This window comes from Mycobacterium sp. E1747, assembly GCF_001667775.1.
GTDB lineage: Bacteria > Actinomycetota > Actinomycetes > Mycobacteriales > Mycobacteriaceae > Mycobacterium.
In genome coordinates this window covers 1-55,731 of sequence record NZ_LZJI01000185.1, presented here as the reverse complement: position 1 = coordinate 55,731, position 55,731 = coordinate 1, and the positions used below count along the sequence as shown (strand labels likewise).

Genomic DNA, 55,731 nt, shown 5'->3' with positions numbered 1-55,731 from the left:
TGACCGAGGATCCCGTCCCTTCCCGGAGCCGGGGGAGTGCCGCCTTGACGGACTGCAGGTGGCTGAGCACGTTGGTGCGAAACATCTCGTCGAAGGCGTCGGGCAGGGCGCCGGCGTCGATGTCGCCGATGCCCCGGTAGAAGTCGAAGATTCCGACGCAGTTGACCAGCGTGTCCAACCCGCCGTGGGCGCCCACCGCGGCGCCGACGGCGCGCTCGTTGGCCTCGCGGGTGACCGCGTCACCCTCGATCACCGGCACGTCGGGCAACTCCTGCCGCAACCGCTCGCACTTGGCCGGATCCAGTTCCAGCGCAGCCACTTTCGCGCCCTCGCCGAGAAAGGCGTCGGTGACGGCGCGGCCGATACCCGAACCCGCGCCGACGATCAGGGAGCGCTTGCCCTCAAGCCATCCGGTCATCGCCGTCCTCCGAAGCGTCGGGCACCAGCGGCGCGCCACAGTTGCCGACCATGGTCGCCAGCGTGCGGGCGTTCTGCCACGTCAGCGCCTCCAATTCCAGCGCGTCCAGGCTGATCGACCGCCCGGTTTTGGGTGCGCTGATCAGCAGCCGCGACCCGTTGCGGGTGTCCACCCGCCGCACCTCGACTTCGGCGAATTCGTTGGCAACCACGATTTTTTCGTTCACAGGAACACCGCCAAATTCTGCATCCGCAGGACGGACTCGTCGACAAAGATGCTGCGGCGAGCCAGCTTCCAGCGATCCTCACACCACCGCAGCAGGTCCTCGCGCCCGCAGGACACCAGCGCGCTGTCGTTGACGTCCCCGCGACTGCGGAACAGCAGCTCGGCGGACTCGGCCACCAGGTGCGCGGGGTCGTCGCCTTCGAAAGTGCGCACGTTGGTGATGAAGTGGCGCAGCCGCGACGGCGGGTCCTCGGTCCAGGCGTGCTCGGTGGCGAAGCGAGCGACCCGCTGGCGCAGCGAGTACTTGTCCTCGTCGAAATGGGCCATGCCCGGGCCCCTGACCGGTGAGGCGTCGAATCCGGCGCCCCGCGCGGTGGTGACCCGGACCGGCATGACGTAGCGGACGTCGTCGGTCAACGTGTCCAGCCAGGCTTCGTAGTGCTGGGCGTCCAGCAGGTACGTCTCGTCGACCAGGAACTGGTGCGCCTGCAGATGGCGAGTGTCGCTGAATGGCAGGGCTTTTCTCATGACAGGTAGTCCGCCCACAGGTTCAGTAGCGCGCGCTGGTTGTGCTCGTTGTAGCCGACCTGCGCGCGTCCCGGCCCGTGGAACGACTCGGCGGTCAGCGGCTCGACGACGGGGCTGTCGTCGGAGTGCAGCCCCATCCGGCTGTTGAGCAGCAGCCGCCGGGCCATGGCACCTCCGGCGGTGGTGGTCAGCGATACCCAGTTCTCCACGTCGTCCTGCTCGAACATGCCGGTCGAACCGAAACACATCAGATACGCCTTGTACGAATCTTGTTTGTACTGCGGGGGAGCGGCGGAGTCCACCGCGAACCACGAGCAGACCTCGGTTTCGTTGGCGCTGATCGGCTGCCACAACCGGATCGAGATGAAGGGCAGCGTCTCGTCGTCGTGGCCGTCGCGCACCTTGGGCCAGTTGTGCACGAAGCTCAGGTTCGGAAAACAGGTGGCGGCCGAGATCATGAAACCGTCCTCGCCGACCATTTGTTGCTGTCGCGGCGTCCACACGTCCTTGATCCGGCCGATCATCTCGTCGGGATAGCCGACATAGCGCATCCGCTCGTCGAAGCCGCCCGGCGGGAGCTTGTAGGTGGTGCCGCCGCCCCGGTGCGCCCAGTAGGTGGCGCCGTCCTTGCGCTTCTGCGCTTTGGGCTCCCGGAACAGGCCGATGTCGACGATCGAGGCATGGGTGTGCGGCGTGTGGTACATGTCGCCGGCGAAGTTCTCCGCGCCGATCTTCCAGTTCGCCTTGATGCGCCAGCGCTGCGGACCCCGCACCTGTAGGCCGCCGGCGCTCTGCTTGGTGTAGAAGTCCAGATAGAACCTGAAGTCGCCGAGAAAGTCTTCGAGCGGTTCGGCGTGCGCGTCCATGCTGATGAACAGCAGGCCATTGTAGCCGGCGAAGTTCGGTGCGGGCAGCAGGTTTTGGGTGCTCTTGGCGAACCCGTCCTCGCCGCCGTAGGCCTCCTGATGAAACGGCACTCCGGTGAGCCGGCCGTCGTTGCGGTAGGTCCACCCGTGATACGGGCAGCGGAAGTTGGAGGCGTTGCCCATCTCGGCGCGACACACCTGCATGCCGCGGTGCCGGCACATGTTGAAAAAGGCGCGCACCTCGCCGGTTGAGTCGCGACTGATGATGAAGGAGTCGTCGAGGACCCGGCGCACCACGTAGTCGCCGTCCTGCGGGATCTCGGACTCGTGCGCCACGAACGTCCATGCCCGGCCGAACAGCCGCTCCTTCTCCAGCGCGAAGAGCTCGGCGTCGTTGTAGATGTGGGCGGGGACCATCCCCTGGCGAATGTGGTGAAGGACGGGGTCCAAAGTCGCGCGCAGAGCTGTCACCAAACCCCCGATCTATCTGCTGGCCAGAGATATGTTCCACTCAGTAGAATTCCGCATCGGCTGCCGCCGGTCAATCGGCTGGGCGGGTTTGCGTCCCGCGGCCCGGGGTACGCCTGCGGACGGCGCGGTTCCGGCCCCGACCAGCGGTCAGGTTTTCACAAGAATGCTTTGTGCTAATTCACAGGTTTCTGGCAATCGAGTGACCGGGAGACCGGGATACGGTGGTCACGTCAGCTCCGCTGCGCATGTGAGCGCGCGGTAACCAAGGGGTAAAAGGTTCGATTTTGCGTGCGTTGCTGAGCTTTGGCGACGTATCTGAGGAAGGGCTGGTGCAATGGCTGCTCGGGCACTGGATGGTCGATTGCAGAGACTCGGATCGCGAGTGGTGTCCGCCATCGGGCGGCAAGAGTGGCTGGATCGGCCCAGCTATCGGTTCGAACACATCCTCAGCTTCGCCTTCAACGGCCTGGGCGGCGCCCGCAACGCCGTCACCAACGCGTTGCACGGCGTGTGGCTCGGTCATCCGGTTCATCCGCCGCTGGCGTCGCTGACGAGCGGTGCGCTGGGCACCACCGTCGCGCTGGACGCGCTCAGCCTGCTGCCCGGCCAGCCCGCCACCGAGGTCCGCGACGCGTCGAAGTTCGCCTCGCGCGCACTCGGGGTGGGCATCCTGGCCAGCGTCGGGTCCGCCGTCACCGGCGTCACCGATTGGCAGCACACCCACGAAGCGGACCGCCGGGTCGGCGCCGTGCACGGCCTGGTGAACCTGGCGGCCACCGCGCTGTACGCGCAGTCCTGGTGGGATCGCCGCCGGGGCCGCCACGGCCGCGGCATCGCCCTCACCGCTTTGGGTTACGGCATCACGGTCGCGGGCAGCTATCTCGGCGGGGCGTTGGTGTTCGAGTCCGGCGTCGGCATCGACCAGTCGGGTGCGCGGCTGCGCACGACGGAATGGAAGCCGGTGCTCCCGGCGAGCTCGCTGAACGGAAAGCCGGTGCGGGTCGAAGTGGACGGGGTGGGCCTGGTGGTGTGCCAGACCAAGCCAGGGGAGGTCGCGGCGTTCGGGGAGTTGTGTCCGCACCTGGCGGCGCCCATGGCCGACGGCTGGGTCGACCGCGGCCGGCTCGTATGCCCTTGGCACGGTTCATGGTTCGCGGCCGAGTCGGGTGACGTGCTGCGCGGCCCGGCCGCGGCCCCGCTGCCGTGTTACCAGGCGAGGTTGGTCAACGGAATGGTCGAGGTTCGAGGTGAGCCCGAGCCCGCGCTCGGTGCGGCCGGGGGAATCGGAGAAGGGGAAGGCAAGTGAACGCCTACGACGTGCTCAAAGAACACCACATCGTGATCAAGGGGCTGGGCCGCAAGGTCAGCGAGGCGCCGGTGAACAGCGAAGAGCGGCATGCCCTTTTCGACGAGATGCTGATCGAACTCGATATTCACTTCCGCATCGAGGACGACCTGTACTACCCGGCCCTCAAGGACGCCACCAAGCTGATCGCGGTCGCCCACGCCGAGCACCGCCAGGTGGTCGACCAGCTTTCCGTCCTGCTGAAGACCCCGCAGAGCGCGCCCGGTTACGAGGACGAATGGAACTCCTTCAAGACCGTGCTGGAGGCCCATGCCGACGAGGAGGAGCGCGACATGATCCCCGCTCCTCCCGAGGTCAAGATCACCGACGCGGAGCTCGAGGAGCTGGGCAACAAGATGGCCGTGAAAATGGAGCAATACCGCGGGTCCGCGCTCTACAAGATGCGCACCAAGGGGCGGGCGGCGCTGGTGCGTTCGCTGTAAGTCCGGCGCCGCCGCCGATTTGCGCGGTGCGCGGGGCCATGGAGAGTAGCGTCACGGCTCATGAAGCCCGAGTGTATCGCGTCTCAGGGTGACATCACGGCCGAGATCGCCGCCATCGCAGCCGAATACCGCGCACCGGAGGCGCAGCCCCGCCTCGACTACCCGCCCTACCGCAGCACCGCCCTGCGACATCCCAAACATGCGCTGGTGCCGGTCGATCCCGAGGGGGTCGAACACTGGGCGCCCTGCTTCGGTCACCAGGACGTCGACCCGGTCGACGCCGACCTCACGGCGGGGCATCCGGGTGAACCCCTGGGTGAACGCATCATCGTGGCCGGGCGCGTGGTCGATGGGTCCGGCAGACCGGTGGCCGGCCAGCTGATCGAGATTTGGCAGGCCAACGCCGGGGGCCGCTACCGTCACCAGCGCGACCAGCACCCGGCCCCGCTCGATCCCAACTTCACCGGCGCCGGCCGGTGCCTGACCGGGCCGGACGGCTCCTACCGCTTCCTGACCATCAAGCCGGGCCCGTATCCGTGGCGCAACCACCACAACGCGTGGCGCCCCGCGCACATCCACTTCTCGGTGTTCGGGACAGCCTTCGCGCAGCGCCTGGTCACCCAGATGTACTTCCCCGGCGACCCGATGTTCGACCTGGACCCGATCTTCCAGTCCGTCCTCGACCCCGCCGCGCGGCGACGGCTGATCGCCCGCTACGACCATGGCCTCACCGAGCCGGATTATGCGACCGGGTATCGGTGGGACATCGTGCTCACGGGTGGCGGCGGCACTCCTCTCGAGCGTCGTCATGACTGAATGTGCTTGCACCCCAGGGCAAACGGTGGGCCCCTTCCTGGACCTGGGGTTGCCCTATCCCGGTGGTGGCGCGCTGGTGGGCGACCGGGATCCGCACGCGGTCCGGCTGCACGGCTCGGTGTATGACGGCGCCGGTGACGGTGTGCCCGACGCCCTGGTCGAGCTGTGGCAGCCCGACGGCGCAGGCCGCGTCCCCCGGCACGCCGGTTCGTTGCGCCGCCACCATGACGTCGATGGGCCGTTCACGGGCTGGGGCCGATGCGCGACCGACGGCGCCGGCCGGTACGCCTTCACCACAGTGACGCCCGGCCCCACCGGAGCCGGACGGCCGCCGTTCTTCGCCCTGACTGTGTTCGCCCGGGGCCTGCTGGACCGCCTGTTCACCCGGGCCTACCTGCCCGACGGCGACCTTCGCGCCGAGCCGCCGCTGGCGGACCTCGATGCCCAGCGTCGCGCCACCCTGCTCTGCGTCCGCGAAAGCGGTTGCCGGGATTACCGTTTCGACATCCACCTGCAAGGCCCGCGCGAGACCGTGTTCCTGGCTTACCGGGACGGTGCGCGATGACCAACCTGTTGTGGCCCGGCGACCACCGCGCCCGAGACCACATGACGGATCGGGCCCTGCTGGAATCGATGGCCGCGGTGGAAACCGCGTGGCTGGACGCCCTCGTCGCCGAACGCCTGGCCCCGCCCGAGTGCGCCGGGGCAGACCTGCCAATGCTATTGAGCGCCAACGATTGTGAATCCCTGGCTATTGCCGCCGAGGACGGCGGCAACCCGGTCATCGGCCTGGTCGGCCTGCTGCGACAACGCGCCGCCCCGAAAGTCGCGCCGTGGATCCATCGGGGTCTCACCAGCCAGGACGTCCTGGACACCGCCATGATGCTCGGCCTGCGCGAGGTGGTGGGGGAGCTGGCCGCACAGCTCAGGGGCCAGGTCTCGACGCTGACCGAGCTCGTCACCCTGCACCGGGTGACGCCCATGGTGGCGCGCACCCTCACCCAGCACGCGGCGCCCACCACCTTCGGCGCGAAGGCGGCCGGCTGGCTGAACGGCGTCGTCGATGCGTTCGAGGCACTGTCCGCGTTGGTCATCCCCGTCCAGATCGGCGGGGCCGCCGGCACGTTGGCGGCCAGCACGGAGCTGGCGGCGCTGCTCACCGGCTCCGCCGACCCCGCCGCGGTGTCCGCCGGCCTAGCGCAACGCACCGCAGCGTCTTTGGGAATGGCCCTCCGATTGCCATGGCACACGGCGCGCGCGCCGGTCACCGCGGCCGCCGATGCCTTCGTCGGCTGCACCGACTCATGGGGCCGGATCGCCTCGGACGTCGTCACCTTGGCCCGCCCGGAAATCGGCGAACTGAGCGAATCCGGTGCCGAGAACCGCGGGGGTTCGTCGTCGATGCCGCACAAGCGAAACCCCGTGTTGTCCATCCTGATCCGCCGGGCCGCCCTGTCCGCACCGCCGCTGGCGTCCACCCTGCACGCCGCGGCGGCGCTGGCCAACGACGAGCGACCCGACGGCGCCTGGCACGCCGAATGGGACGCGCTGCGCACGTTGGCCCGGCGCGCCGTCGTCGCCGGCTCCCAATGCGGTGAGCTGCTGGCCGGGCTGACCGTGCACGCCGACCGAATGTCGGCAAACCTCGATCACGCCGACGTATTAGGGGAGCAAGAGGCCATCGCTGGGCTGGCGGGAAAACCGCCGTCGCCGACCTACTTCGGCGCCGTGGACCGGCTGATCGACGACAGCCTGGACCGCGCCCGGCGGGCGCTCGGTCAGCGCTGATAGATGCTGGCCAGCCAGATGTGCAAGAGGGTGTCGACCGCCCGGTCCTCGGGCATCGCCTCGTCCTCGGCGGTGAACGTCGCGGCCATCACCCGCTCGCTCAACATGTTGAGGGCGAGCGAGAGCTGCTCGGCCGGAACGGTGTCGGGGGCGGCGCCCCGGCCGCGCTCCGCCTTGATGGCCGCCGTGGTCAGCGAGATCCACCTACCCATGAGCGTGGACCACAACTGCCGCACCTCGGGGTTGGTGGCCTTCGCGGAGGCGCCCGCCACGGCGACCGCCGGGTGAGAGCCCGACACCTCGAAGAACGCCTCGATGCGCGCGCGCCACAGCTCCGCGGGGTCACCGGACGAGATTCCCCCGAGCGACCGCAGGGCCGCCTGCGCCTTGCCGTTCATCTGGTCCAGCAGCGACAGCAACACCGCGTTCTTCGATCGGAAATAGAAGTAGAAGGTGGGCCGCGAAATCCCGGCGCCTTTTGCTAGGTCATCCACGGAGAAATCCGCGAGCGGGCGTTCCCGCAACAGGCGCTCCGCGGTGGCCAGTATCGCCTGTTCCCGGTCGTCACCCGAGTGCGGCGACGACCGGCGGCCCCGCGAGGCGTGCAGGTACTTGGCCTGTGTCGGGAGGTTGGACACGCCCGCTACTGTTGGGCACCCCGATATACGCGAACGAAACTACTGATTAAGCCCAGCAATAATGTCGATTAAGTTCGACGCTTTCTTCGGGGACGTCGGTGCGTTTGCTGGCCGGTTCATCGCGTTGGGCGGGCCCGCGCCAACGCCGACGAGCTGCGCCGAGATTCGGGACTTCCGCCCCTACTACGGCCCCGCCGCGCAATGGTCGCATCGGGTGATGACGAAGAACGACGACGCCACCAAGGCCTGCCACATCGACGTGCTGGTCGAGGAGCGCGACGAAAAGACTCGGGCGAAGGCGCGACTGTCCTGGCAAGGCAAGACGCTCGTCGGCGTCGGCCTGGCGCGACTCGACCCCGCCGACGAGCCCGTGACCGCGATCGGGGACGAGCTCGCCGTCGCCCGTGCGCTGTCCGACCTGGCCAACCAGCTGTTGGCTGCGACATCGGTAGATATTCAAGCCAGCACGCACGAGCCCGTCACGGGCCTGCACCACTGACCGGGGGACACGATGAGACAACGACCCGATCTTCCGGCCGCCTTCGACGTCGAGGTGACGACGCGCGGCCAGTTGCCCGGGGCCGACGAGTACGCGCGGACGAAGATCGGCGAGCTCGGCCACCTCTCCCACGAGCCGGTGCTGTACGCCCACGTCAAGTTGAGCGAGCACGGTGACCCGGCGGTGGCCCGCCGGGTGATCGCGCAGGCCAACCTCGACGTCAACGGCCGGCTGGTGCGTGCGCACGTCGAAGGCGTCACGGCGCGGGAAGGGATCGACCGACTCGAGGCGCGGCTGCGCCGTCAACTGGAACGCGCCGCCGAACATTGGGAAGCCAAGCGCGGTGGCATGCCACAGCGCGGCCCGCACGAGTGGCGGCACGAAACCGAGCCGACGCACCGGCCGAACTATTTCCCGCGACCGGACACCGAACGCCGAATCATGCGGCACAAGTCATACAGCCTGCTCACCTGCACGGTGGAAGAGGCCGCGCTGGAGATGGAGCAGCTCGACTACGACTTCCACCTGTTCACCGAGAGGAACACAGGGCAGGACAGCGTGCTATATCGCCAAGGGCCGGCCGAATACCGCCTGGCACAGGTCAATCCGGTGGCCGCGGAGGAAGTGGCGCCGGACGAGTTGCCGTTGACCCTCAGCCCGCAGCCGGCCCCGCGCCTCGACATCGATCAGGCCATCGAGCGGATGAGATTGCTCGGCCTGCCGTTCCTGTTCTTCGTCGACACCGCCCGCGACCGCGGCAACGTGCTGTATCACCGCTACGACGGACACTACGGGCTCATCACACCGGCGACGTGAAACGCCGATAGGCCAACCGAATCCGCGGCGGTCCCGGCATCCCCCCGTCCGGGACCGCCGCCCCAAACTTCAAGCGTGCGAACGGATTCAGTGCTCCGGCGCAGCGAGGTGGTCGATGAACCAGTCGCGCGCGAGGACCGCCACTTGCTCAAGGGTGCCCGCCTCCTCGAAGACGTGGGTGGCTCCTGGCACCACGGCGACCTCGCACTCGGCCGGGATCGCCGCCTGGGCCTGCCGGTTCAGCGCCAGCACCATCTCGTCGCGTCCGCCCACGACCAACAAGGTCGGGGCGCGAACGTTGCGCAGCGCGTCACCAGCCAGATCGGGCCGGCCGCCGCGCGACACGACCGCCGCGACCTTGACCCCGGGATGGGCCGCCGCGCTCAGCGCCGCGCCCGCTCCGGTGCTGGCACCAAAGTAACCGACCGGCAGTGCGGCGGTGTCGGACTGCCCGGCCAGCCAGCCCGTCACGTCGACCAGGCGACCCGTGAGCAGCGCGATGTCGAATACGTTGGCGCGGTTGCGTTCTTCCTCCGGGGTGAGCAGGTCGAAGAGCACCGTGGCGAAGCCGGCGTTGTTGAGCACCTCGGCGACGAAGCGATTACGCGGACTGTGCCGGCTGCTGCCGCTGCCATGGGCGAATACCACGACACCCTTCGGGTGCCGGGGAATGGTCAGGCGTCCGGCCACCGCGACAGATCCGGTCGGCACCCAGATTTCCTCGTCGCGCAGCGGCGGATCATCGGCCTTGGCGGCGGCCGCCCCGAAATCGCCCCGGGCGCGCTCGAGCAGGGCTACCACCTCGTCATCCGAGGTCTGAGCGAAGTGACGGTATCCCTGGCCGACGGCGAGGTACGGCACCGGAGTTTCCAGGCATACCACCTCATCGGCGTATTGAGCGAATTGCTCGGCGGTCTCCGCTGCCGCGATGGGAACGGCCAGAACCACCTTGCTGGCGCCCTCGGCGCGGGCCACCTGGCAGGCCGCCTGGGCGGTGGCTCCGGTCGCGATCCCGTCGTCCACGATCAGCGCGATCCGACCGAGCAGCGGGACTGGTTGACGGGCTCCGCGGAAGCGTTCCGACCGGCGTTGCAGCTCGGCCAGCTCCCGGGTCTCGACCGCAGCCATCTCCCGGTGGGTGAGCCGCGCTTCGCTGACCACGGCGCCGCTGAACACCCGCACCCCGCCATCGCCGACGGCGCCAAACGCAAGTTCGGGGTGGTCGGGCACTCCCAGCTTGCGCACCAGTAGCACATCGAGTGGGGCGTGCAGCGCCTTGGCCACCTCGAAGGCCACCGGAACCCCGCCGCGCGGCAGGCCGAGCACCACGACGTCCTGCCCGCGCAGATATGCCATACGCGAACCCAATTGGCGTCCAGCGTCGGCGCGGTCGATGAATCGCCTCACGATGAGCTCTCTAAGATCGGCGACCGGCGAGCCTGTCGGTTACGGCATACCGCAGCAACGCGCCGGCCCCGCCCGCGGGTGCGATGCGGTTTTCGGCCCGCACCAAGGTGGCGCCGACCGCGATCGCGCAGAACGGCAACGCCTCGTCGGCCCTGGCCACCCGCTTCACCGGCTCGCCCAGCTCGGACAGCGCGTCGGCGTCTGGGGCGATCGTGGTCAGTGCCGTGCCGGTAACCACGGTGGCGTCGCCCATGTCACCGACGATCAGCGTGTCGACGTTCCCGTCGCGAAGCGCCGCACACACGGCGGCCAGGCCGTCGGCTGCCAGCCCAGAGCCGCGCCCCTGTTCTGCCTCGAATCGTTCTGCAGTGCTGGTCATTTCGGCACGCCGACGGCGGTCGAACTCCGCGGCGGTCAGTTCGCCGATTTCGTTCTCGTCGATAGGGGTCTTGCGGGCGGTGTGCAGCTGCGCTACCCGTACGGCCACCCGCTCCGGCAGCTCCACCGTCACATCCGCGAGCGAACGCACCTGGCCGCAGAGGAACACAACCTCGGGGTCCGCCTCGTCCACCAGCCGGGTGAGCTCGTCGGCGACTGCGCGGCAGTTCATCCTGATCGCCTCCTCGGTGGTGTGCTGGAGGTCGCCATACCCGTTCCATCCGGCCGTGACCGGCTTATGCACCGGGTAGCCGCCACCGTCGACACTCTTCGAGGTGACCGCTCCACCCCGATTAAGGCTGATGTCCGCCCCGGTGTGATCGACGGCGGCGAACACGTATGTCGGATGCTGCACCTGCATACCGATCAAGGGCACGAGATACGGGTAATCCGAGAGGCGCACTACCGTGGCTGCGGGCGGGGCGATTAGATGCTCGTTGATCAGCACCTCAGCGTTCGTCGCGATCACGGCGCGGCCCTGCCGACCGACGGCGGGGCGATGGCGCAGCACGGCATCCTCGAGCATGCCCAGGGCCTTCGCGTCCGCGCCCATGTCCTCGAGTTGCCTGCGGATGTCGGCCCATTTCACGTCGAGCTGCTCGGCGGCGTCCAGAGTGTCGTGTGAGTCGTCGAAGTACACCGAGACGAACGGGCCCTGCGCCTTCGCTAACCACTTAAGGCGATCTGCGTGCATGCCATCCCTCCACTGCTTGCGTCGTCGTTGCTGTTCGTCCAACCGTATGGATCACGACGGCGACGCGAGAGGGTCGTTGGCCCTTGGCTAGGGGTCTAAGGTCCCAGGCCGGGCAGGACTGGACGCCCCCTCGTCGGGCTCAAAGCGATCGTTTAGAGGACTTCCTTCCCCACTTCGTCGCGGGCGCGTGTACGCCAACGACCGGACGTGCGCTGTGCGCGGATCAGTCCGAGCGGAAAATGCGCCGGCGTGGGTAGTTTCGACGATCACAGCGTGTCGATGTCGACACAGTAGATCGTTGTGGCGTCAGGATTCGTAGAGAGCCTGGAGGCGGTCGGCGAACCTGTCGATGACCACTTTGCGCTTGAGCTTCATGCTCGGCGTCAGATCGCCCGACTCGACGGTGAATTCGCGGTCGGCGATCGTGAACTTCTTGATCTGCTCCCAGCGGTTGAGTTCGGTGTTCAAGGCGTCGATGTAGCCGGCGATCAGCTGCTGTGTCTTGTCGTCGCGCGCGATGTCGGCAAACGACTTGCCCGCCAGGCCGTTCTTGTTGGCCCAGTCAGTGATCGCCTCGCCGTCGAGACTGACCAGGGCGACGCAATACGGCTTGCCCTCCCCGTAGACCACGATCTCGCTCACATACGGGCAGCGGCCCTTGAAGCGCGCGTCGATCGCCGACGGCGCAACATATTTGCCTTGCGAGGTCTTGAACATGTCTTTCTTGCGGTCGGTGATCCGCAGGAATCCGTCGGTGTCCAACTCGCCGATGTCGCCGGTGTGGAACCACCCCTCGCCGTCGAGCGCCTCGGCGGTGGCATCGGGCAGGTCATGGTAGGCGGTCATCAGACCCGGCCCCTTGAGCAGGATCTCGCCGTCGTCGGCGATCTTCACATCGGTGGCGGGGAACGGCCAGCCGACCGTGCCGAACCGATAAGCGTTGGGACGGTTGATGAATGACGCGGCAGCGGTCTCGGTCAGCCCGTAACCTTCCAGCACGATGATGCCGACGGCGTCGAACCACTGTGCGACGTCGCGGTCCAGCGCGGCGGCCGCGGAAACGAAGAACCGCAACCGTCCACCAAAGCGCTTCCGGATCGTGGTGAACACCAGCCGGTCAGCGACCTTGTAGGCCAGCGACGACGCCAGTGAAGGCTTCTTCCCGGACTGTCGCGCCTCCGAGACCTTCTTGCCGACCCCGATCGACCAATCGAAGATCATTTTCCTGACCCTGCCGCGCTCGGCGGCCATGTCCTGGATGCGCGCGTGCGCCTTCTCGAAGATGCGCGGCGCCGCGCCCATGATGGTCGGCCGCAGCACCGCGAGGTTGTCGATGATCCGCTCCACGCGGCCGTCGATGGCGGTGGGGAAGCCGATCTGCAACGGCAGGGCCAGCATCACCTTGCCGAACGCGTGTGCCAGCGGCAGCCACAGGAAGTTCAGGTCGTCGGGGCCAAGAATGCCCAGCGAATCGATCGCCGCGGCGGTGTACGTCCATGCCCCGTGCGTGAGCCGCACGCCCTTGGGCCGACCGGTAGTGCCGGAGGTGTAGATAAGGCTGGCCAGGTGGTCGGGACCGACGGCCGCGACGCGGTCGTTGACCGCGTCGGGTGTGTCCGCGAGCAGTTGCTTGCCCAAGAGATCGAGCTCGGCGAGGGAGATCACCCAGTCGCCGTCGCCGTTGCCGTCGATCATGACGACCTTGCGGACGTCGGGCAGTTCCGCCCGGTGCTCGATCAGCTTGTCGAGCTGGGTCTGGTCTTCGGCGACCACCACCCGGCTCCCGGAATTGGCGACGATGTAGGCCACATCCGTGGCGTTCGTCGTGGGGTACACGGTCGTGGTCGCGGCACCCGCACAGACGATCGCGAAGTCGGCGAGGACCCACTCGTAGCGCGTCGCGGAGGCGAGCGCGACCCGGTCCTCGGGCGCGATTCCCAGCGCGATCAGCCCCGCGGCGAGGTTGTTGACCCGTTCGCCGACTTGCTGCCAGGTGACGCTGGCCCAGGTGTGGTCCTGTGGGTAGCGGAAGGCCTCCGCGTTGGGGGTGGCGGCGACCCGGTTGACGAACATCTGTGCCACCGAGGGCGCGCGGTTCTCGATCTTGCGGAGGTCGGGTCTCTCCATTGAGGCCAGTGGTGCATTCATCGCGCAATCCATTGCTGCCGAAACGGATACCGATGACGAGGTGCACCGATATACCGTCGATCCTGCGGAGCCTGGCGGTGACGCGGTAGTGACGAAAGTCACGTGGGGGGCGGCAAACGTCCCCGCGCGCTACATCCGGATCGCAATCCGGTCAGTCGGCCGGGGCGATCTCGATGGACAGGCACTCACCGAGGGCGTGTGCCGCGGACCAGTCTTCTCCTCGAACCGCCCGCTCGAGGTCGTCAACCAGCGGGCTATGCGCGCCGAGCTCCTCCAACCAGGCGGACACGGTGGCGGGTATCTGGTGGGCGGGCACGCGGGCAACATGCCCCTCGTGGAGGCGATCGGTCAGCTGATAGATCCGGGCCGCCGGCCGGCGCTGTGGCCAATGCTGAAGCCACTTCGCTGTATTCATGTTCCCTCCCCGTGAGCCTTTGATCCATCCGACCATCCCCGAGGGCGCGGCCATTAGAGGCCAAGAGCACGATCACCGAAAGGCTTTGGTCTCACTTCCGGTCTGCCGAAGTCCCAGTCCGACAGGGTCTTTTGTCACAGCGGTCACCTACTTCGTTCTCCCGCGATACCGGTGCGGCTCGCGTACCGTACATCGGGGAGGACGCATCGCGACGTTACCCGTCTCGGCGCCGCTGAATTACGAAATTGGCGAGATGACCGCTTTAGCAATGGATTCGCAATCAGCGTGTGATTCGGGCGGGAGATTCGAGCTGACAGGTGGGCCGATGTGAGGGCCGTCCGCGCCGAAGAACTCGCGGCGTTGCCCGTGTTCGCCGATATCCCGGCCGAGGACCTCATGACCTTGGCCGCCCTTCTCGAGCCCCTGCACGCGGTCGCCGGCGAGGTCCTGATGCGGCAGGGGGAGCGAGCGGAGTCTTTCGCGATTATCGCGTCCGGGGGCATCGGGGTGCGGCACGTCGGATCCAAGGGTCGGGTCACGGTCACCGAGCTGTCGTCGGCGACGATCGTCGGGGAGATCGCGTTGCTGCGGCACGCCACCAGGACGGCAACGGTGACGGCGGTGGAGGATGTGCGCGGATACATCGGATACGGCGCCGCCTTCGACCGCATGCTGAGCATGCCGGTCATCGCCGACCGGATGCTGCGCACCGCTCGGCAGCGGCTGGCCGCGTACGTCGCCCCGATCCCGGTGACGATCAAGGACGGCGCCGTGCTCTCGCTGCGCCCGGTTCTGCCCGGTGACGCCGAGCGGTTCAAGAGCAGCGGTTCCTTCTCCCGGGAGACCCTCTACCGGCGCTACCAAGGCGGCGCTCCCACCGCTGCGCGCCTGACCTATCTGTTCCAGGTCGACTACGTCGACCACTTCGTGTGGGTGGTCACCGACGGCGTGGCAGGCCCGGTCGTCGCCGACGCCCGCTTCGTTCGGGACCAGGACGACCGCGCCTCGGCAGAGGTTGCGCTCACCGTCGCGGACGGCTACCAGGGTCGCGGGATAGGCACGCTGCTGCTCGGAGCGCTCGCGGTCGCGGCGCGTGTCGACGGCATCCAACGCTTCCACGCCCGCGTGCTGTCCGACAATCCGCCCGCGCGCGCGCTGGGCGACAAGGTGAACGCGCATTGGGCGCACGAGGAGCCGGGCGTGGTCACCACAACGGGGGAGATCCCGCGTTATCGGGATCTGCCGCTGGATCGCATTGTGTATCAACAGATCCGACAGGTGGCCCGTCAGGTGATCCACGCGTTCGACTAGCCGGCCCGCCCGGTTGGGCCGTCTACTCGCCGTGCTTGCTCACGGCATGGCCTGCGCTGCGGACCACGCTGCGGAAGAACTCCATGCGTGCGGTGACCAACTCGTCGGCGAGGTCCAGGGCGGCGTCGACGACGGTCTTGCGTCGTGACTGCTCGGGGAGGACGGGGCTGATCTGGTCGACGAACTTGCGGACCGCATCGATGGCTTGCTTGCGGCCGGTTTCGACAGATTCCAGCACGTCATCGGACAGTTCGGCCCATCGCGGTTCGGTCTTTTGCGGTGCCTCGGTCATGATGGGACTCCTAGAGAGCGTCAGCGGTGCTTGTGACGGCTCCGACGTTACGACCGCCCGGGCAGCGGCGCGAGTGACGAAAGACCCTTCGCGCCCGGTCATATGACCCGGCCCGGTCCGCATCATCGGGTTGTCGGGCAAGGACTTTCGCGGTCGGGGCCGGGCCGTAAGTCCCTAACACGCCGTTTTCGGCGCCTGCTACTTTGCCTTCATGGCCGTACCGACCCACAACAACGGCGTCTCCCAGCGCCCGGGTGGCGCTTTGCCGTTGACTCCGCCCGCCGGTGTCGGCCTGAGCGGCGCCGTCAAACCATTCACGAGCACCGGTCGCTACCTGGCCGAGTCATGGCGTGATTATCTCGGCCAGGCACCCGACGAGCTTCCGATCGCGCGACCCACCCTGGCCCTGGCGGCGCAGGCGTTTCGCGACGAGGTCGTCCTGATGGGCCTCAAGGCGCGACGCCCGGTCAGCCGCCCCGAGGAGTTCACGCGCATCACCGACGAGGTGGTCGCCGGGCTGTCGTTCTACGGCGACCGCGGATGGCTCGACCATCCGAAACGATTTTTCGGTGCACCCCCGCCGCTGTCGGATGTCACCTTGCGCGCGGTCAAAAAGGGCAGGCGATCGTTTTACCGCATGTCTTTCGACAGCGGATACCGGCCGCGGCCGGGCGAACCCGGCGCGGATCGGTGGATGAGTTACGCCGCAAACAACCGTGAGTACGCCCTGTTGCTCCGTCATCCGCAACCGCGGCCCTGGCTGGTCTGTATACACGGAACGGAAATGGGCCGGGCCGCACTGGATCTCGCGCTGTTTCGGGCCTGGCGGTTACACGCGGACCTCGGACTGAACGTCGTCATGCCCGTCCTGCCGATGCACGGGCCCCGGGCCCGTGGCCTGCCGAAAGGCGCGGTGTTTCCGGGGGAGGACATCCTCGACGACGTGCACGCGACGGCGCAGGCGGTGTGGGACATCCGGCGGTTGCTGTCCTGGATACGCCGGCAAGAGCCGGAATCCCAGATCGGCTTGAACGGTCTGTCGCTCGGCGGCTATATCACCGCGTTGGTCGCCAGCCTCGAAGCCGGGCTGACCTGCGCGATCCTCGGTGTCCCGGTCGCGGACCTGGTCGGGTTGCTGACCCGGCACTCCGGCCTTGGCCCCGAAGATCCACGGCGTCAGACCTTCGAACTCGCGGAGCCCATCGGGCGGATGACATCACCGCTGGCCCTTGCACCGTTGGTTCCCATGCCGGGGCGTTTCATCTATGCCGGCGTCGCCGATCAGGTCGTGCATCCCCGCGAGCAGGTGGTCCGCCTCTGGGAGCACTGGGGCAAGCCGGAAATCGTTTGGTACCGCGGCGGTCACACCGGATTCTTCCGCGCGCGGCCGGTACAGCGGTTCGTCGAGGCGGCGTTGCAACAGTCGGGCCTGCTCAATGGGGCCGTGACCGAGCGCAACCGCCCCGCTTAGTCGCGGAGGCCGACATGAATCCGCTGGATCCGCTGGACGCGGCGATGATGACCGCGGAGTGGGTGTCCAGCCCGATGCACGTGGGCGCCGTGCTGATCCTGTCGCCGCCCGACGACGCCGGGCCCGACTACGTCGACGACCTGCACCGGAGGACGCTTGCGGGGAACGATCCGCTCGACCCCAGGCTGCGCAAGTACCCGCACCGCGGTGCGGACACCGGCGGCATGTGGGTGTGGCGGCAGATGAATCCCGTTGATCTGAGCCAACATTGCCACCGCCGCACGGTGCCCGCCGAGGGGTTCTGGCGGCTGATCGGGGAGCTGGACGCCCTGCGGCTGGACTGGCGCCGGCCGATGTGGATGTCGTACCTGATCGACGGCCTCGACGACGGCCGCTTCGCCTTCTACATCAAGGTGCATCACACCGTGACCGACGGGGTGGCGGGGTTCCAGATGATCACCGACGCGCTGAGCGACGATCCCAGCCGCCGGTCCATGCCCCCGTTTTACGCCGACCGCCGCCCCGAGCCCGCGTCCCCGGCTCCGGACGGGATGATGTCCCGCCTGGTCGCGCCGCTGCGGTCGCTGACCGGCGCGGCGGCGTCGGGTGCGGGCCTGATCGCCAAGGTGGCCACCGGCGAGATCGCCACCGTGCTCGACGCCCTGGTGGGACACACCACCGCGTTGCCGCTCGGGGCGCCCTACACGCGGTTCAACGGGCGTCCCGGCCCAGAACGCGCAGTCGCCGCGGGCAGCTGGGCCAAGGAGCGCATCCACGCCGTGCGAGAGGCGGCCGGCGTGACCGGCAACGACGTGCTCACCGCGATGGCGGCCGGGGTGGTGCGCCGGTGGCTGCGCGATCACGGGGAGCTGCCCGAGCGACCGCTGGTGGCGGCCTGCCCCATCACCGTGCGCGATCACCAACACGATTCGCCAGATGACCAGCATGGCAACAAGTTTGGGCTCTGGATGTGTCCGTTGGGCACCAATCTGGATGACCCGCTGGCCCGGCTGAACGCGATCCATCGATCGATGGCCGAGGGGAAGCGCTGGGTGGGCAAGCGCGGAGCCGCGGCGTCACTGCTCACCAACGCGGGAAGTATCGCCGTGACGGCGATCGGCCCGCTGCTGCCGTTCACACCGAAAATCCGCACCGGATACAACCTGCCGATTTCGCATGTCCGCGGACCGGCCGCCGAAATGTATTGGAACGGAGCGCGAATCGCGGAGATGTACCCGGTCTCCACGGTCTACGACGGCCATGCGCTCAACATCACCACGTGCTTGTACGCCGACCGGATCGGATTCGGCTACGCAGCGGGCCGCGACGTGGTGCCCGACCTCGAGAACTTCATACCGCTGACCGAGGAGTGTCTGGCCGAACTCGAAGCGGCTGTGGGCGTTGCCAACTGAGAAACCGCAGACAGCCCGGGTGGTTAGCGGCGGGCCAGCCGCGAGGCATTGCCCGTGTGGCCCAGGATGCGTTCCAAGACGGTGTTGGACAGGTCGCCGTCGTCGGCAACGCGAGACAGGCCGCGGCGCCGCAGGAAGGTGTCGAGGCGTCGATCGGGGGACCAGTCGGCATAGGTGTGGCCGAGATACCGGGACTCCAGGAACTCGCAAGCCAGGGCGTCCACGTCAGAGTCGGTCAACGACAACGGTCGGACACCAGCCATAACCGCCATGCTCCTTTGTTCAACCGGAACCGCATGCCAAATTACGGGAGAAGGCCCCGGTTTTCCGTCACGCGGAGATTGCGGATCGGGCCCAAAGTCATCACCGCGCGCCGCGCCGCGGGCCCGGGTGACGATGTCCGGGCCCGCGGTGCAACGGCTACTTGGCGGCCACCTTCACGTGCTTTGCCTCCGGCGGGGGTGCTGAAACCGGCACGGAGACAGTCAGAATTCCTTTGTCATACGTGGCCTTGATATCGTCTTCGTTGACGTTGGACGGCAGTGACACGGTGCGGACGAACGAGCCGTAGGAGAACTCCGACCGCCCGTCGAATTGCTTCTTCTCGCTGCGCTCCGCCTTGATGGTGAGCTGACCGTCGTGGACCGTGATGTCGACGTCCTTGGCCGGATCGATGCCGGGTATTTCGGCACGCACCTCATAGTGCCCGTCAACCGTTTCGTCTTCCAACCGCATGAGCCGGGTGTCGAACATCGGACGGATCCCGGCGAACGAGGGGAACGCCGAGAAGAAATCGGGGAACGGCGTGTGCGGCTTCTGCGTCGCTGGCGCCGTGGTGGTGGTGGTCATGGTCTTCTCCTACAGATGTCTGTTGCTTGAAGCGGACGCCTTCGATCCGACCATGCCAGCGGATTCGACGGTAGGGACGGAAGTCCTTATCACGCTTCGGCCGAAGACATTTCGACAATGGCACTCGGCTGGTCGGCGCGGGATGCCTCGGAGACGAGGCGCTGCTGCCGTTGACGCCGCATCAGCGGCGGTTGCCCGGAAAACAGTTGCCAGTTGTCGAGCGCAGGTCGATTGGCCGCCCGCTGGGGGTCCAACGGCCCTAGTAACGACCGCAGCGTCGCACTAACTTCGGACACGAGGCGGCTTCCAACCGCCTCCCTCAACGACTTTGGAGGTTCGAGGTGCGCGATGCGATCCCGATCGGGCGGATCGCCGGCTTCCCGGTGAAGGTCCACTGGAGCGTTCTGGTCATCCTGTGGTTGTTCACCTGGAGCCTGGCCAGCATGCTGCCCGGCAGTGTCAAAGGGTATTCGCCGGTGGCCTATTGGGTGGCCGGCGCGGGCGGCGCGCTGGTGCTGTTGGCGTCGCTGGTGGCCCACGAGCTCGCGCATGCCGTCGTCGCCCGCCGCGCCGGGGTCCCCGTGGGCAGCGTGACGCTCTGGTTGTTCGGCGGAGTCACCACCCTTGGCGGCGAGGCGAAGACGCCGACGGCGGCCTTCCGGATCGCGATCGCCGGGCCGGCCACCAGCCTTGCGTTGGCGGCCATCTTCGGCGGCCTGGTCGCTGTCCTGCCGACAGTGGGCGCCGCGCCGATCGCGGTCGGCGTCGCGTCCTGGTTGGCCGGCATCAACCTGCTGCTGGGCCTGTTCAACCTGCTGCCCGGCGCACCGTTGGACGGTGGCCGGGTGCTGCGGGCGTTCCTGTGGCGCCGTCACGGCGACAGCGTGCGCGCCAGCATCGGCGCCGCCCACGCCGGGCGGGTGGTCGCCTTCATCCTGATTGGCTTGGGGCTGGCCGAGTTTCTGCTCGGCGGTCTGGTGGGTGGGGTCTGGCTGGCGTTCATCGGCTGGTTCATCTTCGCTGCCAGTCGCGAAGAGGAGACACGGATTTCGACCCAACAGATGTTTTCCGGGGTGCGCGTCGCCGACGCGATGACCGCCCGCCCGCACACCGCCCCCGGATGGATCACGGTCGACGATTTCGTCCAGCGCTACGTGCTCGGCGACCGGCACTCCGCCTACCCGGTCGTCGACCAGAGTGGGGAGATTTCGGGTCTGATCACGTTGCGGCAATTGCGCGATGTCGCACCCGAACGGCGCGCCACCACCACCGTGGGTGAGATAGCACAGCCGCTGCAGGAGGTGCCGTCCGGCGCACCGCATGAGCCACTGACCACCCTGCTGGAGCGGATGGCCCCCGCCGGCCCGCGCAGCCGCGCCCTGGTGTTCGACGGCGGCCAGGTCGTCGGCATCGTGACGCCGACCGATGTGGCGCGGCTCATCGAGGTCTACCGGCTTGCCCACCCGGAGACCTCGAAATCGGCCCCGGCCCAAAGCATTTAGGCCAACCCGCCCGACATCAGGCTCTGTGGGCGACGATGGCGACGGCGGCCAGCTGCTTGCGATGCCGGCGGAACGTGCGGCGCATGGTGAGGACTCGCTTTCGGGCGTCCCGGTGCGCGAGGACGTTGCGCGCGAACCGCAGCGCCCCGAGCAGTCCTTCGTCGGCGACGAGTCGGCGCGGTTGCAACAGCGCCATCGGAGCGGTCGCGACGTGGTCCACCACCAGCCCGTGGTCGGCAAGCAGCCGCGACCATTCCGCGACCGTCAGCGGCCGCGCGTTCACCTTGATCGCGCGGGCAAGCGATTGGCGGATGTCGGTGCTGACCTCCTCGGAGACGGTGTCCGGCGTGAGGGCCAATTCGTGGATCGCGTACCGGCCGTGCGGCCGAAGGACCCGCGCCGCCTCGGCGACGATGGCGTGTTTCGCCGCGTCGCCCTGCATGCTCAGCATCGCCTCCCCGATGACGACATCGGTGCAGGAATCCGGTAGTCCGGTTGCCGCCGCGTCGGTGACGTGGACCGCGCCGTTCTCGACGCCGAGCTCGGTGAGCACGCCCCGGACCACGTTGGCCGCGTCGGGATCTCCCTCGGCGCCGACGTACGACCTGGGGTGGCGGGACAGGATCTCCGTGGCGGTGCGGCCCAGGCCGGGCGCCAGCTCGACCACGTCGGCGTCGGCTAGCTCGGCGCGGGCCAGCAGCGTGCGGGTGAGCTCGACGCCGCCGGGGCGAAGGACGCGTTTACCGAGCCGGGCTAGCAGCCAGTGGCCCGCCACGGCGTCGTCGGAACGGTCCGATGATGGAAGGGGCGGCCCGGCGCCGGCCGACGGCTTGACCATCAGAATCCCTGCCGCACAGGGGATTTCAGAGGATTCACGACCAGTGCTCCCGCTTCTCTCATTTTTACAAGTTAAATTGTGTAAACTCTACCGCGTGGCGTATCTCTTTGGGAACCCGTGCATCGACGTGCTGGACCGCGCTTGTGTAGATGAGTGCCCCGTCGACTGTATCTACGAAGGCGGCCGGGCGCTCTATATTCATCCCGACGAATGCGTGGACTCCCGCCGCGTGCTGGCCGGTGTGCCCGGTAGACGCCATCTCCTACGAACACGACCTGCCCGGGGAGCTCAAACCGCACCTGGCCGACAGACAATGAGGCGTTCTTCACCGAAACGCTGCCGGGGCGCGACGCCCCCTCGGGTCGCCGGGCGGGGCGGCCAGTTGCGTCCGCTCGGTGTAGACACGGCTTTGGTGGCCGCTCACCCGAGGGTCGGCCAAGCGGAAGGAGCGTGAGGGTCCCGTGAATGTGCCGCCCACGCCGGTCGGGGAGTCCGCCGGCCGCCGCCGCGAGGTGCTGCGGGTGCTGCGGTCGTCGCCCGACGCCATGAGCATCGCCGCGATCGCCGACGTGCTGGGCGTGCACCCCAACACCGTCCGATTCCACCTGGACACCCTGGTCGGCGACGGGCAGGTCGAGCACGTCGAGCTGGACCGCAAGGGGCCGGGCCGCCCGCCGCTGATGTTCCGTGCGATCCGCCAGATGGACCGCGGCGGGACGCGGCACTATCGCCTGCTCGCCGAGGTGCTGGCCACGGCGTTCGCCGGTGAGCCGGACGCCAGCGCCAAGGCGGTGGCCGCGGGCCGGGCCTGGGGGAAAAAGCTGGACGCCAGCCTGGAGCCGGTCCCGGCGAAGCCCACCAGCGCCGACGACGCCATCGACCACTTGGTCAACATGCTCGACGAGCTCGGCTTCGCGCCAGAACGCCGGTCGGCCGAAGGGGAGCAGCAGGTCGGGCTGCGGCATTGCCCGTTCCTGGAACTGGCCGAGAACCGGACGACCGTCGTCTGCCCCGTGCACCTCGGACTGATGCAGGGCGTGATGGAGTCTTGGGGCGCGCCCGTCTCGGTCGACCGGCTCGAGGCGTTCGTCGAACCCGATCTGTGCCTGGCGCACCTGAAGCCGCGGCAGGCGGCCAAGTGAACACCGGGCCGGCGATCGCCGTCGCGGTCACCTTTGTCTGGCTCGGCATGGTGCTGGCCATCTCGTTCCTGGAAGCCCCGCTGAAGTTCCGCGCGCCGAATGTGACGTTGCAGATCGGGCTCGGTATCGGGCGGCTGGTGTTTCGCGCCCTCAATGCCGTCGAGGTCTGCTTCGCGCTTGTGCTCGTGGCAATCGTGGTCGCGGGCCCCACGCCCGCTGGCGTCGCCGCGGCGACTTTCGTCGCCGTGGGAGCCCTCGCCCTGCAGCTGATCGCGGTGCGCCCCCGATTGACGCGCCGCTCCGACCTCGTGCTCGCCGGGGCCGACGGGCCGCGCTCGCGGGCCCACTACGTCTACGTCGGCTTCGAGGCGGTCAAGGTCGCCGCGCTCGTCGCGGCGGGGATACTGCTACTGATGGGGTGATCGCGTCCGCTCAACCACGAAGGGCTCAGCTATGGAATCGATCTCGTTGACCAGCCTCGCGTCCGAAAAGCTGGCCGAGGCCAAGGAAACGCACAGCGGTCGGGCCGCCCACACCATCCATGGGGGCCACACCCACGAACTTCGGCAGACCGTGCTGGCTTTGCTTGGCGGCCATGATCTTTCCGAACACGACAGCCCCGGCGAGGCGACGCTGCAGGTGCTGCAGGGCCACGTGCGCCTGACCACCGGGGGTGACGCTTGGGAAGGCAAAGCGGGCGACTACGTCGAGATTCCGGCGGAACGGCACGCCCTGCATGCGGTCGAGGATTCGGTGGTCATGCTGACCGTGCTCAAGACTCTGCCGTCGGCTCACTAGCCGCATGCTTTCGACGCCCTGGTCGAGGGAATTCGGGCTGCGGGTACCGATCGTCAACGCGCCGATGGGCGGGGTTGCCGGGGGCCGGCTGGCGGCGGCGGTCACCGCGGCCGGCGGCCTAGGCATGGTCGGCATGGGCAGCGTGGCGACCAGGGAATTGCTGAGAACCCAGCTTCAGCACGTGCGGGGAACGTTCGGCATCGGCTTGGTCGATTGGGTGATGCGTACCGAGGAGGGGCTGTTCGAGGATGCCCTCGCGGCGCGCCCGGCCCTGCTGTCGGTCAGTTTCGGGACCGACTGGTCATGGGTCGCGAAGGCGCACCACGCCGGAATCCCCACCGCCACCCAGGTCTACGACGGCCTCGGGGCTCGCCAGGCGGCCGACGCCGGCGTCGACATCCTGGTGGCCCGCGGCTCGGAGGGTGGCGGGCACGGTGAGACGACGCTGGCCACGCTGCCGTTGCTGGACACCGTGCTGGACACCGTCTCGGTGCCGGTCCTCGCCGGTGGCGGCGTGGCGTCGGCGCGCAGCCTGGCCGCCGTGCTGGCCGCTGGGGCGAGCGGGGCGTGGGTGGGCACCCGCCTGGCCGCCTGTCCCGAGGCGCTCTCCGGTGACAGCAGCCGCCGCGCGCTGATCGCGGCCCGGGCCACCGACACCGCGGTCACCCGGGCCTTCGACGTGGCCCAGGCCCGGCCGTGGCCTGCGCGATTCCCGTCGCGGGTGCTGACCAACGACTTCGTCGAGCGCTGGACTGGCAAGGAGGACGCGCTGGACCCGCAGGCCTGCGACGAACTCCAGGACTCCATCGCCGCCGACGACCGCCGGGTCGCCCCGGTGGATGCCGGTCAGGGCGTCGGGATGATCCGCGACGACGCCTCGGTGGCCGAGGTTATCGACGAAATGTGTTCGGGCGCAGAGCGTTTGCTGACGTCCTGGGGCTCGTAGCGCCGTCGGTCCTGTCACGCTGGCGTGACGCTCGACGGCGAGTGTCACGCTGGCGTGACGTTCGGCGAGGAACGGCGTTCCGGTAGCGTCGGGAGCCGCTGACCCCGACGGCTCAGACCCCGCGCAGATAGCGTTTGGCGATGACGCGCTGAGCCACCGACACCACGGGCCCGGCGGCCTTGCTCCACCAGGTCGCGGGCCGCGAGAACGCCGTCACCTCCGCGAACACCGCGGAGGTGGCGGGGTCACGCCGGACGACGAAACGTTCCTCACCGGACTCCGGATGTCCGGGCAGGGTGCCGTAGGCGAATCCGCGGATGTCGGGCTCCTCGATGACGTACACCACCCGACACGGCGCGGGCAGAAAACCCATGCGCACCAACACAACTGTGCCGACCTCGGCAACCTCGGAGCTGGCCCGCACCCGCAGGCCCGCCCCGTGCTGCATGCCCCAGCGCATGACGGCGTCGGCGGCGCGCTCGAAGCGCTGCTGCCCGGTGCCGATCTGTCTCTCCGTGTGCAGGTGGCCGTATCCCGCGGGCAACTTGCCGGACGCGGTCGCCCCCACCTCGCGGTAGGTCAACGGCAGTTCCTCGAGTGCTGCTAAGTCCACCAGCCCAGCTTGCCACGCCGAGATGCCCGACGACATTTCCGGCGTACGGTCGTAAAAATGACCGCACAGAACTCGAAAACCGTTGCACCAAAAAGCCAAGCGTCCGGTACCTTCACGCTCGGCGGCGACCTGACCGTCAACCGACTCGGCTTTGGTGCCATGCGCCTGACCGGCAAGGGCGTCTGGGGCCCGCCTGCCGATCGCGACGAAGCGATCCGCGTGTTGCGGCGCGCCGTCGAACTCGGCGTGAACTTCATCGACACCGCGGACTCCTACGGTCCCTACATCGCCGAGGAGATAATCCACGAGGCGCTGCATCCGTACGACGGGTTGGTCATCGCGACCAAGGCGGGTCTGCTGCGCACCGGACCCGACGTATGGATCTCGCTGGGCAACCCGAGCTATCTGCGCCAGGAATGCGAGATGAGCCTGCGCCGCCTCGGCGTCGACACCATCGACCTGTTCCAGCTGCACGGCATCGACCGCGACTTCCCGCTGGCCGACCAGGTGGGCGAGCTGCTGGCGCTGAAAAACGAGGGCAAGATCCGCCACATCGGCCTCTCCGAGGTCAACGTCGATCAGCTCACGGAGGCCCAGCGGATCACCGAGATCGTCTCCGTGCAGAACATGTACAACCTGTCGGCTCGGGGCGCCGAGCCACTGCTGGACGCCGCGACCAGCCAGGGCATCGGCTTCATCCCCTGGTTCCCGCTGGCGGCCGGGCCGCTGGCCGCCCCCGACGGCCCGCTGCAGCGCATCGCCGCCGAGCACCATGCGAGTGCGTCCCAACTGGCGCTGGCCTGGCTGCTGAAACGGTCGCCGGTGATGCTGCCGATCCCGGGCACGTCCAAGGTGGCGCACCTGGAGGAGAACGTCGCCGCCGCCCAGATCGAGCTGAGCGACGACGAGTTCGAGGCCCTGTCGACCGCCGGAGGTCAGAAGACCGTCTGACCACCGGATACGGTGTCCCGGTGACCAGCGGACAGGCCAGGCACCCCGGCGGCGGGTTCAACCCGCCCGAACCCACGACCAAGGGCGGCCCCGACTACGGCCGGTTCATCGACGGCGTGCGCAAGCTGCAGGACCACGCGCGCGCCGTAGACGCGCCCGACGAGGTCATCGCGGAGGCGGCGAATCAGCTGGAGAAGCTGTCGGCGCTGCTCGCCCCGTACGACGCCGATGAGTGGGCGGCGCCCTCGGGCCGCCGCATGGATCTGCCGATGCGCGGCAACGTCCTGACGGTTCCCATGTCTGCCCGCAAGGGCGACGACGGCCGCGTGCACGGCTGGGCGCGGTTCGCCCGGTTCCATCTGGGGCGCAACGGTGCGGTGCACGGCGGCTCACTCGGCATGCTGTTCGACACCGTGCTCGGGCTGACGGCGGTCCTGCTGACCGGGAGCCGGCGCCAGCGCACCGCCTACCTCAAGATCGATTACCGCAACATCGTGCCCATCGAAAAGGAGTTGCAGTTCGACGCCGGGGTGGACAGGGTCGACGGGCGCAAGATCTTCGTCTCGGGTCGGCTGACCGATGGCGACACGCTGCTGACCGAGGCCGATGCCCTGTTCGTGCGGCTCAAGCCCGGGCAGCCCTGAGCCGGGTCAGAGCCGGGTGGTCGGCAGCATCACCTCTTCGTGGTCGAGTTCGCGTTCGAGCACCCGAAGGCTCCGATCGGGCAGCATGCCGGCGTCACGCCAGCGCACCAGTTCGTCGCGCTCGGCATCGATGGCCGCCCGCCGGATCGCGACGGCCGCCTCGTATTCGGGATGGCTGGGTAAGTCGTCGGAATCCGACAGCAGATCGAGCCGGCGTTGATACCGCTCGAGCCGGGTGCACAACTGCTTTCGCACCGCGTCGATCGCCCTGGCGTCGGCTTCGCTTCCTTGACTGAGCTCGTCGAGTGCGTCGAGGGCGGCGCGGACGGCGGCCGTGCGCGCCCGATTGCGCAGGCGCAGCTCGTCGACGGCCTTTGCGTGAACGCCGAGAGCACGCGCGACCGGGCCGAAAGTGCTGCCTTGACCGATCAGCGTCACCAGCACGACCACCAAGGTGCAGAACAACAAGAGATCGCGGACCGGAAACCGTGCGCCACTGTCCGTCGTGAAGGGCACGGCGAAGATCGCGGCGAGGCTGACGACGCCTCGGGTGCCGGCCCAGCTCAGCACGAAAATCTCACGGCCACTGAGTCTCTCCGCGTTGCGGTCGCGTCGGGGACGGGCTGGGGCCGGATCGTGATCGTCATCGTCATCGTCGTCGGCGGTACCCGTGACGTTCCCGAGCCGGGTATGCAGTGACCGCGGCAGCGACTGCGTGAGTATCAGCCACAACGGCCGCACCAGCAGCACCGCCGCGGTGGTCACGGTGGTCGCCACGACGATGGTCGACACCGGGTAGCCGCGCAGGCCGTCGAGGACGGCCGGGAACTGCTGACCTATCAACAGGAAGACGAGACCCTCGAGGAGGAAGTTGGCCAACCGCCACACGGCCCGGGTCTGCAACCGGCTCGCGCCCGACTCCGACCGGGGTGAGTCGTGTCCGACGACCAATCCACACACGACGACCGCCAGCACCGCCGACGCGTGCACCTTCTCGGCCGCGAGATAGGTCAGAAACGGTGTGGCCAGCGAGATCGCGTTGGCCGTCATCACGTCGTGCGGAAAGCGCCGCAACAGGCGGCGGCACCAAGCGAATGCCAGCCCGATCACCAGGCCGCCCACGGCGGCCAGGGCGAACTCCCGGACCGCGAACGGAAACGAGAAGTCCGCACCCCTGGCCACCGTGATGGCCACCGACAGTGTGGTGAGCGCCGTCGCGTCGTTGAGCAGGCCCTCGCCTTCGATGAGGGTGACGATGTTGAGCGGCAGACCGACCTTGCGGGCGACCGCGAGCGCCGCCACGGGATCAGTGGGTGCCACCGCGGCGCCGAGCACCGCGCCCACCGCGAGCGTGGCCCCACTGACGAGCAGGGCGAAGGCGGCGCCGACCGAAGCCGCGGTCAGCAGAACGAGGATGACCGACAGGCTGACGACGGTGCGCAGGTTGCGGCGTATCCCGATCAGCGACGACTCCAGGGCCGCGTTGTAGAGCAAAGGCGGCAATATGCAGGTCATCACGATGTCGGGGCGAAGGCCGACGTTCGGCCCCGGCAGCAGCCCGTAACCAATACCGACGAGAGTGAGCAATCCCGCGCTGGGGAGTCCGGTGCGGTCGCTGACCCAATTGACCACCACGATGGCGCCGACAGCGGCGAGCAGCAATGCCAATGCCGTCTGCGCCCCCACGAACCCATTCTGCCGACAATTTGCTGCGGGCGGCGGCGCCCCGCGACGATGCCGCACTACTCGACGGCCCTGCTTGGCCGCTGGGCGCCCCGATAGCATGGTCGTCGACCCACCGACCTAGGAGACCCCACGCGATGAGCGCCCCCGCAAACCCGTCCCCAGCAGGCCCTATCCGGGTGCCGACCGGGACCACCGCCGCGGCCGCGGTGCGGGAGGCGGGGCTGCCGGGCCGCGGGGAGCCCGACGCGGTCGTGGTGGTGCGCGACGCCGACGGCAAGCTGCGGGACCTGAGCTGGGTCCCCGAAGCCGATACCGAGGTGGTGCCGGTGGCGGCCAACACCGACGAGGGACGCAGCGTCATCCGGCATTCGGCCGCGCACGTGCTGGCCCAAGCCGTCCAGGGCATGTTTCCGCACGCGAAGCTCGGCATCGGGCCGCCCATCACCGACGGCTTCTACTACGACTTCGACGTGGCGGAGCCGTTCACCCCCGAGGACCTGGCGGCGCTGGAAAAGCGGATGCGCCAGATCATCAAGGAGGGGCAGCTGTTCTCCCGCCGCGTCTACGAGTCCAAGGACCAGGCGCGCTCGGAATTGGCCGACGAGCCCTACAAGCTGGAACTCGTCGACGACAAGTCCGGCGACCCCGACATCATGGAGGTAGGCGGTGACGAGCTCACCGCCTACGACAACCTCAATCCCCGCAGCCGGGAACGGGTTTGGGGGGACCTGTGCCGCGGGCCGCACATCCCCACCACCAAGCACATCCCGGCGTTCAAGCTGACCCGCAGCTCCGCCGCGTATTGGCGCGGGGACCAGAAGAACGCGAGCCTGCAACGCATCTACGGCACCGCGTGGGAATCGCAGGAGGCGCTGGACCGGCACCTCGAGCTGCTCGCCGAAGCGCAGCGGCGCGACCACCGCAAGCTGGGCACCGAGCTGGACCTGTTCAGCTTCCCCGACGAAATCGGTTCGGGACTGGCCGTTTTCCACCCCAAGGGCGGCGTGGTGCGCAGGGAGCTGGAGGAGTACTCACGGCGCAAGCACATCGAGGCCGGGTACGAGTTCGTCAACACCCCGCACATCACCAAGGCGCAGCTGTTCCACACCTCCGGCCACCTGGACTGGTACGCCGACGGGATGTTCCCGCCGATGCACCTCGACGCCGAACTGGGCGACGACAAAACGGTGCGCAAGCCCGGGCAGGACTACTACCTCAAACCGATGAACTGCCCCATGCACACGCTGATCTTCCGGTCACGCGGGCGGTCGTACCGCGAACTTCCGTTGCGGCTCTTCGAGTTCGGCACCGTCTACCGCTACGAGAAGTCCGGGGTGGTGCACGGGTTGACGCGGGCGCGTGGATTCACCATGGACGACTCGCACATCTTCTGCACGCGCGACCAGCTGCACGGCGAACTGGCGTCGCTGCTGCGGTTCGTGCTCGAGCTGCTGGGCGATTACGGCCTCGAGGACTTCTATCTGGAGCTGTCCACCAAGGACCCGGAGAAGTTTGTCGGAACCGACGAGATGTGGGAGCAGGCCACCAACTCCCTGGCCGAGGTGGCCGCCGAGTCGGGCCTGGAACTGGTTCCCGACCCCGGCGGTGCGGCGTTCTACGGCCCGAAGATTTCCGTGCAGGCCCGCGACGCCCTGGGCCGCAGCTGGCAGATGTCGACCATCCAGGTGGACTTCAACTTCCCGGAGCGCTTCGAGCTGGAGTACACCGCCCCGGACGGAACCCGGCAGCGGCCGGTGATGATCCACCGGGCACTCTTCGGATCGATCGAGCGGTTCTTCGGTATCCTCACCGAGCACTACGCGGGGGCGTTCCCCGCGTGGCTGGCGCCCGTGCAGGTGGTCGGGATACCCGTCGCCGACGAACACATTCCCTACCTGGAAAGCCTTGCGGCGCAGCTGAAATCGCACGGCGTGCGGGTGGAGGTGGACAGCAGCGACGACCGGATGGCCAAGAAGATCGTCCACCACACGGCCCAGAAGGTGCCGTTCATGTTGCTGGCGGGTGACCGCGACGTCCAGGCGAAGGCGGTGAGCTTCCGCTTCGGTGACCGCACGCAGATCAACGGTGTGCCGCGCGACAGCGCCGTCGATGCCATCGTGGCGTGGATCGCCGAGCGCGTGAATGCCGCCCCGACCGCCGAACTGGTGAAGGTGACCGGCGGTGAGTGAACCGACGGAACGCGTGGAGGACACCATCCTGGACACCGGTGTCGGCGAGAGTGACCACTTGCAACGGCTGTGGACGCCGTACCGGATGACCTATCTGGCCGAAGCGCCGATGAAGCGCGATCCCAACTCTTCGGGCAAGACCGAGCAGCCGTTCACCGACATCCCGCAACTGCCGGACGAGGAGGGCCTGGTCGTCGCGCGCGGGGAACTCGTCTACGCCGTCCTCAACCTCTACCCGTACAACCCGGGGCACCTGATGGTCGTGCCGTATCGGCGGGTTTCCGAGCTCGAGGACCTCACCGACGAGGAGAGCGCGGAGTTGATGGCCTTCATCCAGAAGGCGATTCGCGTGATCAAGAACGTGTCGCGGCCGCACGGCTTCAACGTCGGTCTCAACCTCGGCGCGTCGGCGGGCGGGTCGCTGGCCGAGCACCTGCACGTCCACGTCGTACCCCGTTGGGGCGGCGACGCGAACTTCATCACCATCATCGGAGGCTCGAAGGTGATCCCGCAGTTGCTGCGCGAAACCCGCCGGTTGCTGGCCACCGAGTGGACTAACCAGTCATGAGACGTGAGCGCGCATGAGCCGCGTTGGTGACGACGCGGTGGGGGCGCCCCCAGCCGTGAAGCGGCGAGGGGGACGTAGCGATGAGGTGGCGATATCGCCCGCTTGCGGGGGAGAGCGCCGCAGATGAGCAAGGTGCCGTTCCTCTCGCGGGCGGCGTTCGCGCGGCTCACCACGCCCACCGCCAAAGCGTGCCTGCGGATGGGCTTGACGCCGGACGTGGTCACCGTGCTGGGCACCACCGGGTCCGTCGCGGGGGCGCTCGCGCTGTTCCCGATGGGCAAGTTGTTCGCCGGCGCCTGCGTCGTGTGGTTTTTCGTGCTGTTCGACATGCTCGACGGCGCGATGGCCCGCGAGCGCGGGGGCGGCACCCGGTTCGGCGCCGTGCTGGACGCCACCTGTGACCGCGTCAGCGACGGCGCGGTGTTCTGCGGCCTGCTGTGGTGGGTGGCCTTCGGCATGCACGACGACCTGCTCGCGGTGGCGACCATGATCTGCCTGGTGACCTCGCAGGTCATCTCCTACATCAAGGCGCGGTCCGAGGCCAGCGGGCTGCGCGGCGACGGCGGCATCATCGAACGCCCGGAGCGGTTGATCATCGTGCTGGTCGGCGCCGGGGTGGCGGACTTCCCGTTCGTGGCCTGGCCGCCCGCGCTGCCGGTGGCCATGTGGCTGCTGGCGGTGGCCAGCGTGGTCACCTGCGTGCAGCGGCTGCGCACGGTGTGGACCTCGCCCGGCGCGACGGAGCGCATGCCGTGATCCCGGGTTTGGGTTTGATCACCGCGCCGCGGCGCCTGGTGTCCGGGACCGCGAGCGACTGGACGTATGCGGCCGGCTGGATGGCCGTGCGGGCGATGCCGGAATTCGCGGCGCGCTCGGCGTTCGAGACCGGGGCACGCTACGCGGCACGCCGCGGCGGTCCGCAGCAGCTGCGCAAGAACCTGGCCCGCGTCATCGGTGTCGCGCCCGCCGAAGTGCCCGACGACCTGATGCGCGCGTCGCTGGCCTCCTACGCCCGTTACTGGCGGGAGGCGTTCCGCCTGCCGTCGATGAACCTGCGTGCGCTCTCCGGCGAACTCGACGCCGCGTTCCGGGGCGCCGAGAACCTGGACTCGGCGCTGGCCGAAGGCCGCGGCGCGATCTGCGCGTTGCCCCACAGCGGAAACTGGGACATGGCCGGCGTGTGGTTCACCCAGACGCGCGGCACCTTCATCACCGTCGCCGAAAGGCTCGAGCCCGAGTCGTTGTACCGGCGTTTCCTGCGCTATCGCGAGAGCCTCGGCTTCGAGGTGCTGCCGCTGTCCGGAGGCGAACGGCCGCCCTTCGATGTACTGTGCGATCGGCTGCGGGCGAACCAACTGGTGTGCCTGATGGCCGATCGCGACCTCACCCGCACGGGTGTGCAGGTCGACTTCTTCGGTGAGGCCACCCGGATGCCGGCCGGACCGGCGAAGCTGGCGGTCGCGACCGGGGCGGCGTTGCTTCCGGTGCACTGCTGGTTCGACGGCGACGGCTGGGGGTTTGAGGTGTTCCCACCACTGGACTGCAGCAGCGGCGACGTCGGCGCCATCACCCAGGCGCTGGCCGACCGGTTCGCGCAGAACATCGCCGTGCACCCCGAGGATTGGCACATGCTGCAACCGCAGTGGCTCGCCGACCTGTCTGAAGCCAGGCAGGCGCGGCTCAGGGAGACCTGATGCGCATCGGCATGGTCTGCCCCTACTCGTTCGACGTCCCGGGCGGGGTGCAGTCGCACGTCTTGCAGCTGGCCGAGGTGATGCGTCGGCGCGGGCAGCAGGTGAGCGTCCTCGCGCCGGCGTCGCCGCACGCGGTGTTGCCGGACTACGTCGTCTCCGCGGGCAAGGCCGTGCCCATTCCCTACAACGGCTCGGTGGCCCGGCTGCGGTTCGGCCCGGCAACCCACCGCAAGGTCAAAAAGTGGCTCGCCGAAGGCGATTTCGACGTGCTGCACCTGCACGAGCCCAACGCGCCGAGCCTGTCGATGCTGGCCCTCAACATCGCCGAGGGACCGATCGTCGCGACGTTTCACACCTCGACCACCAAATCGCTGACGCTGACGGTCTTTCAGGGCATCCTGCGGCCGATGCACGAAAAGATCGTCGGCCGGATCGCGGTGTCGGACCTGGCCCGCCGCTGGCAGATGGAGGCGCTGGGTACCGACGCGGTCGAGATCCCCAACGGCGTCGACGTCGACTCGTTCGCCTCGGCGCTTCCGCTCGACGGCTACCCGCGGCCGGGCAAGACGGTGCTGTTCCTGGGCCGCTACGACGAGTCCCGCAAGGGCATGTCGGTCCTGCTCGAAGCGCTACCCGGGGTGGTTCAGCACTTCCCAGACGTTGAGCTGCTCATCGTCGGCCGCGGCGACGAGGCTGAATTGCGCAGCGAGGCAGGCGAATTGGTCAAGCACATGCGGTTTCTGGGCCAGGTCGACGACGCCGGAAAGGCGTCGGCGATGCGCAGCGCCGACGTGTATTGCGCGCCTCACGTGGGTGGCGAGAGCTTTGGCATCGTCCTGGTCGAGGCCATGGCCGCGGGCACCGCGGTGGTGGCCAGCGACCTGGACGCCTTTCGGCGGGTGCTGCGCGACGGCGAAGTGGGGTGCCTGGTGCCGGTCGGTGACGGCGCTGCGCTGGCGGACGCCCTCATCTCGGTGCTAGAAAACGATGTGCTGCGCGAACGCTATGTCGCGGCCGGTTCGGCCGCCGTCCAGCGTTACGACTGGGCGGTGGTGGCCAGTGAGATCATGCGCGTCTACGAGACCGTCGCAGCGAGCGGCGCCAAAGTTCAGGTGGCGAGCTGATGACGTGGCTCGCCGTCGGCATCGCGGTATTGGTCGGGCTGCTGGCGGTCCTGGGCGCCTGGGCCTATCAGACGGCCAACCGACTGGACCGGCTGCACGTCCGCTACGACCTGTCGTGGCAGGCGCTCGACGGCGCTTTGGCGCGGCGCGCTGTGGTCGCCCGTGCGGTCGCCATCGACGCCTACGGCGGCGCCCCGGAGGGCAGGCGGTTGGCCGCTCTGGCCGACGCCGCCGAGGCGGCGCCGCGGCAGGAGCGCGAATCACGGGAGAACGAACTCTCGGCCGCGCTGGCGATCGTCGACCCGGCCGCGCTGCCGGCCGGGCTGATCGCCGAGCTGGCCGACGCCGAGGCCCGGGTACTGCTGGCCCGCCGGTTCCACAATGACGCGGTCCGGGACACCCTTGCGCTGCGCGAGCGATTCCTGGTGCGGACCCTTCGTCTCGGCGGAACAGCAGCGCTGCCAAGTTATTTCGAGATCGTCGAGCGCCCGCACGCGCTGGCTCACGGCGACGTCGGCTCCTTCAACGGAGTGCTCAGCCACCGCACGTCGGCGCGCGTGGTGCTGCTCGACGAGACCGGTGCGGTGCTGCTGCTGCGCGGCTCCGACCCTGCTGTCGGCCGCGGGCCACTCAAGAACGAAGCGCCGAAGTGGTGGATCACCGTCGGCGGGGAGGTACAGCGGGGGGAGCGGTTGGCCGAGGCCGCCGCCCGCGAGCTGGCGGAGGAGACGGGTCTCACCGTGGCGCCCGGCGACATCGTGGGCCCGGTCTGGCGGCGTGACGAGGTCTTCGAGTTCAACGGCTCGCTGATCGACAGCGAAGAGTTCTACTTCGTCCACCGCACCCAGCGCTTCGAGCCGTCCGGTGCGGGCCGCACCGACTTGGAACGCAGCTACATTCACGGCCACCGCTGGTGCGACGCCGCTGACATCGCCCGGCTGGCCGGCGCCGGGGAGACGGTATACCCGACGCAGCTGGGTGAGCTCCTCGCCGACGCGGTCGCCTTGGCCGGCGGCCGGGCGCCGGGCCCGCTGGTGTCGATTCGCTGACTGCGCTAGAAACCGCTCGCCAAACCGTTGGAGGCCAGCGGGGGCAACCCCAGCACCAGCGGGCTACCGATTCCGGACGTGAGGCCCTGGCTGAGGGAACCGGCGATGCTCACCGGGCCGGGCAAAATCCCGGGCGCGTAGTAGCCGAGGTCGACGAACGGTTTGACGAACGGCTGCAGCAGGTCCGCCAGCGGATTGCCGAGGAGGGGGATCCACCGCACGGGATCTAGCAGCGGCAACTGCGCGGTCTGCATGAAGTAAAAGGTCATGTTGCCAACATGCTGCTGGATAGCGCCGGCGACCTGCGCGGCGGACAAGAAGGGCATCGTGTGGTGCAGGTCGAGAAACCCGAACAGGGCGTTGAGGTCAGACGGAAGCCACAACCAGTTCGCCGGGAAGTTGGCGATCGCGTCGTATTGCAACGTGAAGATGGAGGTCGCGTAGGACGTGGTGAGTGGGGTGGCGAAGTGGAACGCACCGAAGCCCGGGATGAAGTGCGTCAGGATGCCGCCCATCGGGTTGTTCGGGTCGGCGAGCAGGACGAAGTTGAGCAGGTCCTGACTGGGGCGTAGGGCGGCCGGCAGGGCCTGCAGGTAGCGCATCTCCAGGCTGGCGATCGTCGCACTCTGCGAATAACCAACGACCACAACGTGATTGCCGGCCGCCGTCTGCGTCAGGATCGCGGAGTTCAGCGTGGCCATCCCCTGATAGACCGACTTGCCGAAGGTTTCGCTGCCAAGCCCGGTGATCGGCCAAAACTGTTCGGGGGTATGCAAACTCACCAGCGTGTAGTCGGAGTAATTCGTGGCGAGATACGCCTGCTGGATGGACGTCATGTATCTCAGGTCCGGCGACGGGCGCCCGGTGCCGCCCATGATCAGCGCGATCTTCTGCGACGCCGTCGACGACTGCATGGCGGCCGTGTTGGTGGTCTCCGTTTCGGCGTACGCGTTCTTCGCGGTGATCAGGGTTTGCACGAACTGGTTGTGGAACAGTTCCGCCTGCGCGCTCAGCGCCTGGTACTGCTGGGCGTGCGCGTCCAGCATCGTCGCCACGCGCAGCGACACCGAATCCGTGGCGGGCGGCAGCACCGCCGTCGTCGGGCCGGCCACGGCCGCGTTTGTCGCCTGTAGGGACGAGCCGAGGCCTTGCAGCTCGTCGGCGGCCGTCGCCATCGCGTCGGGGTCGGTGATCACGAACGACATCGGCGCTCCCCCGTTGCTAATTCAGCGCCGGGCGCGCGGCGAGAACTTGCCGCGGTCCGGCGATCGACTGGGCCGTCGCCCGCCCGGGGAGGCCAGTGGAGGGCAGCTGCGGCGTGGTGAGCGGGCTCACGGAAAGTGGGGTGACCGGGCTGCTGGGCGCCACGGCAGCCGGAGTAGGTGCCGTCGCCGGCGCCGCGGCGTCGGCCCAGCTGGAGGGCACGGACAGCGAGCCGACCGAGCCGGCCCGGCCCGTACTCGCCGAGACGACGCGCCCGGCGAGCTGGGCGGCGATGGGGCTGGGGCTGCCGACGCCCGGGCTGACGTTGGACGCCAGGACCGGATCCAGCGCGGGGACGGTGCCGGCGCCGCCCACCAGCGGATTGGTGCTGGACACCAGTTGGCCCATCACCGTGTTCATCGGTTCCATCGCGAACTGGGCGGGCGTCGAGAGCATCTGCAGCTGGGTCATCGGGTTCATCAGTTGCTGGGTTAACGACTGGCTCAGGGCCTGGAGCAGTTCCTGGCCGAACGAGGTGAACGTCGGCATGGGCAGGCTGGTCAGGGTGAGGGGCGGGTTGCTGAACGGCGTCCACGTCGCCTCGGCCGTCCGGATGCTGGCGTCGTAGGCGGTCATCGCCGCCACGTCCTGGGCCCACATCTCGGCGTACTGGGCTTCGGTCGCCGCGATCGCCGAGGTGTTCTGACCGAGGATGTTGGTCGCGACCAGCGTCGCCAGTAGCGCGCGGTTGGCCGCGATCACCTCCGGCGGCACCGTCGCGGTGAACGCCGCCTCGAACGCGCCGGCCGACAAGCGGGTTTGGTTGGCCACCAACTCCGCCTGCCCGGAGGTCGCGGTCAGCCACTGCACGTACGGGGCGGCGGCCGTCGCCATCGTCATCGATGCCGGGCCCTGCCATGCGCCACCCGTCAGGGTGGACACCGTCAACTCGAAGGAACTCGCCGCGGATGCCAGCTGGGCGGACAACGCGTCCCACGCGGCCGCCGCCGTCCACATCGTCCCCGAGCGCGGCCCCGCGTACATCCGCGCCGAATTGATCTCCGGCGGCAACAGCACGTAATCCGGCAACACCCGAGGCCCCTTCTCGGCCAACCGCCTCGGCCGGTGGGACTAGGGTTGCCACCCAGGGATTCGCACCAGCAGCAACGGTTTCGCAATAGCTGAAGCAATTTCTAACACAATGTGACGCGCGTCGCAGGTGCTTGGCGCGACTGTTGGAAGCGGCGGGAAAACGGGTTTGTTTTCCCCACTAGAGTGGAAGCGCGGGATTCAAGGAGAGAAGGAGCTAGTGGAGAGCGGCGCACGGCCGAATCAGGCCAACCAGACGGGAACGGCGCGAGTCAAACGCGGCATGGCCGAGATGCTCAAGGGCGGCGTCATCATGGACGTCGTCACCCCGGAGCAGGCCCGCATCGCGGAGGCCGCCGGCGCCGTCGCCGTCATGGCGCTCGAGCGGGTGCCCGCCGACATCCGCGCCCAGGGCGGGGTGTCTCGGATGAGCGACCCCGACATGATCGAGGGCATCATCGCCGCGGTGACCATCCCGGTGATGGCCAAGGCGCGCATCGGTCATTTCGTCGAGGCGCAGATCCTGCAGAGCCTCGGCGTGGATTACGTCGACGAGTCCGAGGTGCTCACCCCGGCGGACTACGCCCATCACATCGACAAGTGGAAGTTCACCGTGCCATTTGTGTGCGGGGCGACCAACCTGGGCGAGGCGCTGCGGCGCATCAGCGAGGGCGCGGCCATGATCCGGTCCAAGGGTGAGGCCGGCACCGGCGACGTCTCCAACGCCACCACTCACATGCGGGCGATCGGCGGCGAGATCCGCCGGCTGACCTCGCTGTCGGAAGACGAATTGTTCGTTGCCGCAAAGGAATTGCGGGCGCCCTACGAGCTCGTGGTCGAGGTGGCCCGGGCCGGCAAGCTGCCCGTCACCCTATTCACCGCAGGCGGCATCGCCACGCCGGCCGACGCGGCGATGATGATGCAGCTCGGGGCCGAGGGCGTTTTCGTCGGCTCGGGCATCTTCAAGTCCGGGGATCCCGCGCAGCGGGCCGCCGCCATCGTCAAGGCGACCACCTTCTACGACGACCCGGACGTGTTGGCCAAGGTCTCGCGCGGGCTGGGCGAGGCCATGGTGGGCATCAACGTCGAGCAGATCTCCCAGCCCCACCGGCTGGCCGAACGCGGCTGGTAAGCCGGGGGGCTATTGGTGGCGATCCAAGAGATCCTTGATCTCGAGCAACTCGAGGTCAACATCTACCGCGGCAGCGTGTTCAGTCCCGAGTCGGGATTCTTCCAGCGCACGTTCGGGGGCCACGTCGCCGGGCAGTCGCTGGTGTCGGCGGTGCGCACCGTAGACCCGCACTACCAGGTCCACTCGCTGCACGGTTACTTCCTGCGGCCCGGCGACGCCAAGGAGCGCACGGTTTTCCTCGTCGAGCGCATCCGCGACGGCGGGTCGTTTGTCACCAGGCGCGTCAACGCCGTCCAGCACGGCGAGACCATCTTCACCATGTCGGCGTCCTTCCAGACCGATCAGGAAGGCATCCACCACCAGGACCGCATGCCGGCGGCACCGCCACCCGTCGGGCTGCCCGGCCTGGACTCGCTCAAGGTGTTCGACGACGCCGGCTTCAAGCAGTTCGAGGAGTGGGACGTCTGCATCGTGCCGCGCGACCAACTGCAGCTGTCGCCCGGCAAGGCCTCCCAGCAGCAGGTGTGGTTTCGCCACCGCGACCCGCTGCCCGACGATCCGGTGCTGCACATCTGCGCGCTGGCCTACATGAGCGACCTCACGTTGCTGGGATCGGCGCAGGTCAACCACCTCGACGTCCGCCAGCATCTGCAGGTGGCGTCGCTGGACCACGCGATGTGGTTCATGCGGGCTTTCCGGGCCGACGAGTGGCTGCTCTACGACCAGTCGTCGCCGTCGGCCAGCGGCGGGCGCTCGCTGTGCCAAGGCGAAATCTTCACGCAGTCCGGCGAGATGGTGGCGGCGGTCATGCAGGAGGGGCTGACCCGCTTCCCGCGCGGATTTCAGCCCACCGCGCAGTGAACGCGCCGCGCATCGGCGTGCTGGCGCTGCAGGGTGACACCCGCGAGCACCTGGCCGCGCTGGGCGAGGCCGGGGCCGATTCGATGCCGGTGCGGCGACGCGGCGAGCTGGAGAAGGTCGACGGGCTGGTCATACCCGGCGGGGAGTCCACCACGATGAGCCACCTGCTGCTGGATCTGGAGCTGCTGGAGCCGCTGCGGGGCCTGCTGGCCGACGGGCTGCCCGCCTACGGCGCGTGCGCGGGCATGATCCTGCTGGCCAGCGAAATCCTGGATGCCGGCGCGGGCGGCCGGGAGGCGCTGCCGCTGCGGGCGATCGATATGACCGTGCGGCGCAACGCTTTTGGACGTCAAGTCGATTCTTTCGAGGGCGACGTAGCGTTTGCCGGTCTGGACGGTCCGGTGCGCGCGGTGTTCATCCGCGCCCCGTGGGTCGAGCGGGCCGGCGCGGGCGTGCAGGTGCTGGCTCAAGCGTCCGGGCACACGGTCGCGGTGCGGCAGGGGAGGAACCTCGCGACGGCGTTCCACCCCGAGATGACCGGCGACCGCCGCGTCCACCAGCTTTTCGTCGATATCGTCAACGGGCTCGCCTGACCCATTGGGCCGCCTCAGCTTTTCGGGTGTGCGCTGGAGGCTTTCAGGGTGCGTCCAGGGCGGGAAATCGGCGGGATTCCCGCCGTGAGCGCACGCCCGCCGCCGTGAGCGCACGCCCGCCGCCGTGAGCGCACACCCGCCGCCGCGAGCGCACACCCGATGCGGTGGGTGCACACCCGACGCCGTTTCCAGGGATGATGTGGTCGCCGAAATTGATAGCACCGGCGATATCACGTTCGGGAAGGCGCCCATCCTCCGGTTCTGGTGACGCTGAGGCCCCTGAGGCGAAAGGGGAGCGGAGCGACGGGCCGCGCTAGGCGTGCACGTAGACTCGTCTGGCGAACTTTCGAAGACAGAAGAGGTAAAGAGACACCGATGAGCGGCCATTCCAAGTGGGCCACCACCAAGCACCAGAAGGCCGTCAAGGACGCGCGCCGGGGCAAGGAGTTTGCCCGGCTGATCAAGAACATCGAGGTCGCCGCGCGCACCGGCGGCGGGGACCCGGCGGGCAACCCGACACTCTATGACGCCATTCAGAAGGCCAAGAAGACGTCGGTGCCCAACGACAACATCGAGCGCGCCCGCAAGCGCGGCGCCGGCGAGGAAGCCGGCGGCGCCGACTACCAGACGATCATGTACGAGGGCTACGGGCCCAACGGCGTGGCGGTGCTGATCGAATGTCTGACCGACAACCGCAACCGCGCGGCCGGCGAGGTCCGGGTGGCGGTCACCCGCAACGGCGGCACGATGGCCGATCCGGGCTCGGTGTCCTATCTCTTCACCCGCAAGGGCGTCGTCACGCTGGAGAAGAACGGCCTGACCGAGGACGACCTGCTGGCCGCCGTGCTGGACGCGGGCGCCGAGGATGTCAACGACCTGGGCGACAGCTTCGAAATCATCTCGGAGCCAACGGATTTGGTTGCCGTGCGGACCGCCCTGCAGGACGCCGGCATCGACTACGAGTCCGCGGAGGCCAGCTTCCAGCCCTCGGTCAGCGTGCCGGTGGACGTCGACGGCGCCCGCAAGGTGTTCAAGCTCGTCGACGCGCTGGAGGACAGCGACGACGTGCAGAACGTCTGGACCAACGTCGATCTGTCCGACGAGGTGCTGGCCGCCCTCGACGAGGACTAGTTGGGCCGACCCCAGCGCGTCTAGTCGTATCCGTGCCGCATGTCCTGGACGATGCGCGGATTGTCCAGCGTCGACGGGTCCAAAGCGCGCGGGCGGGTGTCGTCGGGGAACACCGTCGCGGCATCGAGCACGCGCTGATTGAGGAAGCGCAGCGGCGGCGCGTTGGCCGGCACGGTGGGTGCGGGCGGGCTGGATCCGCGGCGCGCCAGCGTGAATCCCCAGTCGCCGAACGTCGGCACGTAGACGTGGTACGGCGTCACCGCATACCCGGCGGCGCGGATTGACGAGGTGGTGCGCCAGAACGCGGTCTGCGTCGAGAACGGGCTGCCGGCCTGCACGACCATGAGCCCGTCGGCGGCCAGCGCGTGCCCGACCAGCGCGTAGAACTCCGTCGAATACAGCCGGCCCAGCACCGGGGTGTCGGGGTCGGGCAGGTCGACGATGATCGCGTCGAAGCCCCCCGGCGGGACGACGTCGGGGTGCGGCGAGCGCAACCAGCGCATCGCGTCGTCGATCACCACGTTGACGCGCGGGCTGTCCAGGGAGCCGCCGTTGGCCGTGCGCATGGTGGTGCGCGCCAGCTGTATCACCGCCGGGTCGAGCTCCACCTGCACGATCTTGCTGATGCCCGGCTGGCGCAGCAGTTCGCGGGCCACCAACCCGTCGCCGCCGCCGAGCACGAGGACCGATCGGGCGCTGGCCCCCAGCGCGGGGTAGACCAGGCTTTCGGTGTAGCGGTATTCGTCCCGAGTGGAGAACTGCAGGCCGCCGTCCAGGTAGAGCCGCATGTCGTTGCCGCGCTGGGTGACCACGATCTCCTGGTAGGCCGAGTGCTGGTAGGCGATGATCGGATCGGCGTAGAGCCGTTGCCGGCTCGTCGTCTCGATGTCGGCCGAACGCGCCAGCAGCGTGGCCAGCAGCGCCAGCGCCGCGGCGAGCGCGCACAGCGCCACCGCCAGTTGCCGGACCGAAACGACCCGGCGCAACACGACGATCGCCACGACGGCCGCGGCGACCAGGTTGACGATGCCGGTGGCCGCCGCGCCCCGGATCATGCCCAGCTGCGGCAGCAGCAGGAACGGCCACACCAGCCCGCCCAGGAGCGCACCGAGATAGTCGGCCGCGTTGAGGTTGGCCAGCGTCCGGCCGGTGTCGGGTGCCGCGCCGCTGCGGCCGCGTTGCAACATGGTCATCAACAGCGGCACCTCGGCGCCGACCAGCCCACCGATCAGGGCCGTGCCCAGCGCCAGCATCCACATCGACTCGTCGTCGATGAACGCAAACACCGTGTAGAGCGCCGCGGCGGACAGGCCGCCGACGATGCTGAGCAGCACCTCCACCGCGACGAACGCGATGGCCGCGTGCGCGAGCAGCGGCTTGACCACCAGGGCGCCCACCCCGAGCGCGGCGATGTAGCCCGCGACGATCAACGAAGTGGCGACGATGCCGCCGCCGTTGAGGCTGGCCGCCAGTGTCAGCAGCGCGAGTTCGTAGATGATGCCGGACGCGGCGCAGGCCGCGACGGCGGCCAGCAGGACGGCCCGCCACCGCCCGGGCAGCGCCGTCGAAGCGACCGACGACGGCTGTTGCCGGTTTGCCGTCGAGGTCATGAGATGGCGGCGGCGATCACTCCTCCCACGGCCACCAGCATGGTGGCGGTGGCAAAAGCGGCCGGATGCAGCTCGGGCTCGTCGACGTGCTCGCGGAACTGGCCGGGCACCGCGATCTGCAGGATCAGCAGCGCCCCGCCCTGCAGCAGGACACCCACCAGCCCATATACCGCGACGCCGACGAGTCCCTGGCCCAGCTGGCTGTAGCTGCTCGCGATGGCGCTGATGATGACGATGGCGAGCGCGATGTACATGGCCGAGGCGAGGACGACGGCGTTCGGGCGCTTGTCGATGAACACCAGCTGGCGCAGGTTGCCGGGGGTGAGGACGTCCACCATCAGGAAGCCGGCGGTCAGGACGACGACGCCGACCGCGAAGTACAGGACGACGGCGACCACGCCTTGGGTGATCGTCCCGAGATTGGTGGATCCGAAATCGATCGCGAGGTACATGGTTTGTCTCCTTTGCGTTTCCGGCTAGAGGTCACTTGGTTCCGCCCGGGCCGCCCGGGCTGCCCCCGGCGCCACCCGAGGGGGAGCCGGGTGTGAAGCCGGGGCCGAGAAAGATGAAGGCGCCATGGCTGTATCCGGCGTTCAGGCTTTCCAGACGGATGCTGCATGGGTGACTGCCGTCGGGCCCGACGGTCACGATGTTGTTGCTGTAGCGCAGGTACTCGTTGTCGCCGTTGGCGGCACGCGCCTCGGGGGCCTGATACTCGGCCAGCGTGTCGGCCACGTCGTCGGCGGATCCGCTGCATTCATAACGCGTCCCGTTCGCGTCGTGGGCGTACTCGCGATAGTGGCTGGCGATATAGGAGGCAATGTTCTTCTGCGACAAGATGATTCCGAAAACAAGACAGACGGTGGCGGCGATGGCCAGCGCGCCGGCGATCACGAACAGGCGGTTGCGGCTCACGGATGCCACCTGCTGGTCGTGTGGACCACCTGCCCGCCCGACGCCTCCAGGCTGTGTGGATACAGGTGCCAGGTCCGCCAGCGCCAGCCCGCCGCGTCTGGTTCGGCGGCCAGCGCGGTCAGGGCGGCGTCGTCACCGGGAAAAGAGCCGCCAAGCCAACCCTTTTCGTGCGCGCAGCGGTCACGAAGATCGCGCGCCAGGCGGCGGAAGGTGCCCTCGTCATAGGTGTCGGTACGCGACTGAAGGGAGTAGCCGGGAGCGGTGGTGCGCTCGGGCAGGTCGACGCCCAGGCCGCGCGCCGTGCACGAAACCTCTTCGGAGAACCGGCCCGCCGCCTGCTCGACCGCGACGACGTGCGACGCGCCGAGGACCCCGAGCAGCAGCGCGCCGCCGTCGGGGTGGTACAGCAGGCAGGTCGCCAACGGTGGCGGTGCGGGCGCGTTGAGTGCGAGTCCGAGCCGCTGCCCCGACACGTCCGAAGGAGCTACGGCGAGCTGATGAAGCGGCACCGGCGCGTCCTAGGAGGGCGAGGGCGGGGGCGCCGGATACACGGTCAGCTCGCCGGCCAGCACCGGTTTGCCGGTCGAAACTTCCCACGGCATGCCCGGCGCCCAGCGCTCGAACGAGAGCAGTAGGGACTCATCGGAATTGGCGCAGTCGACGAACTCCATCTCGCCGCCCGCGGGCAGGCCCGTGGTGCCCTCGGTGGTGAACGAGGCGCGACCACGTTCGGACTCGTGAAACGTCACCCCGTCGACGACGTACTGGCCGCCCGGCTGCAGCGCCAGGTCCTTGCGGCTGACCCACATCGCCAGTTCGAGGCGCCCGTCGTCCTCCTCGACGCTGAACCAGATCGGCTGGTCGCCGCCCTCCAGCAGGTGCTCCCACCACACGAACGGGCCCTCGCGGTACGTGACCGATCCGCGCACCACGTAATCGATGCCGCCGTAGCTCACGATCGCACCGGGGCCCAGTTGCCGCGGGCCGAACTCCGGCATCGCGTTGAACGCGAGCGGATCCTGGCGGCCGCGTGGGGGACTCGGTTGCTTGGGATGCCGCAAAGCGATGACGAGTACGACGATGGACGCGATGAACAGCACGATCGCGATAATGACCAGCAGTGATCCCACGCGAGCCCTTCCGTTGCCACCTGTCTTGAGCGAACGTTGGGTAAAGCTAACAGCTTTTCGACGCGTTCGGCGCCGTAACGTCGCGCACCGGAATCGGCGGGACCGCCGCGTGTCCTCCGCACAGCCGTCGGTCCCGGCCGCTAGGGTATCGAACAGCTGTTCTAGAGGTGGGAGCGGGCAATGCGCGTGATGGGCGTCGACCCCGGGCTGACCCGATGCGGACTGTCGGTCGTGGAAAGTGGGCGCGGGCGAAACGTGGTCGCGCTGGACGTGGACGTGGTGCGGACCCCGTCGGATGTGCCGCTGGCCAAGCGGCTGCTCGCGATCAGCGATGCCGTCGAGCATTGGCTGGCCACCCACCAACCCGACGTCGTCGCCATCGAGCGGGTGTTCTCCCAGCTGAACGTGTCGACGGTGATGGGCACCGCCCAGGCCGGCGGGGTGGTCGCGTTAGCCGCGGCCAAGCGCGGCATCGACGTCCACTTCCACACCCCGAGCGAGGTCAAGGCCGCGGTGACGGGCAACGGTGCAGCGGACAAGGCCCAGGTGACCGCGATGGTCACGAAAATCCTTGCGCTGCAGGCCAAACCGACTCCCGCGGACGCCGCGGACGCGCTGGCGCTGGCGATCTGCCATTGCTGGCGGGCGCCGATGATGGCCCGGATGGCCGCTGCCGAAGCGCTGGCCGCGCAACAGCGGCAGGCGTACCTGGCGAAGCTGAAGGCCGCACGATGATCGCCTCGGTGCGGGGTGAGGTGCTCGAGGTGGCGCTCGACCACGCGGTCATCGAGGCCGCCGGCGTCGGCTACCGGGTGAACGCGACCCCGTCGACGCTGGCGACGCTGCGCACCGGGACCGAGGCGCGGCTGATCACCGCGATGGTGGTGCGCGAGGACTCGATGACGCTGTACGGGTTCACCGACGGCGAGACCCGTGACCTGTTCCTGACCCTGCTGACCGTGTCGGGGGTGGGCCCGCGGCTGGCGATGGCGACCCTGGCGGTTCACGACGCCGCGGCGCTGCGGCAGGTGCTGCACGACAGCGACGTGGTCGCGTTGACCCGGGTACCCGGGATCGGCAAACGCGGTGCCGAACGGATGGTGCTCGAGCTGCGCGACAAGGTGGGCGCGGTGTCGGCGGGCGCTTCCGCGGCCGTGGTGAACGGGCACGCGGTGCGCGGGCCGGTGGTGGAGGCGCTGGTCGGCCTGGGCTTCGCCGTCAAGCAGGCCGAGGAGGCCACCGACAAGGTGCTGGCCACCGATCAGGACGCGACGACGTCCGGCGCCCTGCGGGCCGCCCTGTCGCTGCTGGGCAAGTCGCGATGAGTGACGACTACACCGACCGCGAGCTGTCCCCGGCGCTGGCCGTCGGGGAGGGTGACATCGACGTGAGCCTGCGCCCACGGTCGCTGCGGGAATTCATCGGCCAGCCGCGGGTGCGCGAACAGCTCCAGCTGGTCATCGAGGGCGCCAAAAACCGCGGCGGCACACCCGATCACATCCTGCTGTCGGGTCCGCCGGGGCTGGGCAAGACGTCGCTGGCCATGATCATCGCCGCCGAGCTCGGGTCGTCGTTACGGGTGACGTCGGGTCCCGCGCTGGAACGCGCCGGTGACCTGGCGGCGATGCTGTCCAACCTGGTCGAGCACGACGTGCTGTTCATCGACGAGATTCACCGCATCGCCCGGCCCGCCGAGGAGATGCTGTACCTGGCGATGGAGGACTTCCGCGTCGACGTGGTGGTCGGTAAGGGCCCCGGGGCGACGTCGATACCCCTTGAGGTAGCGCCATTCACCCTGGTCGGCGCCACCACCCGCTCCGGGGCGCTGACCGGTCCGCTACGCGACCGGTTCGGCTTCACCGCCCACATGGACTTCTACGAGCCCGCCGAGCTGGAGCTGGTGCTGGCCCGCTCCGCCGGCATCCTCGGCATCGAGCTGGGCGCCGAGGCGGCCGAGGAGATCGCCCGGCGCTCGCGCGGGACGCCGCGGATCGCCAACCGGCTGCTCCGTCGGGTCCGCGACTACGCCGAGGTGCGCGCCGACGGGGTGATCACCCGCGACGTCGCCAAGGCCGCGCTGGCGGTCTACGACGTCGACGAACTCGGCCTGGACCGGCTGGACCGGGCGGTGCTGTCGGCCCTGACCCGCAGCTTTGGCGGCGGCCCGGTCGGGGTCTCGACGCTGGCGGTGGCCGTGGGCGAAGAGGCTGCCACCGTCGAGGAGGTATGCGAGCCCTTCCTGGTCCGCGCCGGGATGGTCGCCCGCACGCCGCGCGGCCGGGTGGCCACTGCGCAGGCGTGGACGCATCTGGGCATGAGCCCGCCGGCGGGCGTGACCGGATTGGGCCTGGGGATACCACCCGCTTGCGGGGGACCGGGCCTGTTCGACTAGTGGCGATCCCGAGCGCGGCGTAGCCGGGCGAAGGGGGTCGCCACAATTCCAGTAGTGGCGATTCCGAGCGCGGCGTAGCCGGGCGAAGGGGGCGCGACCAAATCGTGACCTTTGCGGGGGAAGCGGCCCGCGACCGTTCGTGGCCGCGCCCTTCGGCCTGCTCAGGCGGCCGCAACCATGCCGACACGACAGCAGCTCCCGGCGCAGCCAACTGCCTGCGGCCGCCCGACCGGTTACACGCCGGCATGGTCGGGTAACCAGGCTCACAGCAGTAATACCTGTTGAAGGAGATTCTGATGAGGACCACGCGCTACGACAATGAACGCCCTCGCGCGCTGTACATGCCGCGTACCCGCGGCGCCCTAACCGGGCTGCTCCTGATCCTGTTGGGTGCTTGGGGCGCACTGGTGCCGTTCTTCGGGCCCAACATCGACTGGGCATACATGACCGACCCGGCGTGGACGTGGACCGTGACGAAGGGTTGGCTCGAGGTGCTGCCCGGGGCCGCCACGGCGCTCGGTGGCCTGCTGGTCCTTTTGTCCGGTAACCGCGCCAGCGCCGTGTTCGGCGGCTGGCTGGCGGTGCTCGGCGGCGCCTGGTTCGTGGTCGGCCGCGCGTTCGCGTCGACCCTGGGCGTCGGCGACCTCGGTCAACCGGTGGCGTCGACCGACCTCAAACGAGCCCTGCTCGAGGTCACCTACTTCACCGGCCTGGGCGCCCTGATCGTCTTCCTGGGCGGTGCGGCCGTGGCGCGTCTGGCGGTGCGGCACGCGCGAGACGTCGTGGTGACCGAACCGGCCCCGGTGGCAGCCGGCGCCGCGCCGGCCGGCGGCCCCGTCATGTACGACGAGACGCGTGGCGTGACCGCGGCGCGGGCGGACCGGGTGGAAGCCGAGCCCCGCGGACGTGGCTTCTTCGGTCGGCGCGCCGGTGGCGGCCTGTTCCACCGGCACCACCACGCCGGCGTGTAAGTAGCAAACCGGAAGGCGCCGGTAGCCCTTGGCTACCGGCGCCTTCCGCGTCCAGGCCGTCCTTGCGACCGCAGGTCGGTACAGTGAGCGTGCCCGCCGCGCAGGCCTCGACGCCCGAGGAGGAGCGATGATCACTGCCGGGTTGGTATTCGCCGGACTGGCGGCTTTATTGCATGTCTACATCTTCGTGATGGAATCGTTGACCTGGACCTCACCGCGCACCCGTGCCACGTTCGGCACGACGGCCGATGAGGCGGAGACCACCAAGCTGCTGGCTTTCAACCAAGGTTTCTACAACCTGTTCCTGGCCGTCGTCACCGGCCTCGGCATCGCGTCGATTATCTTGCGCCACAACGCGGTTGGCGCGGCGCTCATCTTCTCCGGCGTCGGGTCCATGGCCGCGGCCGCGGTGGTCCTGCTACTGTCCGCGCCGCAGAAGGCGCGCGCGGCGGCGACGCAGGGGGCCTTTCCCGTCATCGCGATCGCGCTGCTGCTGCTCGGCCTCACTAATTAACAACTGTCTCACCAGCCTCAACAGTCACTGCGAGTGAGAAGTTCTGCGCAGCCAATGGGTTACGAGCGGAAACCGTCGGGTACCCATCCCGGGCCGGAAACAGGCCCGGTATTCAACGAGGGGATGTCATGAAATACGCAGAAGACGGCCAAACCCGCGGTCTGAGCATGCCGCGTTCGCGAGGCGCGGTCAGCGGACTGCTGCTGGTCATTCTGGGAGCTTGGGGGGCGTTAATACCGTTTGTCGGACCGCGCTTCAACTTCGCCTACACGCCCGATCGGGAGTGGGCGTGGAGCACGGCCCGAGGCTGGCTCGAGGTTCTGCCGGGAGCGGCGACCGTGCTGGGCGGCCTCTTGCTGATCGTCGCCGGAAACCGCGTCGCCGCCATGCTGGGCGGCTGGCTGGCGGTCCTGGCCGGCGCCTGGTTCGTCGTGGGTGGCCAGTTCGCGCCGTTGCTGGGAATCGGCTCCGCCGGTGACCCGGTCGCCGCGACCGACCGCAAGCGCGCGGTCCTCGAGGTCAGTTATTTCTCCGGACTGGGTGCACTGATCGTCTTCGTGGGCGGTGTGGTGCTGGCGCGCACGGCCGTGCGGCTGGCACGTGACGTGCAACCCGTCGCGCCGACGGCCGGCGGGGCGCAACCCGTCGAACCGTACCGGGAATCGACGTACGAGCCGGCCGAGGTTTCCTCGGGCGCGCTGACCAGGCCGCGCACGGCTGCCGACCCCGAGCCGAAGCGTGGATGGCGTCGCCAGCGCCCAGGCGCGGCGTCGGGTGCGAACGCCGCATACCTGCGCTGGCCGCATCCCCAGCAGTAATTCGCTCGTACAAAGACCGATCGCCACCCTGTGACCAGGCCGGCGATCGGTCTTTGGTGCCCTTACAGCAGTCCGAGCAACTGCAGGTCGGTGATGTACTTGACGATGATCGGCGCCGAGACATGCGGAATGTCTTTGTCGGGGCCGATTTTCGCCTCTTGCACCGCCGCGCGGAAGCGGTCGGTCGGTGCCATCGAACCGTTGATCGGCTTCTCGGGCTGCTGATAGTTGTGCAGCAGTGGCAGCAGCGAGTACTGGCGCTGCCGTTCGGGTAGGCCCCGCATCGTCTGCTCGAACCGCCGCAGCCATTCGCCGTAGTCGGCGATGCGCTGGATCCCGTAGCCCGCCTCGATCAGCCAGTCGACGTACTCGTCGAGACCGATGCCGTCGTCGTACGGGTTCATCACGTGGTACGTCTGGAACACGTCGCCTTCGGAGACGTCGTCCAGCACCTGCGTCCCCAGCGTGGAGATCGCCGCGGAAATGAACTCCACCGGCAGGCCGTCGTAGTGCGAACGCTGACGGTTGCCCTCGGCGTCCAGCTCGTAGAACGAACCGGGCGCGATACCGGTGGCGACCAGGCTCAGCATCAGCCGAGTGAACATGTCCGGCAGGTTGAGCTGGCCGGCGTAGGTGGTGTCGGCCAGGATCATGTCGCACCGGAACACCGCGACCGGCAGACCACACAGGTCGTGCGCCTCGCGGAGCAGCACCTCGCCGGCCCACTTGCTGTTGCCGTAACCGTTGGCGTAGTTGTCATTGACCGCGCGGGTGGCGCTGATCTGCCGGATGTCGGCGTCCTCGACGAACTGGCCGGGTTTGATCTGGTCACCGACGCCGATCGTCGACACGTAGGTGTACGGCTTCAGCTTGGTGGTGAGCGCGATCCGGATCAGCTCGGCGGTCCCCAGCGCGTTGGGGCCGAACAACTCGCTGTACGGCAGCACGTGGTTGACCAGGGCGGCCGGGTCGACGATCAGGTCGACCGTGTCGGCCAGCCGCTGCCAGGTCTGTGGGTCCAGGCCGAGGTTGGCCTCACCCTTGTCGCCGGCGATGACCTCCAGGTGGTCGGCGGCCAGCTCCCGGTAGTGCGCAAGGAGCTTGGGATCTCCGCTGTCGAAGGTCTTGTCCAGCCGACCGCGGGCTTCCGCGTCGGACTTGGCGCGGACCAACGCGATCACCTTGCCGTCGACCATGTCCATCCGCTCGAGCCACTCCAGTGCCAGGTAGCGGCCCAGGAACCCGGTTGCTCCGGTCAACAGCACCGTCCGCACCTCGGTGGTGGGCCTGGGCAGGTTGGGCGCGGCGGCCAGCGTCTCGGCCTCGAGGAACTTGTCCAGGGTCAGGTCGCTGGCGTGCACCTCGGTCGCGTCACGGCCGTGGACGGCGGCGAAGGTGGGCCGCTTGGTGCCCTGACGCTCGCCCTCGATGTAGTTGGCGATGGCCTGCAGGTCGCTGGCCGGGCTGACGATGACGCCGACGGGGACGTCGATGTCGAAGATCTCGCGCAGCAGGTTCCCGAACGTCAACGCCGACAACGAGTCTCCGCCGAGGTCGGTGAAGCGCGCGTCAGGCGTCAGCTCGCTGCTCGCCGCGCCCAGCATGGCGGCGGCGGCCCGGCTCACGGTCTGCAGCACGGGCGCGTTCGCACCGTTGCGCCGCAGTTCGGCCAGCTCGTTGGCCTGTCCCTCGGCCAGCTCGGCGTAGAGCTGCTCGAGCCGCTCGCCGTAGTGCTGCTTCAGCTTCGGCCACGCCAGCTTGCGGATCCCGGTCAGCAGGCCGTTCTCCAGGCTGAACGGGGTGGTCTCGATGATGAAGTCGCGCGGCACCTCATAGGACTGCAGCCCAGCCTGACGCGCGACGTTCTGCAGCGAGTCGGCGATCTTGGGCTTGAGCGTCTCGGGGTCCCAGCGCCCCAAAGCTTCCTCGGTCGGGACCACGACGGCCAGCAGGTAAGGCTGGGAGCTGTTGCCGTAGACGTAGATCTGGCGCACCAGCGGGCTGTTGCCGAACTCGGCCTCCAACTTGGCCAGGGTCACGAACTCGCCCTGCGCCAGCTTGAGCACGTTGTTGCGGCGGTCGACGTACACCAGCCTGTCGGGCGCAACCTCGGCGAACACGTCGCCGGTCCGGTAGTAGCCGTCCTCGTCGAAGACGTTGGCGGTGGTCTCGGCCCGCTTGTAGTAGCCGGGGAACATGTTCTCGGTCCGCAGCAACAACTCGCCGCGGGGGTAGGGCCGGTCGGTGCTGAAGTAGCCCAGGTCCGGCACGTCGACGAGTTTGTAGTCGACCACCGGCGGGCGCTGGATCTCGCCGTCGAACAACACCATGCCGGCCTCGGTCGAGCCGTAGCCGTCCATCAGGTGCATCTCGAGTAGCGATTCGACCCAGGCGCGCAGCTCGGGCGAGGTGGGCGCCGAGCCCGTCATCGCGAAGATGTATCGCCCGCCGATCAGGTACTGGCGCTGGTCGGCCAGAACCTCGGCCTCCACCGCGGCACGGTCGCCGCCCTCGGACAGCCGCCGTTCGACGATGCGCTGGAATTCTCCGAACAGGGTCTCCCAGATGCGCGGCACGAAGTTCAGCTCGGTCGGCCGCACCAGCTCGAGGTCCTCGAGCAGGGTCGAGAGGTCGCTCTTGGCCGCGAAGTAGGCCGTGCCGCCGTTGCCGAGCGTGCCGTAGAGGATGCCGCGGCCCATGACGTGGCTCATCGGCATGAAGTTCAGGGTGATCGACGCGGCGCTCTCGCCGAACCAGTTCCTGCTGCTGCGGCGCCAGATCTTGGCGACATTGCTCTGCGGGTACATCGCGCCCTTGGGCGCGCCGGTGCTGCCGGAGGTGTAGATCAACAGGGCCAGGGGGTCGGACTCCTCGCTGGTCTGCAGCGGCGCGTCCGGCAACGCCTTGCCGCGCTCGAGCACCTGGGCGAGCGTCTCCACCGCGACGTCGGTGTCCGCGAGTCGGGTGCGGGCGGTCTCCACCGCCTCCCGCTCGTCGTCGACCTCGGGGTGGTAGTCGAACACCACCAGCTTGGCGGGCCGGTGGCCGCTCAGGATCAGCTCCACGGCGTCGGGCAGCTGGTTGGCGCTCGCCGCGATCACGGTGGGCTCGGTCTCGGTCACGATCGGCTGCAGCGACGTCAGCGACGCGCTGGTCTGCAGCGGGACCGACACCGCGCTGATCGTGGCCAGTGCCATGTCGATGGTCGTGTAGTCGACGCTGTTGAAGCCCAGCACGCAGACCCGGTCGCCGGTGTGCACCTCGTCGTTGGACCAGGCGCGGCCGAGCGCTGAAACCCGGTCGCCAAGCTCGCGGTAGGTGAGCGTCTCGAACCGGGAAAGCAACTCCAGCCTGGTGCGTCCGCTCGCCGAGTCCTTGACGAACTCCACCGCGCGGTGCGCCACCGCGGGGCGGTCCGCATACCCCTCGAGCGCGGTCCGGATCACCTGCGGGAGGCGCAGCCCGGGCTGCTCGAGCGCCGCTTCGACCGCCGGGTCGGGTCGGGCGGCGGCGAACTGCGGGTCATTGGCGGTGAGGTCCTCGATGCGGCGCTCGAGCCACTCGTCGTGATTGATGGTCGACATAAATCAGGTCCCTTGCAATGAAAGTTATGAGTCAGTTGTGCGACGATGCACCGACCTTTAAAACGTTAGCTAAAGTAACTTTATTTCACCATGACGCCGCCCCGCGGGCGGTGTGAGATTGCCCACCGCCCCGGTCGGGTCCCAGCTCTTACAGGTCGGCCAGCAGTCCCGCCAGGACTTCGAGGCCCTCGTTCAGCAGCTCGTCGCTGATGGTCAGCGGTGGCAGCAGCCGGATGATGTTGCCGAACATGCCGCAGGTCAAGACGACGACTCCAGCGGCATGGGCCGCGGTGGAGACCTTCTGCGTCAACTCCGCGTCGGGCTCGGCGGTTCCGGACTTGACCAACTCGATGGCGATCATGGCGCCGCGGCCTCGCACCTCGCCGATCCGGTCATCGCGCGCCTGCAGGCGCAGCAACGGTTCGGTGATCAGCCGTTCCAATCGCCGGGCCCGGTCGATCAGTCCGTCACTCTCGATCGTGGTAATGGTGGCCAGTGCTGCAGCACAGGCGATTGGGTTGCCGCCGAATGTGCCGCCCAAACCGCCAACGTGCGACGCGTCCATGATCTCCGCGCGACCGGTGACCGCCGACAGCGGCAGCCCGTCGGCGATGCCCTTGGCGGTGCAGATCAGGTCGGGCTCGATGCCCTCGTGCTCGCAGGCGAACATCGCGCCGGTGCGCGCGAACCCGGTCTGCACCTCGTCGGCGATGAAGACCACGTCGTTATTGCGGCACCAGTCGAGCAGGGTGGGCAGGAAGCCCTCGGCGGGCACGATGAATCCACCCTCGCCGGCGATCGGTTCGATGATGACCGCGGCGAGGCTGTCAGCGCCGACTTGGCTCTCGATCACGTCGATTGCCCGGGCGGCGGCCTTCTCCCCGTCGGTGGCCAGCTCCTTGTCCACCAGGCCGTCCCGGTACGGGTAGGACACTGGGGCCCGGTACACCTCCGGCGCGAACGGGCCGAAGCCGCTCTTGTACGGCTTGGACTTGGCGGTGAGCGCCATCGCCAGGTTGGTCCGGCCGTGATAGGCGTGGTTGAACGCGACGACGGCGGGCTTGCGGGTGTACGCCCGCGCGACCTTGACGGCGTTCTCGACGGCTTCGGCGCCGGAGTTGAACAGCACGGAGCGCTTCTCGCCGGAGCCCGGCGTGATCCGGTTGAGTTCCTCGGCGACGGCGACGTACTGCTCGTACGGCACGACCATGAAGCAGGTGTGGGTGAAGTCGGCAACCTGGGCCCGCACGGCCTCCACCACCCGCGGTGAGGAATTGCCGACGGTGGTCACCGCGATGCCGGAGGCCAGGTCGATGAGCCGGTTGCCGTCGACGTCCTCGATGATGCCGCCGAAGGCCCGCGCCACGAATACCGGCAAGGAGACGTTGACCCCATGAGACACCGCCGCCGCGCGGCGTTTGGTCAGCTCCAGCGAAGCGGGACCGGGGATTTCGGTGACCAGCTGGCGTGTCTGCTCGAGGCCGGCCACGATTTTCTCCTCACCACGGCGCGCCTGTCACGTCGCGATTCAAGCCTATCCGGCGCGGTCCCGCCCGCATTTCATGGACCGCGGCGCTCGGGCACGACCTGCGGCAATGGCACACTGGCCGGTACGAGGTGCGCGACCCGTGGGTCGTCCCGGCCACCAATGGCGTTGAAATGCCACTACGAAGCCACTACGAAGCCACTACGAAAAGACAGGCCCGTTCATGGAAAGTTTGATCCTGTTCCTGCCCTTCCTGCTCATCATGGGCGGGTTCATGTACTTCGCGTCGCGGCGCCAGAAGCGCGCGATGCAGGCCACCATCGACCTGCACGAGTCGTTGCAGCCGGGCGACCGCGTGCACACGACATCCGGGCTGCAGGCCACGGTCGTCGAGATCACGGACGACACCGTCGACCTCGAGATCGCGCCCGGCGTGGTCACCACCTGGATGAAGCTGGCGATCCGCGACCGGATCCTGCCCGACGAGGACGACCTCGCCGAGGAGGACGACACGGACGACTTGGAAGAATTCGGCGAAAACCGGGCGACCAAGGATTCCTGACGCGCAGTTGCGGCCCAAACCCACCAGCGGCGCGATCGCCGCGAGGGAGGCACGTAGTCTTTTCTAGGCTCTGTCCCGGGGTAAAAAACCAATTCTCGAGGAGATAGAAGGAACGTGGCATCGTCTTCGGCGCCGGTGCACCCTGCCCGCTACCTATCCGTCTTCCTGTTGCTGCTTGTCGGCGTCTACCTGCTGGTGTTCCTGACCGGCGACAAGCGCGCCGCCCCCAAGCTCGGCATCGACCTGCAGGGCGGCACCCGGGTCACGTTGACCGCGCGCACCCCGGACGGTTCGCGTCCCAGCCGCGACGCCCTGGCGCAGGCGCAGCAGATCATCAGCGCGCGGGTCAACGGTCTGGGCGTTTCCGGTTCGGAGGTCGTGGTCGACGGCGACAACCTGGTCATCACCGTGCCCGGAAACGACGGCAACGAGGCCCGCAACCTGGGGCAGACCGCCCGCCTCTACATCCGCCCGGTGCTCAACTCGATGCCGGCGCAGGAGCTCCAGCCCAAGCCCCCGCCGCAGGCGCCACCGCCGGGTCAGGCGCCGCCCTCGGGACAGCAGCCGGCGCCGGGTCAGGCGCCGCCCCCGGGTCAGCCGGCCCCTGGCCTCGCCCCGCCGCCGGCCCAGGCGCCGTCCGGTCAGCCCGCACCGCCCACGAAGACGATCAGTGCACCCAGTCCGGAGAAATAACTGACCTCGAGGA

The 55,731-nt window shown here is 68.6% G+C and carries 58 protein-coding genes and 2 pseudogenes (1 of these 60 only partly in view); 36 read left to right on the top strand and 24 right to left on the bottom strand.

Going from position 1 to position 55,731, the window contains the following annotated elements; genetic code table 11:
- The 4 genes in view from hcaB to A5695_RS18085 are tightly spaced (at most 8 nt apart) and all read right to left on the bottom strand, a layout consistent with a single transcriptional unit that may run on beyond the window.
- Positions 1-418, bottom strand: partial view of a 3-(cis-5,6-dihydroxycyclohexa-1,3-dien-1-yl)propanoate dehydrogenase gene (gene hcaB, locus A5695_RS18100; protein WP_068085035.1) — the 5' portion only. The gene continues 377 nt to the left of window position 1, outside the view; only the first 418 of its 795 coding nucleotides appear in the window; its start codon is at positions 416-418; the stop codon falls past the left edge of the window.
- A complete protein-coding gene (locus A5695_RS18095; protein ID WP_369830208.1) occupies positions 402-632 on the bottom strand; it encodes a dihydrodiol dehydrogenase in 231 nt (76 codons plus the stop codon). Before A5695_RS18095 ends, hcaB begins: the two co-directional genes overlap by 17 nt.
- Positions 633-640: 8 nt before the next feature.
- Positions 641-1,171 carry a 3-phenylpropionate/cinnamic acid dioxygenase subunit beta gene (locus A5695_RS18090; protein WP_068085030.1) on the bottom strand — a complete coding sequence of 177 codons (531 nt, stop codon included), beginning with the start codon at positions 1,169-1,171 and terminating at the stop codon, positions 641-643.
- Complete coding sequence (locus A5695_RS18085) at positions 1,168-2,454, bottom strand: Rieske 2Fe-2S domain-containing protein (protein WP_068085027.1); 1,287 nt, start codon at positions 2,452-2,454, stop codon at positions 1,168-1,170. The genes A5695_RS18090 and A5695_RS18085 overlap by 4 nt, the downstream gene beginning before the upstream one ends.
- Positions 2,455-2,842: 388 nt before the next feature.
- Here A5695_RS18085 and A5695_RS18080 point away from each other — a divergent pair, with 388 nt between their 5' ends.
- The 5 genes from A5695_RS18080 to A5695_RS18060 are packed head-to-tail and all read left to right on the top strand — an operon-like array spanning position 2,843 to position 6,900.
- The gene (locus A5695_RS18080) at positions 2,843-3,814 is read left to right on the top strand and encodes a Rieske 2Fe-2S domain-containing protein (protein ID WP_068085024.1); all 972 of its coding nucleotides are present in this window, start codon (positions 2,843-2,845) and stop codon (positions 3,812-3,814) included.
- Complete coding sequence (locus A5695_RS18075) at positions 3,811-4,296, top strand: hemerythrin domain-containing protein (RefSeq protein ID WP_068085021.1); 486 nt, start codon at positions 3,811-3,813, stop codon at positions 4,294-4,296. The genes A5695_RS18080 and A5695_RS18075 overlap by 4 nt, the downstream gene beginning before the upstream one ends.
- Positions 4,297-4,356: 60 nt before the next feature.
- Complete coding sequence (gene pcaH, locus A5695_RS18070) at positions 4,357-5,112, top strand: protocatechuate 3,4-dioxygenase subunit beta (RefSeq protein ID WP_068085018.1); 756 nt, start codon at positions 4,357-4,359, stop codon at positions 5,110-5,112.
- Entirely contained in the window at positions 5,105-5,677 is a 573-nt protein-coding gene (gene pcaG, locus A5695_RS18065; RefSeq protein WP_082946161.1) for a protocatechuate 3,4-dioxygenase subunit alpha, read from the top strand. The genes pcaH and pcaG overlap by 8 nt, the downstream gene beginning before the upstream one ends.
- Positions 5,674-6,900, top strand: a complete 1,227-nt coding sequence (locus A5695_RS18060; RefSeq protein WP_068085016.1) for a lyase family protein — start codon at positions 5,674-5,676, stop codon at positions 6,898-6,900. Before pcaG ends, A5695_RS18060 begins: the two co-directional genes overlap by 4 nt.
- Here the strand turns inward: A5695_RS18060 and A5695_RS18055 are convergent.
- Positions 6,891-7,538 carry a TetR/AcrR family transcriptional regulator gene (locus tag A5695_RS18055; protein ID WP_068085013.1) on the bottom strand — a complete coding sequence of 216 codons (648 nt, stop codon included), beginning with the start codon at positions 7,536-7,538 and terminating at the stop codon, positions 6,891-6,893. The two genes, A5695_RS18060 and A5695_RS18055, sit on opposite strands and share 10 nt — an antisense overlap.
- Before the next feature lie 217 nt (positions 7,539-7,755).
- Between A5695_RS18055 and A5695_RS18050 the strand changes: the two genes are divergently transcribed.
- Positions 7,756-8,037, top strand: coding sequence for a DUF1876 domain-containing protein (locus A5695_RS18050; protein WP_068085093.1), 282 nt, complete (start codon positions 7,756-7,758; stop codon positions 8,035-8,037).
- Positions 8,038-8,049: 12 nt separating this feature from the next.
- Entirely contained in the window at positions 8,050-8,853 is an 804-nt protein-coding gene (locus A5695_RS18045; RefSeq protein WP_068085010.1) for an HPF/RaiA family ribosome-associated protein, read from the top strand.
- 87 nt (positions 8,854-8,940) lie between these two features.
- Here the strand turns inward: A5695_RS18045 and A5695_RS18040 are convergent, their stop codons facing one another.
- From A5695_RS18040 to A5695_RS18025, 4 genes are all read right to left on the bottom strand, one after another.
- Positions 8,941-10,260, bottom strand: a complete 1,320-nt coding sequence (locus A5695_RS18040; RefSeq protein ID WP_068085007.1) for an alpha/beta family hydrolase — start codon at positions 10,258-10,260, stop codon at positions 8,941-8,943.
- Between the two features lie 10 nt (positions 10,261-10,270).
- On the bottom strand, positions 10,271-11,392 hold the full coding sequence (locus A5695_RS18035) for a hypothetical protein (RefSeq protein ID WP_068085005.1): 1,122 nt from the start codon (positions 11,390-11,392) through the stop codon (positions 10,271-10,273).
- A gap of 306 nt (positions 11,393-11,698) precedes the next feature.
- On the bottom strand, positions 11,699-13,540 hold the full coding sequence (locus A5695_RS18030; RefSeq protein WP_068085088.1) for a long-chain fatty acid--CoA ligase: 1,842 nt from the start codon (positions 13,538-13,540) through the stop codon (positions 11,699-11,701).
- A 151-nt stretch (positions 13,541-13,691) separates the two neighbouring features.
- Positions 13,692-13,955 carry a hypothetical protein gene (locus A5695_RS18025; protein ID WP_068085085.1) on the bottom strand — a complete coding sequence of 88 codons (264 nt, stop codon included), beginning with the start codon at positions 13,953-13,955 and terminating at the stop codon, positions 13,692-13,694.
- A 327-nt stretch (positions 13,956-14,282) separates the two neighbouring features.
- On the opposite strand from A5695_RS18025, the gene A5695_RS18020 reads away from it, so the two are divergent.
- Positions 14,283-15,266 (top strand): GNAT family N-acetyltransferase, encoded by a 984-nt coding sequence (locus tag A5695_RS18020; RefSeq protein ID WP_068085002.1) that lies wholly within the window; start codon positions 14,283-14,285, stop codon positions 15,264-15,266.
- Positions 15,267-15,288: 22 nt separating this feature from the next.
- On the opposite strand, the gene A5695_RS18015 is transcribed toward A5695_RS18020, so the two are convergent.
- Positions 15,289-15,558 (bottom strand): hypothetical protein, encoded by a 270-nt coding sequence (locus A5695_RS18015; protein ID WP_067751683.1) that lies wholly within the window; start codon positions 15,556-15,558, stop codon positions 15,289-15,291.
- A 211-nt stretch (positions 15,559-15,769) separates the two neighbouring features.
- Between A5695_RS18015 and A5695_RS18010 the strand changes: the two genes are divergently transcribed.
- Both A5695_RS18010 and A5695_RS18005 read left to right on the top strand, forming a co-directional pair.
- Positions 15,770-17,029, top strand: coding sequence for a S9 family peptidase (locus A5695_RS18010; RefSeq protein WP_068084999.1), 1,260 nt, complete (start codon positions 15,770-15,772; stop codon positions 17,027-17,029).
- Positions 17,030-17,043: 14 nt separating this feature from the next.
- Positions 17,044-18,441 carry a wax ester/triacylglycerol synthase family O-acyltransferase gene (locus A5695_RS18005; RefSeq protein ID WP_068084997.1) on the top strand — a complete coding sequence of 466 codons (1,398 nt, stop codon included), beginning with the start codon at positions 17,044-17,046 and terminating at the stop codon, positions 18,439-18,441.
- Between the two features lie 23 nt (positions 18,442-18,464).
- On the opposite strand, the gene A5695_RS18000 is transcribed toward A5695_RS18005, so the two are convergent.
- Positions 18,465-18,680 carry a hypothetical protein gene (locus tag A5695_RS18000; RefSeq protein ID WP_197515539.1) on the bottom strand — a complete coding sequence of 72 codons (216 nt, stop codon included), beginning with the start codon at positions 18,678-18,680 and terminating at the stop codon, positions 18,465-18,467.
- 181 nt (positions 18,681-18,861) lie between these two features.
- Positions 18,862-19,290: an Hsp20/alpha crystallin family protein gene (locus tag A5695_RS17995; protein WP_068084992.1), complete on the bottom strand. Its 429-nt coding sequence runs from the start codon at positions 19,288-19,290 to the stop codon at positions 18,862-18,864.
- 341 nt (positions 19,291-19,631) lie between these two features.
- Here A5695_RS17995 and A5695_RS17990 point away from each other — a divergent pair, with 341 nt between their 5' ends.
- Positions 19,632-20,792: a site-2 protease family protein gene (locus tag A5695_RS17990; RefSeq protein WP_068084989.1), complete on the top strand. Its 1,161-nt coding sequence runs from the start codon at positions 19,632-19,634 to the stop codon at positions 20,790-20,792.
- 16 nt (positions 20,793-20,808) lie between these two features.
- On the opposite strand, the gene A5695_RS17985 is transcribed toward A5695_RS17990, so the two are convergent.
- Positions 20,809-21,630, bottom strand: coding sequence for a class I SAM-dependent methyltransferase (locus tag A5695_RS17985; RefSeq protein ID WP_068084986.1), 822 nt, complete (start codon positions 21,628-21,630; stop codon positions 20,809-20,811).
- Positions 21,631-21,724: 94 nt separating this feature from the next.
- On the opposite strand from A5695_RS17985, the pseudogene fdxA reads away from it, so the two are divergent.
- The 5 genes and pseudogenes from fdxA (at position 21,725) to A5695_RS17960 (ending at position 24,516) form a co-directional block, all read left to right on the top strand.
- Positions 21,725-22,084, top strand: a pseudogene (fdxA, locus tag A5695_RS30340) (ferredoxin).
- Between the two features lie 7 nt (positions 22,085-22,091).
- On the top strand, positions 22,092-22,772 hold the full coding sequence (locus A5695_RS17975) for a metalloregulator ArsR/SmtB family transcription factor (RefSeq protein ID WP_068084979.1): 681 nt from the start codon (positions 22,092-22,094) through the stop codon (positions 22,770-22,772).
- Positions 22,769-23,194, top strand: coding sequence for a hypothetical protein (locus A5695_RS17970; RefSeq protein ID WP_068084976.1), 426 nt, complete (start codon positions 22,769-22,771; stop codon positions 23,192-23,194). The genes A5695_RS17975 and A5695_RS17970 overlap by 4 nt, the downstream gene beginning before the upstream one ends.
- 31 nt (positions 23,195-23,225) lie before the next feature.
- A complete protein-coding gene (locus A5695_RS17965; protein ID WP_068084974.1) occupies positions 23,226-23,570 on the top strand; it encodes a cupin domain-containing protein in 345 nt (114 codons plus the stop codon).
- A gap of 4 nt (positions 23,571-23,574) precedes the next feature.
- Complete coding sequence (locus A5695_RS17960) at positions 23,575-24,516, top strand: nitronate monooxygenase family protein (RefSeq protein ID WP_068084971.1); 942 nt, start codon at positions 23,575-23,577, stop codon at positions 24,514-24,516.
- A 112-nt stretch (positions 24,517-24,628) separates the two neighbouring features.
- On the opposite strand, the gene A5695_RS17955 is transcribed toward A5695_RS17960, so the two are convergent.
- Positions 24,629-25,129, bottom strand: coding sequence for a DUF1990 family protein (locus A5695_RS17955; protein WP_068085083.1), 501 nt, complete (start codon positions 25,127-25,129; stop codon positions 24,629-24,631).
- Between the two features lie 57 nt (positions 25,130-25,186).
- Between A5695_RS17955 and A5695_RS17950 the strand changes: the two genes are divergently transcribed.
- The gene (locus A5695_RS17950; RefSeq protein ID WP_068084969.1) at positions 25,187-26,080 is read left to right on the top strand and encodes an aldo/keto reductase; all 894 of its coding nucleotides are present in this window, start codon (positions 25,187-25,189) and stop codon (positions 26,078-26,080) included.
- A gap of 20 nt (positions 26,081-26,100) precedes the next feature.
- Positions 26,101-26,724: a PaaI family thioesterase gene (locus A5695_RS17945; RefSeq protein ID WP_068084967.1), complete on the top strand. Its 624-nt coding sequence runs from the start codon at positions 26,101-26,103 to the stop codon at positions 26,722-26,724.
- Positions 26,725-26,730: 6 nt separating this feature from the next.
- Here the strand turns inward: A5695_RS17945 and A5695_RS17940 are convergent, their stop codons facing one another.
- On the bottom strand, positions 26,731-28,509 hold the full coding sequence (locus tag A5695_RS17940; protein WP_068084965.1) for a sodium:proton antiporter: 1,779 nt from the start codon (positions 28,507-28,509) through the stop codon (positions 26,731-26,733).
- 35 nt (positions 28,510-28,544) lie between these two features.
- Between A5695_RS17940 and thrS the strand changes: the two genes are divergently transcribed.
- The 6 genes from thrS (at position 28,545) to A5695_RS17910 (ending at position 35,034) form a co-directional block, all read left to right on the top strand.
- Complete coding sequence (thrS, locus tag A5695_RS17935) at positions 28,545-30,599, top strand: threonine--tRNA ligase (protein ID WP_068084963.1); 2,055 nt, start codon at positions 28,545-28,547, stop codon at positions 30,597-30,599.
- Positions 30,592-31,167, top strand: a complete 576-nt coding sequence (locus A5695_RS17930) for an HIT domain-containing protein (RefSeq protein WP_068084960.1) — start codon at positions 30,592-30,594, stop codon at positions 31,165-31,167. The genes thrS and A5695_RS17930 overlap by 8 nt, the downstream gene beginning before the upstream one ends.
- 123 nt (positions 31,168-31,290) lie before the next feature.
- Positions 31,291-31,923: a phosphatidylinositol phosphate synthase gene (pgsA, locus tag A5695_RS17925; protein WP_068084955.1), complete on the top strand. Its 633-nt coding sequence runs from the start codon at positions 31,291-31,293 to the stop codon at positions 31,921-31,923.
- A gap of 8 nt (positions 31,924-31,931) precedes the next feature.
- Positions 31,932-32,861: a phosphatidylinositol mannoside acyltransferase gene (locus A5695_RS17920; RefSeq protein ID WP_369830207.1), complete on the top strand. Its 930-nt coding sequence runs from the start codon at positions 31,932-31,934 to the stop codon at positions 32,859-32,861.
- Positions 32,861-33,985, top strand: coding sequence for a glycosyltransferase family 4 protein (locus tag A5695_RS17915; RefSeq protein WP_068084952.1), 1,125 nt, complete (start codon positions 32,861-32,863; stop codon positions 33,983-33,985). Before A5695_RS17920 ends, A5695_RS17915 begins: the two co-directional genes overlap by 1 nt.
- On the top strand, positions 33,985-35,034 hold the full coding sequence (locus A5695_RS17910; protein WP_068084949.1) for an NUDIX domain-containing protein: 1,050 nt from the start codon (positions 33,985-33,987) through the stop codon (positions 35,032-35,034). Before A5695_RS17915 ends, A5695_RS17910 begins: the two co-directional genes overlap by 1 nt.
- A gap of 5 nt (positions 35,035-35,039) precedes the next feature.
- On the opposite strand, the gene A5695_RS17905 is transcribed toward A5695_RS17910, so the two are convergent.
- Both A5695_RS17905 and A5695_RS17900 read right to left on the bottom strand, forming a co-directional pair.
- Positions 35,040-36,239, bottom strand: a complete 1,200-nt coding sequence (locus tag A5695_RS17905) for a PE-PPE domain-containing protein (RefSeq protein WP_068084943.1) — start codon at positions 36,237-36,239, stop codon at positions 35,040-35,042.
- Positions 36,240-36,255: 16 nt separating this feature from the next.
- Entirely contained in the window at positions 36,256-37,329 is a 1,074-nt protein-coding gene (locus A5695_RS17900; RefSeq protein WP_082946157.1) for a PPE family protein, read from the bottom strand.
- 217 nt (positions 37,330-37,546) lie between these two features.
- On the opposite strand from A5695_RS17900, the gene pdxS reads away from it, so the two are divergent.
- From pdxS to A5695_RS17880, 4 genes are all read left to right on the top strand, one after another.
- Positions 37,547-38,458, top strand: coding sequence for a pyridoxal 5'-phosphate synthase lyase subunit PdxS (gene pdxS, locus A5695_RS17895; RefSeq protein ID WP_068084938.1), 912 nt, complete (start codon positions 37,547-37,549; stop codon positions 38,456-38,458).
- A 15-nt stretch (positions 38,459-38,473) separates the two neighbouring features.
- Positions 38,474-39,319: an acyl-CoA thioesterase II gene (gene tesB / locus A5695_RS17890; RefSeq protein ID WP_068084937.1), complete on the top strand. Its 846-nt coding sequence runs from the start codon at positions 38,474-38,476 to the stop codon at positions 39,317-39,319.
- Positions 39,316-39,912, top strand: coding sequence for a pyridoxal 5'-phosphate synthase glutaminase subunit PdxT (gene pdxT, locus A5695_RS17885; RefSeq protein WP_068084936.1), 597 nt, complete (start codon positions 39,316-39,318; stop codon positions 39,910-39,912). The genes tesB and pdxT overlap by 4 nt, the downstream gene beginning before the upstream one ends.
- Before the next feature lie 375 nt (positions 39,913-40,287).
- On the top strand, positions 40,288-41,043 hold the full coding sequence (locus A5695_RS17880; RefSeq protein ID WP_068084934.1) for a YebC/PmpR family DNA-binding transcriptional regulator: 756 nt from the start codon (positions 40,288-40,290) through the stop codon (positions 41,041-41,043).
- 20 nt (positions 41,044-41,063) lie between these two features.
- Here the strand turns inward: A5695_RS17880 and A5695_RS17875 are convergent, their stop codons facing one another.
- The 5 genes from A5695_RS17875 to A5695_RS17855 are packed head-to-tail and all read right to left on the bottom strand — an operon-like array spanning position 41,064 to position 44,698.
- A complete protein-coding gene (locus tag A5695_RS17875; protein WP_068084933.1) occupies positions 41,064-42,653 on the bottom strand; it encodes a polyamine aminopropyltransferase in 1,590 nt (529 codons plus the stop codon).
- The gene (locus tag A5695_RS17870) at positions 42,650-43,105 is read right to left on the bottom strand and encodes a DUF350 domain-containing protein (protein WP_068084931.1); all 456 of its coding nucleotides are present in this window, start codon (positions 43,103-43,105) and stop codon (positions 42,650-42,652) included. The genes A5695_RS17875 and A5695_RS17870 overlap by 4 nt, the downstream gene beginning before the upstream one ends.
- Before the next feature lie 31 nt (positions 43,106-43,136).
- Complete coding sequence (locus A5695_RS17865; protein ID WP_068085076.1) at positions 43,137-43,568, bottom strand: DUF4247 domain-containing protein; 432 nt, start codon at positions 43,566-43,568, stop codon at positions 43,137-43,139.
- Positions 43,565-44,077 carry a DUF2617 family protein gene (locus A5695_RS17860; RefSeq protein WP_068084929.1) on the bottom strand — a complete coding sequence of 171 codons (513 nt, stop codon included), beginning with the start codon at positions 44,075-44,077 and terminating at the stop codon, positions 43,565-43,567. The genes A5695_RS17865 and A5695_RS17860 overlap by 4 nt, the downstream gene beginning before the upstream one ends.
- 9 nt (positions 44,078-44,086) lie before the next feature.
- The gene (locus A5695_RS17855; RefSeq protein WP_068084919.1) at positions 44,087-44,698 is read right to left on the bottom strand and encodes a DUF4178 domain-containing protein; all 612 of its coding nucleotides are present in this window, start codon (positions 44,696-44,698) and stop codon (positions 44,087-44,089) included.
- Between the two features lie 180 nt (positions 44,699-44,878).
- Between A5695_RS17855 and ruvC the strand changes: the two genes are divergently transcribed.
- The 6 genes from ruvC to A5695_RS17825 all read left to right on the top strand — a co-directional run bounded on the left by ruvC (position 44,879) and on the right by A5695_RS17825 (position 49,393).
- Positions 44,879-45,433, top strand: coding sequence for a crossover junction endodeoxyribonuclease RuvC (gene ruvC / locus A5695_RS17850; protein ID WP_068084918.1), 555 nt, complete (start codon positions 44,879-44,881; stop codon positions 45,431-45,433).
- Positions 45,430-46,023: a Holliday junction branch migration protein RuvA gene (gene ruvA / locus A5695_RS17845; RefSeq protein WP_068084917.1), complete on the top strand. Its 594-nt coding sequence runs from the start codon at positions 45,430-45,432 to the stop codon at positions 46,021-46,023. The genes ruvC and ruvA overlap by 4 nt, the downstream gene beginning before the upstream one ends.
- A complete protein-coding gene (ruvB, locus tag A5695_RS17840; RefSeq protein WP_068084916.1) occupies positions 46,020-47,090 on the top strand; it encodes a Holliday junction branch migration DNA helicase RuvB in 1,071 nt (356 codons plus the stop codon). The genes ruvA and ruvB overlap by 4 nt, the downstream gene beginning before the upstream one ends.
- Before the next feature lie 296 nt (positions 47,091-47,386).
- The gene (locus A5695_RS17835; protein ID WP_068084913.1) at positions 47,387-48,061 is read left to right on the top strand and encodes a hypothetical protein; all 675 of its coding nucleotides are present in this window, start codon (positions 47,387-47,389) and stop codon (positions 48,059-48,061) included.
- A gap of 127 nt (positions 48,062-48,188) precedes the next feature.
- Entirely contained in the window at positions 48,189-48,575 is a 387-nt protein-coding gene (locus tag A5695_RS17830) for a DUF1304 domain-containing protein (protein WP_068084910.1), read from the top strand.
- Between the two features lie 128 nt (positions 48,576-48,703).
- Positions 48,704-49,393, top strand: coding sequence for a hypothetical protein (locus A5695_RS17825; protein ID WP_068084907.1), 690 nt, complete (start codon positions 48,704-48,706; stop codon positions 49,391-49,393).
- 62 nt (positions 49,394-49,455) lie between these two features.
- Here the strand turns inward: A5695_RS17825 and car are convergent, their stop codons facing one another.
- Positions 49,456-52,977, bottom strand: a complete 3,522-nt coding sequence (gene car, locus A5695_RS17820) for a carboxylic acid reductase (protein ID WP_068084904.1) — start codon at positions 52,975-52,977, stop codon at positions 49,456-49,458.
- Between the two features lie 148 nt (positions 52,978-53,125).
- Positions 53,126-54,466, bottom strand: coding sequence for a 4-aminobutyrate--2-oxoglutarate transaminase (gene gabT / locus A5695_RS17815; RefSeq protein ID WP_068084901.1), 1,341 nt, complete (start codon positions 54,464-54,466; stop codon positions 53,126-53,128).
- Between the two features lie 220 nt (positions 54,467-54,686).
- Between gabT and yajC the strand changes: the two genes are divergently transcribed.
- Positions 54,687-55,025 (top strand): preprotein translocase subunit YajC, encoded by a 339-nt coding sequence (gene yajC, locus A5695_RS17810; protein ID WP_068084899.1) that lies wholly within the window; start codon positions 54,687-54,689, stop codon positions 55,023-55,025.
- Between the two features lie 114 nt (positions 55,026-55,139).
- Positions 55,140-55,712, top strand: a pseudogene (locus A5695_RS17805) (protein translocase subunit SecD); the annotation flags it as partial.
- Positions 55,713-55,731: the final 19 nt, after the last annotated feature.

Coding starts and splice junctions, on each gene's coding strand:
- A5695_RS18090 (WP_068085030.1), bottom strand. CDS start 1,171: ATGAGAAAAGCCCTGCCATTCAGCGACACTCGCCATCTGCAGGCGCAC.
- A5695_RS18085 (WP_068085027.1), bottom strand. CDS start 2,454: ATGGTCCCCGCCCACATCTACAACGACGCCGAGCTCTTCGCGCTGGAG.
- A5695_RS18080 (WP_068085024.1), top strand. CDS start 2,843: ATGGCTGCTCGGGCACTGGATGGTCGATTGCAGAGACTCGGATCGCGA.
- pcaH (WP_068085018.1), top strand. CDS start 4,357: ATGAAGCCCGAGTGTATCGCGTCTCAGGGTGACATCACGGCCGAGATC.
- pcaG (WP_082946161.1), top strand. CDS start 5,105: ATGACTGAATGTGCTTGCACCCCAGGGCAAACGGTGGGCCCCTTCCTG.
- A5695_RS18060 (WP_068085016.1), top strand. CDS start 5,674: ATGACCAACCTGTTGTGGCCCGGCGACCACCGCGCCCGAGACCACATG.
- A5695_RS18050 (WP_068085093.1), top strand. CDS start 7,756: ATGACGAAGAACGACGACGCCACCAAGGCCTGCCACATCGACGTGCTG.
- A5695_RS18045 (WP_068085010.1), top strand. CDS start 8,050: ATGAGACAACGACCCGATCTTCCGGCCGCCTTCGACGTCGAGGTGACG.
- A5695_RS18035 (WP_068085005.1), bottom strand. CDS start 11,392: ATGCACGCAGATCGCCTTAAGTGGTTAGCGAAGGCGCAGGGCCCGTTC.
- A5695_RS18030 (WP_068085088.1), bottom strand. CDS start 13,540: ATGAATGCACCACTGGCCTCAATGGAGAGACCCGACCTCCGCAAGATC.
- A5695_RS18025 (WP_068085085.1), bottom strand. CDS start 13,955: ATGAATACAGCGAAGTGGCTTCAGCATTGGCCACAGCGCCGGCCGGCG.
- A5695_RS18015 (WP_067751683.1), bottom strand. CDS start 15,558: ATGACCGAGGCACCGCAAAAGACCGAACCGCGATGGGCCGAACTGTCC.
- A5695_RS18010 (WP_068084999.1), top strand. CDS start 15,770: ATGGCCGTACCGACCCACAACAACGGCGTCTCCCAGCGCCCGGGTGGC.
- A5695_RS18005 (WP_068084997.1), top strand. CDS start 17,044: ATGAATCCGCTGGATCCGCTGGACGCGGCGATGATGACCGCGGAGTGG.
- A5695_RS17995 (WP_068084992.1), bottom strand. CDS start 19,290: ATGACCACCACCACCACGGCGCCAGCGACGCAGAAGCCGCACACGCCG.
- A5695_RS17985 (WP_068084986.1), bottom strand. CDS start 21,630: ATGGTCAAGCCGTCGGCCGGCGCCGGGCCGCCCCTTCCATCATCGGAC.
- A5695_RS17965 (WP_068084974.1), top strand. CDS start 23,226: ATGGAATCGATCTCGTTGACCAGCCTCGCGTCCGAAAAGCTGGCCGAG.
- A5695_RS17960 (WP_068084971.1), top strand. CDS start 23,575: ATGCTTTCGACGCCCTGGTCGAGGGAATTCGGGCTGCGGGTACCGATC.
- A5695_RS17950 (WP_068084969.1), top strand. CDS start 25,187: ATGACCGCACAGAACTCGAAAACCGTTGCACCAAAAAGCCAAGCGTCC.
- A5695_RS17940 (WP_068084965.1), bottom strand. CDS start 28,509: ATGCTATCGGGGCGCCCAGCGGCCAAGCAGGGCCGTCGAGTAGTGCGG.
- thrS (WP_068084963.1), top strand. CDS start 28,545: ATGAGCGCCCCCGCAAACCCGTCCCCAGCAGGCCCTATCCGGGTGCCG.
- pgsA (WP_068084955.1), top strand. CDS start 31,291: ATGAGCAAGGTGCCGTTCCTCTCGCGGGCGGCGTTCGCGCGGCTCACC.
- A5695_RS17915 (WP_068084952.1), top strand. CDS start 32,861: ATGCGCATCGGCATGGTCTGCCCCTACTCGTTCGACGTCCCGGGCGGG.
- A5695_RS17910 (WP_068084949.1), top strand. CDS start 33,985: ATGACGTGGCTCGCCGTCGGCATCGCGGTATTGGTCGGGCTGCTGGCG.
- A5695_RS17905 (WP_068084943.1), bottom strand. CDS start 36,239: ATGTCGTTCGTGATCACCGACCCCGACGCGATGGCGACGGCCGCCGAC.
- A5695_RS17880 (WP_068084934.1), top strand. CDS start 40,288: ATGAGCGGCCATTCCAAGTGGGCCACCACCAAGCACCAGAAGGCCGTC.
- A5695_RS17875 (WP_068084933.1), bottom strand. CDS start 42,653: ATGACCTCGACGGCAAACCGGCAACAGCCGTCGTCGGTCGCTTCGACG.
- A5695_RS17870 (WP_068084931.1), bottom strand. CDS start 43,105: ATGTACCTCGCGATCGATTTCGGATCCACCAATCTCGGGACGATCACC.
- ruvC (WP_068084918.1), top strand. CDS start 44,879: ATGCGCGTGATGGGCGTCGACCCCGGGCTGACCCGATGCGGACTGTCG.
- ruvA (WP_068084917.1), top strand. CDS start 45,430: ATGATCGCCTCGGTGCGGGGTGAGGTGCTCGAGGTGGCGCTCGACCAC.
- ruvB (WP_068084916.1), top strand. CDS start 46,020: ATGAGTGACGACTACACCGACCGCGAGCTGTCCCCGGCGCTGGCCGTC.
- A5695_RS17835 (WP_068084913.1), top strand. CDS start 47,387: ATGAGGACCACGCGCTACGACAATGAACGCCCTCGCGCGCTGTACATG.
- A5695_RS17830 (WP_068084910.1), top strand. CDS start 48,189: ATGATCACTGCCGGGTTGGTATTCGCCGGACTGGCGGCTTTATTGCAT.
- A5695_RS17825 (WP_068084907.1), top strand. CDS start 48,704: ATGAAATACGCAGAAGACGGCCAAACCCGCGGTCTGAGCATGCCGCGT.
- car (WP_068084904.1), bottom strand. CDS start 52,977: ATGTCGACCATCAATCACGACGAGTGGCTCGAGCGCCGCATCGAGGAC.
- yajC (WP_068084899.1), top strand. CDS start 54,687: ATGGAAAGTTTGATCCTGTTCCTGCCCTTCCTGCTCATCATGGGCGGG.